The following is a 57,671-nucleotide window of genomic DNA, read 5'->3' on the forward strand; positions in this document are numbered from 1 at the left end:
ATGCTCGTCATCCTCAACGCCCGCAAACGGGACGCCGAAGTGGCCCTGACAGGCATCTGACAAGACAGTTGCTACCGGCGGACATCCACCAGCAGTCGATCGCATCCAGCACGATGTGGATGAGCAAGCCGATGCCGAACAGCCGCGTCTTCTTCGGAACACACAACCCCGCGTACACCGCGATCGCCGGGGCGGTGTGCAGCGGATGGAAGCCGATGCTGCAGCGGTTGGGGGCATAGATCGGGTCGGCCAGCAGGTGGTCCAGATCGATGATCCAGCCCAGCAGCAACAGCGCCCACGCAGACAGGAAACGCTTGCGCCAGAACATCCAGGCCAACAACGCCGGCACGGCCGCATGCAGCAACAGATGAAAGACAGCGCGGGCGCTCATACCGCTTCCAGGTGCGTGGTGTGGACCACCGGGCAGCGCCCGGCGCTAGCGGCGGCCGGGTGAGGCCCGAAGGCCATCACCCGTCGCCACCGGCTCAGGCCAGCGGCTCGTCGGACAGGTAGGTGTAGCCGGTCAGGCCCGCTTCCAGCGCCTCGGACAGTTCCTGCGCACGCGCCGGCGACAGCTTCGCCGCCCCCACCCGTTCGGCGTAGCTCGCGCGCAGGTCGGCCAGGCTGTAGCCCACGTAGTCGAGCATCACATCGGTGGTGTCGCCGCGGCGCTGCTGGGTGATCGCATAGCCATCGGCGTCGGCCAGCACTTCCACCGCGTCGGTATCGCCGAACAGGTTGTGGATGTCGCCGAGGATTTCCTGGTACGCGCCGACCATGAAGAAACCGATCCGGTAGCTCTCGCCGGACTTCAGCGCGTGCAGCGGCAGCGAGCTGTCCAGGCTTTCGTTCTCGACATAGGTCTTGACCATGCCGTCCGAATCGCAGGTCATGTCGGCGATGATGCCGCGGCGCTGCGGCTGCTCGTCCAGGCGCTCGATCGGCACGATCGGGAACACCTGGTCGATCGCCCAGGCATCGGGAATCGATTCGAACACGCTGAAGTTGACGAAATACTTGTCCACCAGGCGTTCGTTCAACTCGTCCAGCGCCGGGCGGTGGCTCTTTTCGTCATAGCTCAGGCGTGCACGCACGGCATGGGCGATGGCATAGAACAGGTCGTCGATACGCGCCCGCTGCGGCAGGTCGATCTGGCCCAGCGCGTAGCTGGACAGGCCTTCGGCATGGAAGTGCTGGGCTTCCTGGAACAGTTCCACCGCCGGGCGCTGGTCCAGTTCGTCATGGATTTCGCGCAGGTGGCGGATCGCCGCCGGCTCGTCGTCGTGCTGGTCCGGCACGCGGCCTTCCTGCGCCTGTTCCACTTCGGACACGTTGGCGATCAGCACCGCATGGTGCGCGGTCATCGCCCGGCCGCACTCGGTGACGATCCGCGGCGGGGTCAGGCCGTGCTCTTCGCAGGCATTGGCCAGCGGTTGCACGATGTTGCTGGCGTAGGAGGCCAGGCCGTAGTTGATCGAGCAGAAACTGCGCGAACGGGTGCCTTCGTAATCCACGCCCAGGCCACCGCCGACGTCGACGTGGGTGATCTTCGCACCCAGCCGCGACAGCTCGACGAAGTAGCGGGTGGCCTCGCGCATGCCGTTGGCGATGTCGCGCACGTTGGAGATCTGCGAGCCCATGTGGAAATGCAGCAGGCTCAGGCAGTCGGCGTACTCGGTGTCGCGCAGCGACTTCCACAGGTCCAGCAGCTGGCGGGGCGAGAGGCCGAACTTGGCCTTGTCGCCGCCGCTGTTCTGCCACTTGCCCGCGCCCAGCGAGGCCAGCCGCATGCGCACGCCCAGGCCCGGCTTCACCTCCAGCGCCTTGGCTTCCTCCAGCACCAGCTTCAGCTCGGAGGGCTTTTCGATCACGATGAAGGTCTGCAGGCCCAGCTTGCGGCCGATCAGGGCCAGGCGGATGTACTCGCGGTCCTTGTAGCCGTTGCAGACGATCAGCCCGCCCGGGCGCGACAGCGCCAGCACCGCCATCAGCTCGGGCTTGCTGCCCGCTTCCAGGCCGAAGCCCTCGCCGTGATGGCTGGCCAGGGTGCCGGCCACGCCACGGTGCTGGTTGACCTTGATCGGGTACACGGCGGTATAGCCGCCCGGGTACTCCCAATCGGCCTGGGCCTGGGCGAAGGCGGCCTGCAGCTTGCCCAGGCGCTGGCCCAGGATGTCCGGGAAGCGCACCAGCAGCGGCAGCTTGGCGCCGGCGGCGCGCGCGGCATCGACGATCTTCGGCAGGGACACCACCGGGCCGTCCTGGCCTGTCGGTCTCACCACCATGTGCCCCGCCTGATCCACGTCGAAGTAACCATCCGCCCAATGCGGAATCGAGTAGGTCTTGCGGGCTTGGTCGAGGGACCAATCGGTCATTTCAGTGGGCCTGGTTGGTAAAAAAGGGGGTGCATGATAACGCCTATACGGCGACAGCTCCGTTATCATGCGCGCCCGCGCCCGTGCTCAGGCCCCAAACCTGAACGGGCCAACCCGTCCGGACGTGGCCAGCGCCACGCGGCACCGTCGCCAGCCCGGCCCCTACCCTTCCGAACAGGACAGCTTTCCCCATGACTGACAACAACAACTGGTACATCGAGCACTTCGAGCGCACCGGCTCGGCCATCGGCTACCGCCTGAAGGGCAAGCTCGACGAGGTCCAGTCGCCGTTCCAGAAGATCGAGATCTTCGCCACCACCGATTGGGGCAACCTGATGACCATCGATGGCGCCATCATGCTGACCAGCAAGGACAACTTCTTCTACCACGAGATGATCAGCCACCCGGTGCTGTTCACCCATGCCGCGCCCAAGCGCGTGGTGATCATCGGTGGCGGCGACTGCGGCACCCTGCGCGAGGTGCTCAAGCACCAGGGCGTGGAAAGCGTGACCCAGTGCGACATCGACGAGCAGGTCACCCGCATGGCCGAGAAGCACTTCCCGGAACTGTGCGACTCCAACCACGATCCGCGCGCCGAACTGATGTTCGACGACGGCGTGGCCTACATGGCCAGCTGCCCCGAGGGCAGCGTCGACGTGGTGATCGTCGATTCCACCGACCCGGTCGGCCCGGGCGAAGGCCTGTTCAACAAGGCCTTCTACGCCAGCTGCTTCAAGGCGCTCAAGGCCGACGGCATCCTGGTCCAGCAGTCCGAATCGCCGCTGATGCAGCTGGACCTGATCAACGAAATGCGCACCGAGATGGGCAAGGCCGGCTTCGGTTCGTTCAAGACCCTGCCGTTCCCGCAGCCGTGCTACCCGACCGGCTGGTGGAGCGTGACCCTGGCGCGCAAGGGCGAGAGCAGCTTCGACTTCCGCCAGACCGACGCGGCCGCCAAGACCTTCGACACCCTGTACTACACCGCCGCGCTGCATACCGGCGTGCTGGTCACCCCGCCGTTCATCCAGGCGGCGTTGAAGGCCTGATCGGGAAGCGTGCCGACCAACGGTCGGCACCTACCGGTGGTCTTCGCGGTGATGGTCGGCATCAACCGGCTGTCGCCGCGCGCGATGGCGGTCGGCGCCTACCGGCCGCCGCACGATGGCGGTAGGCGCCGACCGTTGGTCGGTGCGGGCCAGGCAACCGCGATCAGATAAAAAAAACCCGCGCTGGCAACAGCGCGGGTTTTTTGTTGTTCCGGGGTAGTGCCGGCCGCTGGCCGGCAGCCGCATCCATCCCGGCTCAGATCGCCCAGATCCCGGCGATCACCGCCAGCACCAGGCCCCACTTGATCACCTGGTAGGCCACCACGCTGCGCTCGCGCAGGGCCTTGGCCTTCAGGCGCACCTTGTAGACCCCGCCAAAAGCCTTGTTGACCCCGCCAGTGGGGTCGCCGGGCAGGTTCGGCGAGGCGCCGCCGGCCAGCAGAGTGGCGGCCACCGCGCGGTTGAACAGCCCCGGCAGGCCGAAGCGCAGCGGACGGGCGATATCGCAGAACAGGATCACCCGGTCGTGCCCGGTCTCGTTGTGCGCGTGGTGGATGAAGGTCTCATCGAACATCATCCACTGCCCGTCGCGCCAGCTCTTCCTGATGCCGTCCACCACGATGTAGCAGTCGTCGTCGTTGGGCGTGGCCAGGCCCAGGTGCAGGCGCAGCGAACCGGCGAACGGATCGCGGTGCGGGCGCAGTTCGCTGCCCGAGGGCAGCTGGGCGAACATCGCCGCGCGCACGTCCGGCAGCGACTCCAGCAACGCGGTGGTCTGCGGGCACAGCGCCTTGGCCGACGGGTGCGAGGGGCCGTACCACTTCAGGTAGAACCGCTTCCAACCGCGCCGGAAGAACGAATTGAAGCCGGCATCGTTGTAGGTGCTGGACGCGGCGATCTTGTCCGCATCGCGCAGCGCCAGCGCCTCGTCGCGGATCATCTGCCAGTTCTGGCGCAGCGGTTCCAGCTGCGGGAACTCCTTGGCCGGGTCCAGGAACGGGGTGGTGGGTACCTTGGAGAACAGGTACATGATCACGTTGATCGGGGCCATGAAGCTGGAATGGTCCAGCAACTGGCGCGACCAGCGCGCGCGCACCTTGCCGCGGTAATGGATGTACAGCACGCAGGCCACGAACAGCACTGCCAGCACGATCTTGGTCATCGGTATTCCTGGACCCTAAGCGGTGGGGTCGGTGCCTGCGGGGCCGGCACCGGTAGGGGACAAGGGACGGGGACGTGCCAGGAGGGGGGCGGCCGCCGTTGTCGCAATCAACAGCGTATGGTCGGCAGCGCCCGGCCTGCGGTCAAGGGTGGCCGCTTGCCCGTTCAGCCCGGCGGTGGCGGTACCGATTGGCCCGGGGCCCGCGGCCGGTTGGTGCGGTGGCGGCCATGCCATTGAATTCCGGGCCAATTGCCAATGATTGAGACGTCATTGTCCGAACCGGTGCGACGGATTGTTCCACCGCCGCCTACGACATTTCTCCGACAAACGCTGGATTGGTGTACCGGCGAGTACTAAAATTAACGAAATCTTAGTACTTTCCCAGACAAGCAGCACCGGTACGCCTGACGCTACGCGCCGACCGCCGGGTCGCACAGACCCTTATGAACACAACGATTGCCCCGTGTGTCGATGACACCGCCCCCGCCGAGCTGCTCAAGCGCGGTGAACGCCTGCTCGAACCCGATGTCTACCGCACCTGCCTGAACGGGCAGCCGGCGGTGATCAAGGACTACACCCGTTACCGCGGCACCCCGCTGTCGCCACTGGCCCGCCTGCTGGTGCGCCGCGAGGCGCGCATCCTGCAGCTGCTCAGCGGCTGGAAGCACGCCCCGGCCCTGCTCGGCACCCTTGGCGGGCTGGCCCTGGGCATGGAGTTCATTCCCGGCCAGACCCTGAGCAGCGCCACCTCGGTGGGCGTGGAGGTGTTCGAACAGCTGCAGTACGCCCTGGGCCGCCTGCATGCGGCCGGCATCACCCACAACGACCTGCACGGCACCAATGTGATGGTCAGCGGCGGCGTGCCGGTGCTGGTGGATTTCACCTCGGCCTGGCGCAGCCCGCGCTGGCTGCCGCTGCACCCGGTATCGCGCCAGCTGCGCCGCAGCGACATGAAGAACCTGCTGAAGATGCGCCAGCGCAAGACCGGCCTGGAACCCACCCCCGCGCAGGCCGCGCTGGTGGCCGACCCGCGCTGGGTGGCCGGCCTGCGGGTGGGCTGGAAACGCTTCTACCGCTGGTTCAAGGGCCACGCCTGAGCATGGCCGTCCGGCCCGCTCAGAGCGCGTCGGCGTCCAGTTCGCCGGTGCGGATGCGCACCACGCTGCCCAGGTCGTAGACGAATACCTTGCCGTCGCCGATCTTGCCGGTGCCGGCCGATTTAACGATCGCCTCCACCACTTCCTCGACCTGGCCGTCGGTGACGGCCACCTCGATCTTCACCTTGGGCAGGAAATCGACCACGTACTCCGCGCCGCGATACAACTCGGTATGCCCCTTCTGGCGCCCGAAACCCTTGACCTCGGTCACCGTGATCCCGGTAACACCGCGTTCGGCCAGCGCTTCGCGCACGTCGTCGAGCTTGAACGGCTTGAGCACCGCCATGACCATCTTCATCTGTTTGGTTCCTTGTTGCCGGCAAGCGAGGATAACGCCTGTCCGCCGATGAACGCGATGCACCCGGCCGGTGCCGGCCGCCACCCCGCGGATTATCCTTACCGTATACACCCCTTCAGCCCGGTCATGGCGCCCCGCCGCCGACCACCCAGCGGAGCACCGCATGATCGACCTCAACCACCTCGACGACCTGGCCCGCCGCCTCAGCGACATGGTTCCGCCGGGCCTGCGCCAATCGCGCGAAGAACTGCAGGCCACCTTCAAGAGCGCCCTGCAGGCCGGCCTGGGCAAGCTGGACCTGGTCACCCGCGAAGAGTTCGACGTGCAGCGTGCGGTGCTGCTCAAGACCCGCCAGAAGCTGGAGGCGCTGGAGCAGGCCGTGGCCGCGCTGGAAGCAGGCCGCCGCGATACGCCCGACGCCTGAGCCGGCGCGCTTACGGCGCCTGCAGCACGAACCGCTCGATCGCCAGCGCCACCCCGTCCTCGGCATTGGACGCGGTCTCGAAGCGCGCGGCCTGCTTGACCGCCGCGATCGCGTTGCCCATCGCCACGCTGGTGCCGGCGAACTGCAGCATGGTCAGATCGTTTTCCTGGTCGCCCAGTGCCATCACCTCGGCCCGGTCGACCCCCAGGTGCTCGGCCAGCCGCTGCAGGCCGGGGCCCTTGCCGGCGCGGTGGTCGAACACTTCCAGGAAGAACGGCGCGCTCTTGAGCACCGCAAAACGGTCGGTGAGCACGGCCGGCAGGCGTGCGATGGCCGCATCCAGCACCTCCGGTGCGTCGACCATCATCAGCTTGATGAACTGCATCGAACGGTCCATGTCCTCCACCCGTCGGTAGGACAACGGCACCTGGGACAGATGCGAATCGGCCACCGTATAGATGCTGATGTCCTGGTTGGGCGTATACATGCGCCGGCCGTCCAGCGCCTGGAAATGGATGCCCAGCTCGCGCGCGACCCGCTCGCAGAACAGGAAGTCATCGAAGCTCAGCGGAAACTCCACCACCCGCTGGCCGGTGCCGATGTTCTGCACCAGCGCGCCATTGCAGGCAATGCAGTAATCCTGTTCGCCCTCCAGGCCCAGCTCGGCCAGGAACGGCGCCAACCCCGAGACCGGCCGGCCGCTGGCCAGCACGATCCGCACGCCCTGCGCGCGGGCGGCGGCGATGGCCTGTTTCACCCGCGGCGTGAGTTGATGGGCCGGGTTGAGCAGGGTGCCGTCCATGTCGATGGCAACAAGGCGGACCGGGCCGTGGCGGCGCTGCATATCCATGTCGTTCAAAATCGTACTGGCAGGGCCGCCCAGTCTAGCGGCCCGCGCCCTGCCCGGCAGAACACCGACCCCAGGCAAGGGCTTGGGCCTACATACCCACGCACGCCACGCGGCCATCATCGGCCTACCCTCGGTCTTCTGGAAACCGCATGAGCCTGGCACTGGTGCACAGCCGCGCCCGCGCCGGCGTCAACGCGCCGCCGGTGCGGATCGAAGTGATGCTGACCGGCGGCCTGCCGCATACCCAGATCGTCGGCCTGCCCGCAGCGGCCGTGCGCGAATCGCGCGACCGCGTGCGCGCCGCGCTGATCTGCTCGCAGTTCGAGTTCCCGCAACGGCGCATCACCATCAACCTGGCCCCGGCCGACCTGCCCAAGGAAGGCGGCCGCTTCGACCTGGCCATCGCGCTGGGCATCCTGGCGGCCAGCGACCAGATCGACCGCCAGCTGCTGGCCCAGCATGAATTCCTCGGCGAGCTGGCACTGACCGGCGAACTGCGCGGCGTCGACGGCGTACTGCCGGCGGCGATCGCCGCGGCCGAACAGGGCCGCAGCCTGGTCATCGCCACCGCCAACGGCAGCGAGGCGGCGCTGGCAAGGCACGCAGACGTACGCGTGGCGCGCACCCTGCTGGAGGTCTGCGCCGGCCTGGCCGGCGGCAACCTGCCGCCGGCGGTGCCCACCGAGGTTGCGGCCGCCACCATCGCCGACCTGCGCGATGTGCGCGGCCAGCAGCACGCCCGGCGCGCACTGGAAGTTGCCGCTGCCGGCAGCCACCATCTGCTGCTGCTCGGCAGCCCCGGTTGCGGCAAAACCCTGCTGGCCTCGCGGCTGCCCGGCATCCTGCCCGAGGCCACCGAACACGAAGCCCTGCAGACCGCCACCATCGCCTCGTGCAGCGGCAGCGGCATCGACACCGCGCGCTGGCGCCAGCGCCCCTACCGCGCACCGCACCACACCGCCAGCGCGGTCGCCCTGGTCGGCGGCGGCTCGTCGCCGCGCCCGGGCGAAATCTCGCTGGCGCACAACGGCGTGCTGTTCCTGGACGAACTGCCCGAGTGGAGCCGCCACGCCCTGGAAGTACTGCGCGAGCCGCTGGAATTGGGCCACGTCATCGTCGCCCGCGCCGCGCGCAGCGAAGCCTTCCCGGCCCGCTTCCAGCTGGTGGCGGCGATGAACCCCTGCCCCTGCGGTTGGGCCGGCGACCGCAGCGGCCGCTGCCGTTGCAGCCAGGACAGCATCCAACGCTACCGCGGCCGCATCTCCGGCCCGCTGCTGGACCGCATCGACCTGCACGTGGACGTACCGCGGCTGGAACCGCGCGCGTTGCGCGACGACGCCCCACCCGGCGAAGACAGTGCCACCGTCCGCGCCCGCGTGATCGCCGCACGCCAACGGCAACTGGACCGCAGCGGCAAACCCAACGCGCAGCTGCTGCCCGGCGAACTGAGCGAACACTGCCGGCTCACCAGCCAGGACCAGCAACTGCTGGAAGATGCGGTGGAGCGGCTGCAGCTATCGGCCCGCTCGATGCACCGCATCCTGCGCGTGGCGCGCACCATTGCCGATCTGGACGGGAGTGGCGCTATCGCCACCGCGCATGTGGCCGAGGCGATCGGGTATCGGCAGTTGGATCGGGGTGGGAGCTAGGGGTGAGCCGGCAGGCGAATCGCAACCTGCTAGAGACCAAGATGGGCGCTGATGTCGGTGAGGGCGACCGGTTTGATCGTGCGCCGCGGGCTGATTTCACCGGGGTTGAGCAGTTCCGGGGCCGCTGGCCGTTTGAGCAGATCAAGGTCCAGTTTCGGCACCTTGACCGGGGCTGTCGTGGCACGCACAGCGGTTGACCGCTTCGCACCGAACAGCTCCAGCTGGTCCTTCATGTACTCCCGGATACGGGCCTGCACCTCTTTTTCAGCGGCGGTGACGGAGGCATCGGTTGTTACATTGGACGCGGTGGCGGGCATGGTGAAACGCCCGAGCGTGAATGTGCCTCCTGTCACGACCATGGTGTTCACGACGTCCTGCAGGCTCACCCCCGGCTTGAGGGAGTAGGCCTTGGTCTTGACATCCTGGTTGAAATGCGCCATGACCCGGTCCTGTATCTCGGTGATGCGGGCCGCATCCAGATGGTTGTGCGCAGAACCGTGCCCGGTGGTGGACTTCAGCCACATGCCGGTTCCGGGCGAGGTGGGATGCTGCATGGTGGAATACCCGCCAATCCGGGTGCCGTCATTGAAGTTGAAACCCGACATCTTGGTGGGCATCCTGAACGCGCTCAATGTGCGAACGACGTCCTCGAATATCTTCGCCTGCGGTTTTGCCAGGTCGCCGGGCGCGATGCCGATGATCAGGTTGCGGACGAACGAGGTGCGAACGAATTCGTCCATTGCGTCCCAGGTAACGCGGTAGATGCGATCAACGGTCTCGGCGGACTTCTTTCCGGTCAATGCTGTCGACTTCATCGCGATCAGGCGCGGAATCCGCGTACCGGTGTCGTGCAGCTTGATCAGGCGCACGCGCGTCAGGTCGATACTGGTCCCTTTGGCGGCAAGGGCGGCCTTGAGCACGTCGGCCACCACCTTGGTGCGTGCATCAAGGTCCTTCAGTCCGCGCGTGGGCAAACGCAGGTGCTTCAGTGCCGCAGACAACGAGCTCTTTGGCTTCGGCGCCTTCTTCATGCCTTTTTTTGCCGGCGTCGATGTGGTCGGGGTCGCCATGGCGACCTTGGTCGCCTTTGCCTTTCCCTTGCCTTTGGATGGCACGGTGCTTCCCTCCCTTCGACTACGCGCGAATGACGGTCACCCAACCAGGGCTGCTGCCAGGCAATAGCCCGCCTTCCGCCCGGCAGCAGGCGGTGAAAGGGCCTTGACCGTGACGGTGACGGTGTTCATGCCCACCTGGACGTACTCACAGAAATTCTCATCCATGTAATCACTGGTCCGCAGGATGATGTCACTGCGGTTGGCCGTTGCGCCGTTGCCTTGCCGGGCATCGATGATTTCCTGGGGAAGTTCGATGCCATTGACGTTCACCGCCAACGCCAGGGGCGCGTCATCCAGCTTCCAGTGCCTCAGCAGAAGGCTCAGATCGCCGACCGTATCGGTGACCTTGAACGCGAGCGTATAGCTGGCCGGTCCCGAGGTCACATCTGCAAGCATCCCTGGCGAAAAGCCCTTTCCTTTGCAGATCAGCGTATTGGTGGGCGATGCTACCAACACCGAACCGTCGCTCCCGCCGAAACAGCCGTCTGCCAGCTTGGTGAAGTTGATGGCGGCATCGTTGCGCGAGGCCACCAGTGGGTTCAACGCCAGGCACTCCATCTGCCACCAGCTCAGGGGCAGCGTCAGCTGATCCGCCACCGCACTGCCCAGGGTGGCCGAGATCGTGTACGCCCCGGCCTGCCCCAGCCGCTGGTGGGAGGCAAGGGCATATTTGGTGTCTACAGTGAGCGTGAAGATGGTGGCGTCCACGTCCGGGAACGCCCCGCTGGGCTTGAAACTCCACTCGGCAGTGAAGGTGAAGTCCGTACCGAACTGAGACAGCTGGGAGGGCGGCAGCACACAGTCGTCCATCAGCATGCGATCGACGATGGCCTGCGGCAGGTCGATGCTGCCGGCCGCATTCAAACTACGAAACTGCATGATATCCCACGGGTATTCCTGCCCGCATACCCAGCCGGCCTTCAGGTTCTCGCGGTCGACCTTCGCGTAGATGCCCCAGTCCTTGATCGAGAATCCATCCTGCAGACCCTGCCCATGCGTTGAGGCCGAGCCGGTTGAGCTGGAGCTGTCTTGTGAATGCTGCCGGGCAAACGCATGGTCGTAGCTCAAGCCCACCGAAAACATGGGCAGGTCCATCATGATGCCGCCCTGCACGTTCACGCCGAACGAGTTGGTCTGCGACGTTGATGAACCCACCGACTGGCCGATGGAGCTGGTCAGTTGCTTGTCGGTCGAATCGCTTCGCGAAGTGGTGATGCTGGAATTGACCGTGATCGGGGAGTAGCCGTGAAGCCGGAACCCCTGGGTCTCGCTCTGGATGCTGGTTGCCAGCGATTTCTGGAAGTTGAAGATGGCCGGGTAGTTCATGTACTGGGTAATCGACCCGGAGCCGATGTCAACATCGTCGCGGTTGTAGATCGAGGCCTTGAGCGCCGATTGGATATGGAACACCGGTACCGAGCGCAGATCGACGGTGGATATCTTCTTGGTTACGAACAGCTTCAGCGCGATGCTGCCGTTTCCGTCCAGCATCTGGCGCTGCTCGATTGCATGCAGATCGGGGATGATCATCGTGGCGTTCTCCTTGCGCGTGTCAGGCAGAGGGCGGCGTGTAGTTGCCGGGGATCAACTGCGGGGGCGCGCCGAACTGCGTGCCATCATTGCCCTTTGTGCCAGGCGTGCCCGGGGTTCCAAGTGCGCCGTCGGTGCCATTGCGGCTATGGTGGCCACCTGAGCCACCCGTCCCCCGTGCCCCGCGCTCTCCCGCTGCGCCAAGCGCGCCGCCACGGCCCGGCTTGGCCATCGCGGTTTGATAGACGAAGAAGTTCGCTCCCTGCTGCGCGGGGGCCAGGTTCACGTGAAGCTGTCCGCCATTGGGGGAGTTGCCGCCCGGCCCGCCCACTCCACCGGTTCCGCCCTGGCCTCCGTCGCCGCCATTGCCCCCATCGGTGCCTTCGCAGCCGGAGTTGCACCCGTTGCCTCCCCTGCCGCCCTGTTGGCCCGGGCCACCGTTCCCCGCAGGGCCGCCATTGCCTCCTTGGCCGGACTGGCCAAATACCACCAGCGGCGCTTGTGGCGACGCGAACGAGGCGATGTTGAGGGACGACAGCACGCTGGGAAGCCCGTCCACCGCGGGGCCGCCATTGTGGCCGTCGTTGCCCTTCAGGCCATTTGGGCCGTGACCACCACTGCCGGCGCCCGTGCAGATGCCGGGGGATGGCGTGCCGGCATTGGAGCCGTGCGAGGCCGGCGGCATCGGTGGGCCGTCATGGCCCGGACTGCCATCGGCGCCCGGCGCGCCAAGAATGCCAATGTGATACGGCAGGGTTCCAGCGCTGACGATGCTGAGCTGGTGGGTCACCCATAGGGTGAACGCGGTATTCCGCAGCACGTAGGAACCGCCATTGAACACCAGGTTTTCGCAGGCGATGAACACCGGCGCGGTACCTGCGGGAAATTCCTTGTTCTCGGTGACGGTGATCTGCTTTGCAATGGTCAGCTTTATCGTCATCGGGAAGCGGCGCTTGAAGAACTCCGATCCGATCTCCGGATCGATCGAGCTCACCGCACCGGTGAGGAAGTCGCTGAAGTGCAGCAGTCCGGCGCCGTAGCAATCCCTGCAGCAGCTTTCGGCCAGGTGGTGCCGCGCGTACGGCCGATGCGCGGGCGTGATGCCAGTCAGTGGGCCCAGCAGTTCCCGGTAGTGCTCAGGGGTTTGCGCTGTCACGGAGGCGTCAAGGGTTTCGCCCCGCTCGATTCTTTCCACGTCGAGATTCAGGCGCTTGGCGAGCTGCAGGATCGACATAGCCACTCCTTCAAGGATGGAATTGGTGCGTGTGAGAGAATTACGCCGATGCGCCGCAGGCTTCGTCCGACCGCAGAGACCTGCGCCCGTTCCAGCTCCGCGCCCGCAGCTCGGGCGCGTGGATCTGCCATACAATTCTTGGAACGGTTTGGAGCAGGCCCCTTGGCCAGGGAACACGCCAGCAGGTGCGCGGAATGAAGCTACTGGACTCCCGCGGCGAGCCTCCGCCCCCATGCGGATGGCGCGCTGCGTTCCGGCGGACCGGCGGAGCGACGGAGCGACGGAGCGACGGAGCGACGCCAAGGCTGCTGTTGCGAACAGTGCGCTTGCTGTAGCGAAAAATTCAATCAGGAATTGCCGCGTTTTTTCGTAGGTTTACTCCTACTCAATGTCGACTCCATCACATCAAAAGTGTGATTTCCATTGTGATCGGGGACGATGAAACGGCGATCCGCTGGAGCAGCTGGTGGTCATCACCATCGCCGGGTGCCGCGCTAACGCGCTGCACCCGAAGCCGAAGCACGCCGCGGCTTCCCCCGCAACATCATGCTGCCGGCCGCGCAGGCCAGCATGGCGATGCCGGCCACCAGGAAGGCATCGCTGTAGGCCAGCAGCAGCGCCTCGCGATGCACGACCTTGTCCAGCAACGCGAACGCCTGCTGCCGCTCCAGTGCATGGCCGCTGCCGTACAGGGCCGAGGCGGCGTCGACAGGTGCCCTGGACAGCATGCGCACCAGTTCGATCACCCGCGCCTGGGTGGCCGCCGAGAACGGCGTCACCGCCTCGCCGATGTGGAAGGCGTGCAGCCGTTCGCGGGTGACGATGAACTGGCTGGCCACTGCGATGCCGATGGCGCCGCCAACGTTGCGCACCATCGAGAACACCCCGGCCGCCGACCCCAGCTCGGACCGCTCCAGGCCTTCCACCGCCATCACGCTCAGCGCCACCACGATCAGCGATTGGCCGATGCCGCGCACGATCAGCGACGGCACGATCACGTTGCTGGCCGCGTTGGCATCCAGGTGGATGTTCATCAGGCAGCCCACCGCCATGATGATGAAGCCCAGCACGATGGCGGTCCTGACACTGGTGCGCTTCATCAGCGGCGGGGTGGCGAAGGACATGATGAACTGCACGATGCCGTAGGGAATCATGGTCTGGCCGATCTGGCGGGCGTTGTAACCGTGCACGTCGGCAAAGTAGTTGGGGATCAGGAACACCACCCCGAACACCACCGCACCGAAGGTGAACTGCATCAGGCTGGCCAGGCCGAAGTTGTAGCTGGACAGCAGCCGCAGGTTGAGGAAAGGTTCCCTGCGTCGAAGTTCGATGGCGACAAAGGCCACCAGGCCCACCGCGGCAACCAGCGCCGCCTCGAGGATGAAGGCCGATGAGAACCAGTCCTTGCGCCCGCCCTCCTCCAGCATGATCTGCAACGCCGACAAGCCCAGCGCCATGGCGATGATGCCGCCCCAGTCGCCGGTCCGCAGCTTCTCCAGGGCCATGGGCTGGGGCCGGATCGACCAGCCGATCGCCGCCAGCAGCAGCAGGCCTGGCGGCACCTGCAGGTAGAAGATCGCCCGCCAGGAATACACATCGGTCAACCAGCCGCCCAGCGACGGCCCCGCCGCCTGGGCAACGTTGTTGGCGATGGCGAACAGGGCCATGCCGAACGGATGCTTCGATGACGGCAGCTCGGTGACGATGAGCTGGAACGACAGCGGAATGAGCACGCCGCCAAAGGCGCCTTGCAGCGTACGCGCCAGGATCATGGCCTGGATGTTGGGCGCGACCGAACAGGCCAGCGAGAACAGCACGAAGCCGGCCGCGCCCACCATCAGCACGCGGCGGATGGTGAACACCGAGGCCAACCACGCGGCCAATGGAATGACGATGATCTCCGCAACCAGGTAGGCGGTGGTGATCCACGAGCCCTCCTCGAAGGTGGCGCCCAGCGAGCCGCGCACATCGGGCAGCGAGGCATTGGTGACGTGCACGTTCATGCCGGCCATGAAGCAACCGACCACGCCCCCGATCACCGCCACCCAGGCGCGCAGCGAAACCCTCTCTTCGGACTGAACGGCTGCGGCGGCGCTCATCGAGCGGGCGCCGGACGCGTATCGATCTCGGCCACCACCGACATCCCCGGCCGCAGCGAGGCAAGCCTGGGTTGCCCGGCATCCACCGCGATGCGTACCGGGATGCGCTGGACGATCTTGGTGAAGTTGCCGGTGGCGTTGTCCGGCGGCAACAGCGCGAACTGGGCGCCGGAAGCGGGCGCGAAACTGTCCACGTGCCCGGCCAGCGCCTGCCCGCCCAAGGCGTCGACCTCGATCTGCACGCGCTGGCCCGGCGCAACGCCTTCCAGCTGTACTTCCTTGTAGTTGGCGACGATGTAGACCTGGTGCGGCACCACGGCCATCAAGGGCGCACCGGCCCCGACATAGTCGCCCATCCGTACGCTGCGCTGGCCGACGGTGCCGGCGATCGGCGCGCGGACCACGGTGTGTTCCAGTTCCAGGTTGGCCAGCGCAAGGCTGGCCTGGGCCTGCAGCAATGCGCCCTGGGCTTCCTCCAGCGCGGCGGTGGCGCGCTGGCGTTCGGTGGCCAGCACGGCAGCGTAGTCAACGCTTGCCGCCGCCGTGGCGCGCGTGGCCTCCACCGCCGCCGCGTTGCGCGTGGCACTGGCCTCGGCCGCTTCCAGGTGCCTGGCATCGGACGCCTGCTGGCGGGCCAGCGTCTGCTCGCGCCGGTACTCCAGCGTGGCCTGGCGCAGGTCGGCCTGGCGCGCACGCACGTCGGCGCTGGCAGCGGCAATCACGTTGCGTTGCCGCTGGCGCTGCGCATCCAGGTTGGCAATGGCCGCCTGCTGCGCCATCACCTTGGCGCGGGCCACTGCGACGGCACCTTCGGCCTGGGCCACGCGGTTGCGATAGTGGCGGTCATCCAGCCTGGCCAGGATGTCGCCGCGGGCGACACGCTGGTTGTCGCCCACCTGCACGCTGGCGATATAGCCGGCAACGCGCGGGCTGATGGTGGCGATGTCGGCGCGGACATAGGCGTTGTCGGTGCCGACCATGAAGCGGCCCGCGGTCCACCAGTGGATGCCGGCGGCAAGCGCGGCCAGGGCAAGCAACAGCAGGGCGGCCAGCACCAGCGGCCTGCGCATCATCGGCGGACGGCGGCCGGCCATATCGACAGGTGCACCGTGTGGGGGAGTGGTATCGGTCATGGTCATGTTCAGAGGGTGGGGGAAGGGGACCGACGCGCGGGGTCGGCGCGGCGGGTGATCACCGGGGTGTGCACGGCGGGCGCCTGCTCCCAGCCGCCACCGAGCGACTTGAACAGCGCGACCTGTCCCAGCGCCAGGTCGGTCTCGGCCGCGGCCAGCGCCGCATGCATCTGCGCGTCGCTGCATTCGGCATCCAGCGCATCCAGTTCGCTGGCCGCGCCGGCGCGCTGGTCCAACCGGGCCAGTCGCATCGCCGCGCCGCTCTGTTCGGCGGCGGCGGTCAACGCATCGCGCTGGCGCCGTGCCGCCTCATGGGTGGCCAGTGCCTGTTTGACGTCTTTCAGCGTGACCAGGATCACCGCGTCGAAACGCGCGAGCGCGGCCGCTTCCTGCGCCTGGGCCTGCGCTATCTGCGCGCGCGCCGCGCTGACGTTGGGAAAGTGCCAGGAAAGTACCGGCCCCACGTTCCATGCGATGGCACTGTGGTGGCCCAGGTCGCCCACCTCCGGCGCCGAACCGGCCACCGTGCCGAGGATGGACACGCTGGGATAGAGGCTTGCGGTGGCCACGCCAATGCGCGCGGTGCTCGCTTCCAGCCGACGCTGCGCCTGGCGGACATCGGGCCGGCGCTGGAGCAGTGCGGTAACGTCCCCGATCGGGATGGGCGCCTTCAGCTGCGGCACGCTGGCGCAGCTGCCCGCCGCGGCGGCCAGGTCGTCGGGCGGCCGCCCGGCCAGCACGGCCAGTTCGTACAGGGCGTTGCGCCGCCCGGCCTGCAGCGCCGGCAGCGCCGCCTGGGCCTGCCCGGCCAGTGCGGATGCACGCGCCACCTCCAGTGCCGTGGTACCGCCGGCAGCACGCAGCGCGGTCTTCAGCGCCAGGCGCCGCGTTGCCAGTGCCAGCGAGCGTTGCGCCACACCTGCCGCGCTGGCGTAGCCGCAACTGTCCACGTAGGCGCGCGTGGTTTCGGCGGCCACCACCACCCGCATGTTGTCCTGCGCGGCTTCGGTCGCCTCGGCGTCGGCCCGCGCGGCCTGCACGGCGCGCGCGATCCGGCCGAAGAAATCCAGGCTCCAGCCGGCCGACACCCCCGCGCCATAACGCTGCCCGGTGCGCACCTCGGTCTGGTCCAACGCAGCGGCGATCTGGTCGCTGACCGTGCTGCCATACCCGATGTCGCTGGACACCGTGGTGAGCGGAAGCCGCGCTCCCTGGCGTTCGCGCAGCACCGCGCGCGCTTGGCGCAGGTTGGCTGAGGCCACCTGCAGATCGCGGTTGTTTTCCAGCGCCTCGGTCACCAACGCGTCCAGCGCCGGGTCGTCATACAGGCGCCACCATTGCGTGGCCGCAGGGGCCGCCACCACCGCACTGCCCACCTGGCCGAGCGAGGGCGGCGCGCCGATGGTCGAACGGGGCGATCCCGCGGGGCCAACGGCACATCCGCTGGCGGTGGCGAGCAACAGACACAACAGGGGGGCGCGCAAAGCAGTCATGGGCGGGGCATGTGGAGGGCTGTGGCCGGGGGTCCACATGACACCACCATCGCCGCTGTCCTTCTCCCGGCTGGCGGACTACCATCGTCTAGATATGGACACCCCGCGCACAGTAAGCGATTGCCACGCCACCGACCGCCCGGTGGCGGCCCTGGCCACCTGGCACCCCCATGGCGAACACATTGCCCCGCACCGGCATTCCCGGGCGCAGCTGGTGCACGCCCTGAGCGGGGTGATGACGGTGCAGAGCGCCACGGGCAGCTGGGTGGTGCCGGCGGGACGGGCGGTGTGGATGCCCGAAGACATCGAACACCGCATCCATATCGCCGGCGACATCGCCATGCGTACCCTCTACGTCGCGCCGCAGGCCCGGCCGAACCTGCCTGCCCGTTGTGAGGTGATCGAGGTGTCCCCACTGCTGCGCGAGGCCATCATCGCCGCCACCGGGATCGGCCTGCACTACCCTACTGCAGGCCGCGACCACCGGGTGATGGAACTGATCCTGGACGAGATCGAAAGGGCGCCCCGGTTGGGGCTACACGTGCCGTTGCCGCGCAATGCCCAGCTGTTGCGCCTGTGCCAGCGGATGATCGCCGAACCGGCCGAGCCGGTGACGCTGGAAAGCCTGGCCGCCCAGATGCATGTCAGCGGGCGCACGGTGGCACGGCTGTTCCACCGCGAAGTGGGGATGAGCTTCGGGGACTGGCGGCGGCGGATGTGCCTGCTGCTCAGTCTGCCGCGCCTTGCGGCCGGGGCATCCATCCTGGAGGTGGCGCTGGAGCACGGCTACCTCAGCCCCAGCGCGTTCTCGGCGATGTTCCGTAGAGCGCTGGGCGTATCGCCCACCGACTATCTGGTCTCCAGGGAGTAACCGGCAAGGGCCTCCATTCAAGCCTTGTGTACGGCGTTGCGCCCATCGAGACGCAGCAAGACGGCGCCCCCAACAGACAGACTATTCCTGGACGTGAAAAGGCCGGGAAAAGCTGGGCCCCCCGCCTTGTGACGCCCCATCAGAACCCTGCTGCCCTGCCACTGCGGGAATGGAAGAACGGGCAGTCCCTGCTCAGACCGCCTCATCCACCACGCGTACCAGCTGCCAGCATGGGCGCCGGGCGAAGTGGTAGCGCTGCTGGTTGCTGGTGTTGGGCGTACTGATGAGCACCGTCATGCCGCCATCGGGCTGACCGCTGACCGAAATCTCCCTGCCCGCCTCGGGCAGTGTCGCCGGATCGGGCATCACCGGCCAGGTAACCTCGCGCAGGGCGATGTTCTCGCTGACCATGCGCGGCTCCGGCTCGGCGTTCACGTCCACCCGCTCGCTGGGCAGCGGATCGGCCACCGCCGTTTCCTGCAACGCGATCTCGCTGCCGAAGTGGCGCAGGAAGGTATCGAACCGGGGGTATGCGCATGCCGCGGCAGGCGCGGCGGCCGCCGGTGCGTGGATGGCCGTCGGCGGTGCGGTGGGCGCTGGCGCAGCGGCGGTGGAAGGTTCGGATTGGCAGGCGCTCAATGCCAAGCCGAAGATGACCGCCAGCAGCGGCAGGCAATGATGGAACAAGGGATCCTCCTGATCGTGTCGCAGCGGTGCCAAAGGGCAGCCATGCGCAAAGCATAGCCAACCTGGCGCGCCGCGGTTGGCCGAATGCGCGCCTCCAACCGGCTGGACGTCCACGCCACACCGCTGCACCATGGCCGCATGCGCATCGAACATCTGACCCTGCCAGTGTCCGACCCGACCGCCATGGCCGGTTACTTCCAGCACACGCTGGAGTTGCCGGTCGAGCATGACCGGGTACAGCTGGGCTGGACCACGCTGCAGCTGCTGCCGGCCGGCGGATTGCCGGTAGGTGGCGTGCACCTGGCTTTCAACGTGCCGCACAACCGTTTCGCCCAGGCCACCGCCTGGCTGGATGCGCGCGCGCAGCGGCAGCGCAATGCCGAAGGGCAGCAGCACTTCACCTTCGGCGGGCGCTGGGATTCCGAATCGATCTACTTCACCGGCCCCGACGGGCTGATCCTGGAGCTGATCGGCCGGCGTCGCCTGCCCGGCTCGGAGCGGCGCGGCGCCTTCCACGGCAGCGAGATCACCTGCATCAGCGAAGTGGGATTGCCGGCGGCCAGCGTGGCCGACGTGCAGGCGCGTGCCGATGCGGTATTCGGCTTGCAGCCGCTGTCGCCGCCCACGCCGCGGTTTGCCGCGCTGGGCGACGACGAAGGGCTGTTGATCGTGACCGATGCCACCCGCCGCTGGTTCCCCGAGCAGCGGGTGTTGCCCAATGCGCAGGGCCTGCACGTACGGGTGAGCGGGGTCACCGCGGCGGCGGCGGTGCTGGACGATGCGGCACTGGGCTGGTGCGTGCAGTCGGAGTGAAACGATGGCGTGCGGTCGCGACTGCACTGCCTGTTCCCGACCCAACATCGCGGTAGGTCCGGCCCATGGCCGGACGCACCGGGTTCGGGCATCACCCTTCCCGGGTAGACCGGGCGTACCTTTGGGTTGTTCGCCGATTTACGGAGAGTCAGCTGCGAACTAAGCCCTTGGATCAAAAGCAGTGCCCGACGCAGGCTCGACCTTTTGTCTGGCTTGGAGTGCCTGGAGCTGTTCTGGCCAAGTCACCAAGCCAGTGAAGACGACCGGCGGCGGGTCGCGTAAGACAATGTGGTTGAGGCTTGGGGTACATCGATACTCCATGCCGTTAGGAGCCAACGTCTGATGCCTGATTGGGCTGCAGAACGCTGTGATTTGAGCCAAGGCCGGAACCTGTACGCCCGCACCCGGATCTCAGCCCATGCTCATGCCACGTGCCTGGCTCGCCTGCTGCTCGCGTGCATCCTGAAGCTGCTGCGCCTGCTGGCGCTGCTGCTGTTCCTGGCTGACCACCCCGAACCGCTGCAGCGACGCTTCCACCGGCGTCTGTGCGGCCTGCTCGGTGGGCATATGCGCACGCTGGTGCGCGGGGTTGTTCAGTTCACCCTGGACAACGAACACGTTATGTCCCGCAGGCTTGTCGGCAGTGGCATTGCTCAGCACCACATGGTCCACTCGATCCAATCCATTGCCCTTGGCCAGGACCAGCAGGCTGGCCGTCATCCGCTCACTGGTCGCATCGAAGCTGCGCCCGTGCCTGGCATCCAGCGCCGTCACCTGTTCGCGTATCTGCTGGTAAAGCGCGTGGTCGGGATGACCGCCCTGCATCGGCGTCATCGCCACCGGCGGCACCGGTGCGTGGAGTACTGGTGCGGCCGGCGCGTTCTCCTGCGACTGAGCAGGCAGCGCCTGACTGCGCTGCGGGTGATCATCGATGGATTGGCGCTGCGTGGTACCGGGCGCGGCAGGCTGCTGTGAGGTGTCCTGGGTCCGGGCGCCCGTCAGTGGAACCTGGTGTTCTTGCTGCGCCGATGGCACGGGCTGCATGGGAGCCGGTTGACCAACATGCATGTCCTGTCGGGTCGAATCATCCACCGCCGCCGGTGCCGGCTGCACCTCCGGTTCTGGCCGTGGCGCGTCGCGCTGGGTGAACGGCTGAATTTGTTCAGGGCGTTCCGGGGCGATCGGCGGCGAAGCAGCAATGGGCGCGGAAGCGGCTGCCATCGTCACTGCATCAGGTGCAGGGTTTGCATCACGTTGCCGCTGTGCATCGACTGCTGCTTGCGGCGCTCGGGTTTCTTCCATCTGCGGAGCGTGCACGTTGACTGCCGCCAAGGCCGCCACCCGCGACGCCTCCTGGGCGGATATGCCGTGCCGGTTGGCGTAGCGCAACGTCTGCTCATATGCGTCACGCTCGTCCGGCGACAACGCTGCGATGCGCAACTCGGGGGTATCGGGAATGGGGGCCTGCTCACGGCGGTGGGCTCGCACATCATTCAATGCCTGCCGCAGTGCTTCGCTGCTGGTGATGGCGACCTGGTGAGCTGCTCCATCCGGCCCGGTCTGAAAGTGGATGATCGGGCTATCAAAGCCACGCTTGTCCACCCCATCCGGCCGCAACTGCTGCATCGTCGGGCCGGTAACGCCGTTGACCTCCAGCGTCCGCTGCACCGCCAGCCCGATGGCTTGCTGGGTATCCGGGTTCACATTCAGATCGATGCTCGCACTCCGATAACGGTGCAGCAGCTCGTTCTTCTCGGCTTGGGCTGCCGTCGGTGCCGGTAATGCCTGGATGTCCGCCAACTCCTGCTGCGAACGCTCCAGCGAAGGCTGGCGTATCAGGTTGGTCAGCTCCAACTCCATGGCCAGATTGCCATGGGCCAACCCATCCCGGCTGGCCCATTCTCCTGCGTCATTGCGCTGGTAGACCTGGCCGTCCGAGCCCAGCACCACATCGGGCTTGGCGCGCGCCGTCTCCACCGCTGCCGGCACGTCCACCCGGTAGTCCTGCGCCCGCTGGGCAGCGTGGCTCTCCAGGTAAGCGGCGGCAATGGCTTCGCGACCGTTGCTGATATTGCCCTCGATGCGGACCAGTGCTTCCTGGTTGAGCTGCCGGGCCCGCTCGGGCGTTGCGGTCTGGTTTTCGTAGCTGCCCCGGTCGTTCGCACCGGACACGCTGGTTTTGATCTGGCGTTCCCACGCCAAGGTATCGGCTTTGCGGTGCCAGTCCTGGTTGTCCAGCCCGCGCCGATCGCTGGGTTGGGCGGGGATCTTGAACGGATCCTGCGGTGGCGGCACCTTGCCCAACGCCAGCTCCACTGCTTTTGCGCTGGCCATGGCGCCCAGTTCCTGGGACTTCTGATAACTGGCCACCACATCGCGTTCGACGGGGCTGCTGCGCCCATCGGACGTGCTATCGAAGGCGGTTTGGCGCTCCCAATTTCGGCCGTCGAACTTCCAGTCGACATCCGCCTTGTCGGTCTGGTGGTAGATGGCCCAGTTGTCGCGCAGGTCCGCGCCTTTTTCAAACGCCTTGCTCAGCAGCAGGGCATCGGCCGCCACCACGGCGGCAGGCAGGAACCCACTACCGCCCAGCGCCAGGGCGGTGGAGCCACCCCCGATCCATCCGCCCGCGTTGCGGGCCAGCGCGTGGTTGACCTCCGACTGTGCGGCGGTGGTGTTGCCCTGCTCGATCAGTTCGGCAGCGCGGCGTGCGGTCATGATGGCATCGGCGCCGGTAGCCAGCAGGCCGCCTGTGCGGACCAGATTGCGGGCGGAGGCCTCGCCCAGCAGCAGGTCCATCGAGACAAATCCCTGCTGTCCGCGCGGCAAGCGCAATGGAGATGCGGCTTCTGCGCCCAACATTTGCTCGACCGTGCGGATGCCCTGCTCGGACATGACAACGCGGCCATCGTGGTGGGCGTTGCTGATGGCCTGGGCCAGGCCGTAGCGTTGCAGCTCCACGTCCTTGCCCGCTGTCAGCTTGCTGTCCGACTGCTGAGCAAATTGGAGCAGCGTGATGATCCGGCTCTCAGACTGGGCAATCGCCAGATACCCGCGATCAACAGGAGAGAGGCTATTGAGCGTGCCTATTTGCTGAGCATTGATCTGGCTGTAGCTGCCGCTACTGTGGAAGAAGGCCTGCGTCCGTGGCCGGATGTCATCCGCGCTCAATCCAAGCGGTGCATTGGTGTACAGGTCGCCGTTGACCAGACCAACCGTCATCGTGTCGCGGAGATGGTTGACACGCGTTGCGACTCGCTCTTGTGCGCTCCTGTCACCTGCCAGGGCAGCTATTCCATCCTCCGATTCCTCTAGACGCAGCAAGCGATTATCAAGGCCTGCACGGTAGTCACTGATTGGTCCGCCACTATGAGGAGACACCCCTAACGCGTGGGCCAACTGAGGATCGCTCGGCATGAAAATCCGGTTCTCAGCAGCGTCCTTGCCAACCAGTTCACCCCTCACAAGAATCTTCAGCAGTTCGCTATTCGCGAACGTCTGCTGCTCTAAGACGTGGTGGTCCTGAAGAATGGGTCCTTTACGCGGCATACGGTCACCTCTTCCTTGGAGCTACGTTGCCACTTCCTCAGCAGTCAGCGGCGTCTTCAAACCATAGGCCGCGCGATTGCGCTGGCCCGCCGATACCTGCATCCCATATGGCATCACGCATAAGGCGGTCGCAGAAAACAAGGCGGCCTGAATATGGCGTTTTGAATGCATGGGCTTGGCCTACTACATCCTTGCGGAATGCCAAGCTGCCTCCACCAGTCAGATCGTAGAATTTGCCTGCCGGGAACTCATCGCTCAAGTCAATGAACAGCTTGGAAGCGTGCTCATCCAGTGCGTCCAGTACGCGCACCACATCGCACAAGTAGTAGAGCGAGCCTGCTGATCCATCGGCAAGGCGGTAGTCGCATTCCCTGAACGCGAAGCCGTCCGGGTCAACTGCAGCGAGCACCCTTTGGAGGCGCTCGGAAACCAGCCAGTACCCGCTCATTCCGCCTTCCAGGTCTTCGGGGGGATCACCCTCCTTAGGGTTGTGAATCAGGAGAGGCTTCTCCATGAGCGGTGGGAAGCCGCCTTCACGCGGTCGAATGATCATTCTTGGAGGGGTTAGCAACGCATCTTCATTTGCAAACACAACACCATGCCCCCGACCGCCACGGGTTGCATCGGGCCGCAGAAGAAAGAACTCGCCGCGCTTTGGACTGTTTTGCGTCATGGGGACATTTCTCGCTTTCCGTCCTGGAGTGTTCGCGTAGGGAATGAGCTTACAGCCGGCGTGGGAGGGAGTGCACGCGCTTTTCACTGGGAGATGCGCAGGTGGCAGCGGGTCTCGCCCGGAGCAAGCGCATGGTTCTGGACGAAGCGAGTGGATCGACCGGGCAGGCCCTTGCAGCATGGCGACGCGAAAGCGTGGCAATTGCGACTTCCGGTGGACCGGGGACTTGACCAAGGCCGTCCGGAGACTGCCGTCAAAGCGGCGGTGGCCTTCCGCTGACGATGTTACCAATGTTGCCACCTGTTACCAGTCGACTGGGGTGCGGGGATGCCCGCGCTCCGGTAGTGGCGCAGCAGCATGATGGTCTTGAAGAATAGATCTTTTACACGACATATCGTTACCTCTTCCCTGAAATCACGCGCCCGCCTCAGATATCGGCTGCGTCTGTAAACCGCAGGCCGCGCGTGTGCTCTAGCCCTCCAATGCCGGCGACCCAACCCACCCGCGCCCACCCTCCACACATGGCTGGCACGCATGGGAAAGCGTAGGTCCCGAGTCGCGATCGGACAACGTGGTTCTGCAATGAAAAGCCCCGCGATATGCGGGGCTCTTCATTGCGCATGGCCGGCAGGCCTCACTCTTCTTCGTCCTGCCATCCCTGCTGCTGGTTCTGGTTGCGCTGCTGTTGTTCCTGCTGCTGTTCCTGCTGCTGGTCGCGACCGCGGCCCTCCTGCTGGCCGCGTTGATCCTGGGAATCCTGCTTGCGCTGCTGAGTCATGGTAGGTCTCCGGGTGGCCACCGGCGGGGATGCCGGGGTTGGGGACATCCTGTGCAGCGGCAGGTTAACGAGGCGTGGCGTTTTGCGCAGGAAATCGTCAAGACAACGCAACCAATGGCGTTGGCCCTTGCCGTATCGACATCGGCGGGAGGCGCAGCGCTTGAGAGCGGATGGGAATGAGCAAATGCCCTATCCCGCGCTATGCCTGGTCAGGTGAATGAACACGCTGCCATTGATGCGCACCCGATTATCTGGATTTTAGATATCCGGAATCGGGCTGTATCGTTCCGGCGTCCTGATCCGGAACGTTCCCATGATTTCCACGCCATCAACGCTGTGGCACCGAGTCGTACGGACTGCATCGGGCAGCGTACCGGGGACGGTCCAGCAGCTTCCCGACACGTTCGCCGCTGCCAGATCGCACGTGCGCGATGTGTTCCCTGCAGCAATCGAAGTGCCATGCGACTCGCCCTGCGCATCACCGGTTTGCGCAACCTGCTCAACTCGATTGACCACATCTTTGCGAACACACAAATGCGGTTGATGTCATCGCTGGAATCAACCGCCGCAAAGTGCGCGCCAGCAAGGTTTCGTTGCGTGCTGCATCCCAGTTCCGCAGATGCGGCCCAACCTGATCTGCATCACTGCGAATGCTGCGGTTGTACGCGGTTGACCCTCTCCACCCTGCCACGCATGGTGGCGCCATGAACGCACTCACGCGCATCATCGCCCTTGGCGATCTCGCCAGCATCCGCCAGGGCCATCCGTTTCGCGGCGCCATCGCAGCCGTTGCCGACGGGCCGGTGCAGGTCATCCAGTTGAAGAACCTGGCCGTGGCCGGATTGCAGGAGCGCGAGGCGCTGCTGCGCACCGCATTGCGGCCACGCAAGGCACCGCACTGGGTACAGGATCAGGATGTTCTGATGGCCGCACGCGGCAATCACCCGATGGCGATGCTGTTGCGCGACCCACCACAATTCACCGTATGCAGCCCCCACCTGTACGTGCTGCGCGTGGGCAACCCGGAGCTGCTGCTGCCGGCATTCCTGGCCTGGCAGCTGAACCAGCGCCCGGCGCAGGCCTACCTGCGCCAGCAGGCCGCCGGGTCGCGCCAGCAGAGCCTGCGCAAGGTGGTGGTGGCGCAGTTGCCGCTGCAGGTACCGCCGCTGGCCCAGCAGCAGCGGGTGATTGCCATCGCACGCGCCGCACAGGCCGAACGGCAATGCCTGGAAGCCTTGATCCACAACCGACAACAGGAGATTGCCGCCGTGGCAGAACGGGTGCTTGAGGGGTGTGGGGCATGAACCCGGCCAGCCTGCCCGGTGCGCACGCCACCCAGGCCGCGCTGACCGCCGCGCGTGAAACCCTGGAGGGGGTCGAGGACGGCCAGGTGGCCACCTACCTGGTGCTGGCGCTGCTGATGCTGAAGATCGCCAGCGATACCGAGGCCGCCGCCACCGACCCGGACACCGCCGGGCCCGATCCCGGGGCGCCGATCTCGCCCGGTGCGCAGCTGCTGGTGGTGCCGCCCGAGGCGCGGTTCGAGCCACTGCACCAGCAGCGCTTCCTGCCCGGCAACGACCAGCGAATCATGGCCGCCCTGCAACAGCTGGCGCGCGCCAACCCGGAAACGCTGGGCGAAGTATTCGACGTGCTGCGCCTGCACGATGGCTGGCCACGCGATCCGGACCGGCGCGAGCTGGCGCTGTCGCGGCTGCTGGCCCGGCTGGCCATCCCCGCGCTGGATTTCCGCAGCCTGCGCGGAGTGTACCGGGCCGACATCGGCGAAGCGGTGGACCGGCTGCTCGAGCGCAGCCAGCCGCAGCCGCGCAGCGCACCGCTGGCGCACGTGCCCGACGCGCTGGCCTGGCTGATGGCCGCACTGATGGACCCCGGCGAGGATGACACTATCTGCGACCTGGCCTGCCACAACGGCAGCCTGCTGCTGGCCGCCGGCCAATGGGCGCGCAGCCGGCATGGCGCGCGCCGGCACCTGCTGTACGGGCAGGAACAGGACGACCCCTGCTGGGCACGCACGCGCCTGCGCCTGCTGCTGCACGGTGAAGACAACCATGGCGTGCGGGCCGGCAACCCCCTGCTGCATGACGCCCTGCTCACCGCCGATGGCGGCCTGCGGCGGTTCCACGTGCACCTGTGCCGCCCGCCGTTCGCATTGCGCTGGGCGCCGGAACGGGTAGCGCACGATCCCTTCCACCGCTACGTCCACGGCGTGCCGCCGCGCCAGTGGGGCCACCTGGCGCTGCTGCAGCACATGCTGCGGGCGCTGGACCGGCAGCACGGCCGCATTGCCATGGTGGTACCGCACGGGGTGCTGTTCCGTGCCGGGGAGGAGGCGCGGATCCGCCAACGGCTGCTGGAGGCCAACCTGGTGGAGAGCGTGATCGGCCTGCCGGACCGGTTGTTTGCCGGTGTGCCGGTAGCCACCGCGCTGCTGGTGCTGCGCAGCGTGCGCAACGACGAGGCGGTGCTGTTCGTGGATGCGCGGCGGCTGGCGCCGGCGCACCGGCGCGGGCCGAAACTGGACCTGGCCGCCGCCGAACGCCTGCTGGCGGTATGCCGGCAACGCACCGATGTCCCCGGGCTGGCCAGCCGCGTCGGCCCCGAAGCGCTGGCCCGCGAAGACGGCAACCTCAGCGTGGCCCGTTATGTCAGCGCCGAGAAAGATCCGGCGCAGCGCCCGGCCGTGACCACACTGCGCGGGGAACGCAGCGCATTGAAGGCGCGCCTGGGCAGGCTGGAGCAGGGCCTGGATGCCGAACTGCGCGCCCTGGAGCGGCAGGTGGCCGCGCCGAACTGAGCACGGCGCGTAGTGCGGCAGCGCAGAGCAATCGACACTCCCTATCCAGAACGCAACTGCGATCCAAAAGTTCTCGGCTCTGCGGCCAGCCGATGACATGAACCGGAATGGTGCACACGGCGAGCGCGGTTGCAGTACGCGCAGACTGCGGGCATGCGCGCCCGTTTCATTTCCGTTTGCGATGCCGATGCTGCCTGCCACAGGCCGGTCGCACGCGTGCACCTTGCCATGCTGGTCAGCGCTGGGATGCCGCGATGACGGCCGCGCGCGACAACCACAACGTGCGGCGCTCGGCACTGGGCTGGCTGCGCCGGCTGGGCTGGGAATACGTGGCTCCCGGTCACGGCGGCCCCGTCGGCGCTGACGGCCTCGCCGCCATCCGGCAGCAACGCCTGCTGCAGCGGTTGCAGGCGATACGCTTTGCGGCGCAGGGCCAGGACTGGCCGTTGAGTGCGGACAGCATCGCGCGGATCGTCGCCGACCTGACCCCGGCGCCGCTGCGCCAGGGGTTGCTGGCCGGCAATCATGCCTGGCAGCGGCAACTGGTGGACGGCATCGATACCCTGCAGACCCTGCCCGATGGGCAGGTGGTGCCGGTCACGGTGGCGCTGATCGACTGGGCGCAGGTGCAGGCCAATTGCTGGGAAATCGCCGAGGCCAACGCGTTCGACACCGGCACCGGGACACAACCTACGGCGAGCGGACTGGTCGGCTACGTCAACGGCCTGCCGCTGGTGCGGGTCAGCTGCGCCGAACGCGACCGGCACCGGCGCTGGGCCGATCTGGCCAGCGCGGTCGAACAACACCTGCACAGCCAGCAGTCGGCCACGCTGGCGCCGCTGTATGCGCGGGCACAGCTGCTGCTGGCGTTGGACCGCCGTGGTGGCTGCTATGGCCTGCCCGGCACGCCGGCCGAAGACTGGCTGCGCTGGCACGAGCCGGATTGCGCGGGCGCGGCGTTGCAACGTTTGCGCCAGGCCCCGTGCGGCGGCGACCCGGCCGACCTGCGCGGCGTGCATGCCCCGCTGTTGGCCGGCGTGCTCGCGCCGGCGCGGGCGTTGCAGCTGCTGCGCGGCTTTGTGCACTGCGGTGGCGATGGCCAGCGGCGCATCGCCAGTGCCGCGCAGTTCCTGGCGGTGCAGGCCGGGCTGGCGCAACTGCGCCGGGTGGACGCCAACGGCCGCCGCCAGGGCGGGCAACTGTGCCTGGCCGCAGGCAGTGGCGCCGGCCAGGTGCGTGGCTGGCTGTTGCAGGCGCTGCGCCGCGAACCGGCCCTGCGCCACTGCCGTGTGCTGGTGGTGGGAGCGCCTTTGGCCGGCGCGGCACCGGCCAAAGGCAACCGCGCACGCGCGCCTGCGCAGCAGCTGGCCACGTTCATGGGCGCCGGCCAGGAACGCGAACTGACGGTCAGTGCCGCCACCCTGCATGGCTGGCTGCGCCGCCGCGAAGGCGGCCATGCCGGCGATGACCTGATCGTGCTGCTCGATGCAACGTTCTGGTCCGGTGATGCGGCCCGCCTGCGCCGGGCGCGGCGGCAGTTGCCGCGCGCCGGATGGCTGACCATCGACGAGGCCCCGGTGGCCTGCGCGCACGACGGCGACGACCGCGTGCTGTTCGCCAGCCCCGTCGCCGCGGCGGTGGCCGAAGGCAGCATCGTCCCGGTGCTGTATGCAGCGCGACGCGAGCCGGCAACCACCGTCACGCACAGCGGCGCCGGTGATGTGGCCGATGCCGCAGCCACCACTGCGCGCTGCCTGCGTGTGGCCGAGACCATCGGCCTGCACTTCGGCGACAGCATCGCGCAGGCCGAACGCGACCTGGGCGCGCTGCTGCTGGTGGACGGCATGGCCCAGGCGCGCCACTACCTGCGCGTGTTCGAGCAGGCCGGCCTGCTGCACTGCGCGCTGGCGGCAGATTTACCTGCAGAGGCGTCGCGGCAGGAAGCCGAATTGCTGATCGTGCCCGGCCCGGAGCACCGGCTGCCACGCGACCGGCGCCGTGCCGTGCTGTATATCGACTGCGCCCTGCCACGCGCGGCGCTGCTGCGCTGGATGGCAGCGATCAACCTGCCGCATCCGGACAAACACTGCGCGCTGATGGTGGACCTGTACACACCACCGGCCTTGGCCGACGCCTCCGCTTTCGATGGCTGGGGCCCGCAACCGCTGCAGCACGGCCACGCACAGCTGCCGCGGCAGCACCGCCGGCTGCGTGCGCTGCTGCCGCATGCGGCCAGCGATGATTTCCATGCCTGCCGCGACCACCTGGGCCCACGCTGGGTGCTGGATCCGCAGGGTCGGGACAGCGATGCGCACCGGCGACGGCGGAGACTGCTGCACGCGCGCGTCACCGGGTTTGGCCAGCAGCTTGAAACCGCGCTGTGCGCCGCGCACACCGAGGCGGCCCACTACCTGCCGGCCGAACGCGGCCTGCGCTACCGCCACGACCTGCATTTCTGTTCGCTGCTGCGCGATGCGGTCAACGCCGATGCGCAGGATGCCGATGGCTACCGGGCCGAGGACGTGCGGATCCGGCACTGGGCGCGTGCGCAGGCGCCGGAACTGCACGAACCGCTGCTGGAGGACTACCAGGTGCTGCGCACGCTGGACGCGCCCAGCCCACGCCGCGACGCCGATGCGCTGCACAGCCGGCTGCGGCGCCGGCTGGAGCGGGCGTTCGGCGCGGACCGCGCCGCCTGGCAGCGCTGGGACCAGCAACTGCGCGCGCTGCTGGCCGGCCCGCTGGCGGCGGCCGAACGGCTGGCCGGGTTGTGTGCGCTGCAGGACCGGATCGAGGCCGATGCCGCAGCGGACCTGCCGCCGGCGCTGCCGCCGCGGCCGCTGGTGCAGGCCTGCTACGGCGTGCTGTGCCGGCAGCTGGGCGAACCGGCGCCGGCGCAGCAGGATGGCCGGATCGCCCTGGCGGTGCAGTTGGAGGCGGCCGTGGCCGCCACCCATGCCAGCCTGCCGGCCGCGCCGCATCTGTTCACCGTCGGCCTGCGCCGACGGCTGGCGGCGGTGCTGGCCGCCGAGCTGGACCCGACCATGGCAGGCACGGTGCTGGAGGCGCTGCTCGAACTGGCCCCCCGCGGCTGGCAGGTGGCGTGAGCCCCCCAGTTAATGCCTACGGCATCACCGGCGGCACATAGGTCAGGGTCATGCCGAGCAGCCATAGCAGGCCCAGCACCAGCGGGATATGCACAAGCAACTGGATGAAGGTGAAGCCGACGATGTCGCGCGCCTTGAGCCCAAGCACCCCCAGCAGCGGCAGCATCCAGAACGGGTTGATCAGGTTGGGCAGCGCCTCGGCGGCGTTGTAGACCTGCACCGCCCAGCCCAGGTGGGCCTTCAGTTCGTTGGCGGCCTGCATCACATACGGCGCTTCGATGATCCACTTGCCGCCGCCGGAGGGCACGAAGAAGCCCAGCACCGCCGAGTACACGCCCATCACCAGGGCGAAGGTGTCGGTGGTGGCCACCTGCACGAACAGGCTGGACAACCGGTGTGCCAGGGTTTGATCGCCGCTGCCGGTGGCGTGGGTGAGGATCATCGCGATGCCGCCGTACAGCGGGAACTGGATCAGCACGCCGGTGGTGCTGGGTACCGCCTTGGCCACGGCATTGAGGAAGCTGCGCGGCCGCCAGTGCAGCAGCAGGCCCAGCGAAATGAACAGGAAGTTGTAGGTGTTGAGGTTGGCGATCGCACTGACCAGCGGCTTGCTGGCGAACTCGCCGAACAGCCAGCCGAAGGCCAGCAGCGACAGCAGCACGGTCAGCAGCGGGCTGTATTCCAGCCATTCGCCGGGCCGGGTGCGTGGTTGCAGCGGTGGCGGCTCGGCCTGGGCGGCGCCGTCGAACGCGCTGGCAGTGCGCGCGGTGGCCGGGCCGGGGGCGGTCAGCCAGGCGATCAGCAGCGAGACCAGGATCAGCGCGGCGGTGAGCACCACCGACTGCCACAGGAAGATGGTTTCGGTGAAGGGCAGCACGCCGGTGATTTCCACCAGCCCCGGCGGCATGCTGGCCGGGTTGGCCTGCAGCTGCGCGGCCGAGGAACTCAAGCCCATCGCCCATACCGCGCCCAGGCCCAGGTAGGCCGAGGCGCCGGCGGCGCGGTAATCCATCTTCAGGTCTTCGCGGCGGGCCAGCGCGCGCACCAGCAGGCCGCCGAACACCAGCGAGAAGCCCCAGCTGAGCAGCGAGGCCAGCATGCTGACCAGGCCCACATACACCACCGCGCCACGGCCGCTGCGCGGCACGCGGGCCAGCTGGTCGATCAGGCGCGCCACGATCGGCGCGGTGGCCAGCGCATAGCCGCCGATCACCACGAAGGCCATCTGCATGGTGAACGGGATCAGGCTCCAGAAGCCCTCGCCGAAGGCGCTGGCGGTGGCCCGTGGCGAGGCGCCGAAGCCGATTGCCGCGCCGGCCACGATGACCACGCCGAGCACGGCGAACACATAGGCGTCGGGAAACCATTTTTCCGCCCAGGCCGCCGAGCGCAGTGCTGCCCGCGCCATCCAACCATCGTGCACCGCCGTCGCTGTGGCCATCGCCCCCTCCCAGGTCATTCAATGGGTTGGATTCTGTCGCCTGGCGGGCGCGGTGTCAGTCGCCCAATGGTCGTAGTGCCGGCCGGCTCCCCGGGAATGATCGCCAAGCCGGCCAGCGGCCGGCACTACCGATGCCGGACCGTGCCCGGCACCGGCCTCAATGGAACGCCAGCGCCGCGGCGATACCGGCAAACAGGGTCGCGCCGACCCAGTTGTTGTGCAGGAAGGCCTTGAAGCACGGGTCGCGCTCGCGTTTGCGGCACAGCAGGAACTGGTAGGCGATCAGCACCGCGGCCACGCCCAGCGACAGCCAGTACGCCGTGCCCAGGCCGGCACGCAGGCCCACCAGGCCCATCGCGCCGAGGAACAGGGCGAACAGGATGCCCTGGATGACCAGGTCCAGCTCGCCGAACAGGATGGCGGTGGAATGGGAGCCCATCTTCAGGTCGTCGTCGCGGTCGACCATGGCATACCAGGTGTCGTAGGCGGTGGACCACAGGATGTTGGCGGCATACAGCAGCCAGCCGATCAGCGGCACTTCGCCCTGCACCGCCGCGAACGCCATCGGGATGCCCCAGCCGAAGGCCATGCCCAGGTAGACCTGCGGCAGGTGCGTGTAGCGTTTCAGGTAGGGGTAGCTGGCGGCCAGGAAGATGCCGACGAAACTCAGCCCGATGGTCAGCGCGTTCAGGGTCAGCACCAGCGCGAAGGCCACCAGCATCAGCACCGCGAACAACACCAGCGCCTCGCGCCCGCTCACCCGCCCGCTGGCCAGCGGGCGGTCCTTGGTGCGTTTGACGTGCGGGTCCAGCCAGCGGTCGGCGTAGTCGTTGATCACGCAGCCGGCCGAACGCGTCAGCCACACCCCGGCGCTGAACACCAGCAGGGTCCACAGCGGCGGCTGGCCACCGGCGGCCAGCCACAACGCCCACCAGGTGGGCCACAGCAGCAGCAGGGTGCCGATCGGGCGATCGGCGCGCATCAGTTTCCAGTACTGGCCCCAGCGCGACGGCGCGGCGGCGGGGGTGTCAAAACGTTCGTAAGCCATGCGCCAAGGATACCGCCACGGCCGGCAACCGGCGTTGCCGTGCAGGGCAATTCAGCGGGGGGCAGACCTGCGCGGCGTTTCCCGCTAGAATGCTCGTCCCCGCGCCGCCAAGGCGACTGGCGGCCGGTACCGGCGCCCGGGAAATGCAGGACAACGCGCTCGTAGCTCAGCCGGATAGAGTAGTGGCTTCCGAAGCCATTGGTCGGGGGTTCGAATCCCTCCGGGCGCACCATCCCCCCTTGTGTTGAACCGCTGCTGCGCCGCCATGCCGGTGTCGCGGTGCGCTGGCGTTTGCATTCGGCCCACTGCCCGGCCGCTGGACGCCCCTGCCGGCATCATCAACACTGCGCCCATGACGCCACCGGATCTGCTGAACCTGGCCGCGGGGGCCGCCGTGCTGGGGCTGGCCTCGCTGACCGCCGCGATGGGATATGGATTGCGCACGCGCGCGGCCGGTTTGCTCACGGCCTTCTTCGCGTGCTTCGCGCTGGCCCATCTGTTCGGCACGTTCCTGCTCGGTGGCGGGGCCTGGCTGTCGGCCGATGCGGTGCGTTGGCTGCGCGTGGTCGAGGTGCCGCTGGTCTACCTGCTTGGCCCGCTGTTGTATGGCTACGCGGTGGCGTTGACCACGCCGGGGCGTTGGCCCGGCTACCGCGCGCTGCGCTGGCACCTGCTGCCGGCCGCGGCGGCCTTCGGCATTTCACTGCTGAACGCGATCGCGCCGTTCGACGCCACGCCCACCGGCGCAGCCGTGTTCCTGCTCAGCTTCCACGCGTGGCTGCTGCAGGGGGCGCCGTACCTGCTGGCGGCGGTGTGGCACGCGTGGCGGGCACAGCCCTGGCCTGAAGCGCCGGCGGCCGGCCAGCCCGCGCCCCACCGGACATGGCTGCGCGGGTTGGTGCTGGTGATCATGGTGTGCTGGATCTCCAGCGCGATGGGCCGCTGGCCGCTGGCCCCGGATGCATCGGCCCGGCCCTGGTTCGGGGTTGCATTGAACGGGGTGACCACGGCGGGCCTGTACCTGCTGGCCTGGTTCGGCCTGCGCCAGCACATCCTGCTGCCGGCCCAGGGCGGCCGATACGCGCATGCCGCGCCGGCGGGGGATGCGGTGGGCCCGCGCTATGAGCGCTCCGGGATCGACCCGGCGCAGTGCGGGGACATCGCCGCCGAACTGAGCCGGCTGGTCCAGGTGGAACGCCTGTATGCCGACCCGGGCTTCGACCTTGCCTACCTCAGCCAGCGCAGTGGCTGGCCCCCCAACCATGTGTCGCAGGCGCTGAACCAAGGCCTGGGGCAGAACTTCGCCGAGTTCGTGAACGGCTTCCGCATCGCCGCGGCCACCGCCAGCCTGGCCGACGCCGACGATCCGCGCAGCGTGCTGGAGATCGCGCTGGCGTCCGGCTTCGGCAGCAAGTCCACGTTCAATACCGTGTTCAAGCGCATGACCGGGCGCACCCCGCGCGAGTACCGCCGCGCACCGGCCGACGGCGCGACCCACGCCCACTGAAGGTCCAATCCTGCACGTCCGGACGATCGTCGACCCGATTGCTGCTGCCATCACCGCTGGTTCTGGCGAAGGAGCGGTGCGATGGGATACCGATGGACGCTGCTGGCGCTGCTGCTGGCGATGACGGCCGGCGCGGTGCAGGCGCAGGACACGGCAACGGTGCTGGCCCGGGCCAAGGCCGGCAGCGGCGACAGCCGCTGGGATGCGGTGCGCACCCTGCGGGCCGAGGGCGAGGCCTCCGCCGGCGGCCTGCGCGGTGCATGGCGGCTGGAGCAGGAGCTGGGCCGTGGCCGCTACGTGGAAACCACCCGGCAAGGTCCGTTCACCCTCACCCATGGCTACGACGGGCAACAGCCCTGGCGCCGCGAACGCAGCGGTGAGGTGGGCCTGCTCGATGGCCAGGTGCCGCGCCGCCGCGCGCGCAGCCAGGCCTGGCTGGCGGCGCGCGCCTACTGGTACCCGGCGCGCAGTGCCGGCCGGCAGGACGCGGCGCAGCGGCAGATCCTGGCCGGCCGCCGCTACGACGTGGTGGCTGCCACCCCGGACGGGGGCGAGCGGCTGGAGTTGTGGTTCGACGCCGACTCGGGGCTGTTGCACCGCCTGGTGCAGCCGCTGCCGCCGGGGTCGCTGGTGACCGTGCTGGACGACTACCGCGCGGTGGCCGGGCTGCGCCTGCCGCACCGGATCACCGTCGATACCCTCGATGGCGCCGGCCACGACGACCCGCGCCTGCGCCGGGAACTGCAGGTGCGGCGCTATACCGTCAACGCGGCGATGGCCGACAGCGCCTTCAGCGCGCCGCCGATGCCCACCGATGCCTACGTGGACACCGCCTCGGGGCAGACCCGGATTCCCTTCGACCTGGTCAACAACCATATCTACGTCGATGCCGAGGTGAACGGCCGGCCGGCACGTTTCCTGGTGGATACCGGCGCGATCAACCTGCTCACCCCGGCTGCGGCCAGGCGACTGGGCCTTGCCAGCGTCGGCAGGTCGGCCATCCACGGTGCCGGCGACAACCCGGTCGAACTGGGCATGGCGCAGGGGCGGCAACTGCGTATCGGGCAGGCGCACCTGCCACACCCGGTGTTCCATGTGATCGACCTGGGCGAGCAGGTGCAGTCGATGGGCGTGCACTACGACGGCTTCATCGGCTATGAAACCTTCCGCCGCTTCGCCACCACCTTCGACTATGCCGCGCGCGTGCTCACCTTCACCGACCCGGCCCGCTACCAGCCGCCGGCCGGGGCAGTGGCGCTGGTGTTCGAGCAGGACGACCGCGCGCCGGTGCTGGCCGGCACGCTCGATGGCATCGCGTTGCGGCTGTGGGTCGACTCGGGCTCGCGCAATTCACTGAGCCTGCTCGGCCCGTTCGTGCGCACCCATGGCCTGCTGGACAAGTACCAGGCCGGCGCGGAAACGGTGCTGGGCTGGGGCATCGGCGGCCCCAGCCGCGCGCATCCGGCACGGCTGGGCCGGCTTCAACTGGGCAGCCTGGAGGTGGCCGGCCTGGCCGGCGACCTGATGACCGGCGACAAGGGCGCGCTGGCCACGCCCCACTACGGCGCGCTGGTCGGCGGTGGCCTGCTGCGCCGCTTCACGGTGGGGCTGGATTACCAGGCCAAGCGCATGTACTTCACCCCGAACGCAGACAATGCCGCGCCCGAACCGTTCGACCGCAGCGGCCTGTGGCTGCAGGCCGAGGGCGATGTGCTGCGGATTGCCGACGTGGCCGCCGACAGTGCCGCCGCACAGGCGCAGCTGCGCGTGGACGACCGGGTGTTGTCGATCCAGGGTGAACCGGTCGGCGCGCGCGGCCTGGGCCAGTGGCGCGAGCTGCTGCGCAGCTTGCCGGTGGGCACGCCGGTGGCGATCGGCTATGCGCGCGATGGCCGGCCGGCGCAGGCCGAGCTGGTGCTGGCCGAGCGCATCGCGCCGCACTGGCCGCGCTGATCCCCCGCGCCGGCGTGCGGCGCGGGGACAGGAAGGGTCGGGTTGCCGGACAAGGGCTGCGGCATGCGGGCTGGTCTTCCCACCTGCCTGGTGCCGCGTGCGGGGCCGGCGTGATGCCTGCCCCCCGACCTCCTGTCGGTGTCCTGTCCGGCGTCCCGGTAGAGGGGGTCAGGGCTTGAGCAGGTCCGGGAAACGCGCCAGCGAGGCCAGGTGGAAATGCACCAGCGCCAGCCAGCCTTGGCGGTGCCAGGCCAGCACGGTGGCGTCGGGCAGCGCGGTGAAACGTTCGGCATCGACCACCTGGAAACCGAGCAGGCTGGTGTGGTGGCCGTCGGGATGGACGATATCGGCCTGGCGTTCGACCAGCACACCGGCGGCGACCAGCGCGGCGCTGAAGGCCCGGCTGGCGTTGGCATCGCCGGTGAACGCCTCGCAGAACTGCAGCGCCTGGCGGGTCAGCGCGCTCGGCTGGCCATCGGGGTCGAACAACGGCAGGCCGTCCTCGCCGTCGGTGCGCAGCATCGGCGCGTCGGCATCGATGGCCAGGGCATAGCCGTCCGGGTCGGCGATGCGGGCGAATACGAACGGGTAGCGGCGCACATAGGCCGGCACGTATGCGCCCTGCTGCCACTGGTCGGCCACCACGAAGCGGTTGTGCTCGGCCTGCAGGCCAAGCACCGCCACCGGCGCGGCCTCGGCACCGACGAAGACCAGCGGGTAGTCGCGGGCGGCAGCGGCGAACTCGCCCACCACCAGCGGCACCGCATGGCTGGCCGCGGCAAAGCCGGCATCGCCGGGCAGCAGGCGCCAGTGCGCATGCTCGCGCGGCGACAGCAGCACCGGCGTGCGGTATAGCGGCGGCGTGCCCGCTGCCGGGCCGCCGGCATCGGTGGTGGTGTCGGCCAGCACGTTTTCATCGGCGGCAGGCGCCGTGTGCAAGGTGTCTTCAGTGTTCATCGCAATACCATCGCGCAAGGGAAAGGCCGGCGCCGCGGCGCCGGCCACAGGGTCAGAAGCCGGCGTTGACTTCAAGCTGGAACACATCAATCGACTGCGGCGCGCCGCTGACCTGCTTGGCCGCCATCCAGCGCCCGGTCAGCCATACGTTCTTGTCGAACATGTACGAACTACCCAGGTAGTAGCCCTTGGCATTGGTGCCGCCGAGGTGGAAGTTGGAATCGTTGTAGGCATCGGGCAGCGCATCGGCCTCCAGGCGCTTGTAGCCCAGCCACAGGTTCCAGTCGCCGGCCTGCTTGAGCGCCAGCTGGCCGAAGGTGGCCTGGACCATGTAGGCCATGTCGCCGCTGTCGATGTCCTGCGCACTGGCCACGCCGTTGGCGGCCGCGCCCAGGTTGGTGACGATGCCGCCCTGCGCACGTTCCCACATCGCGTTGCGGTCGTAGGCCAGGTTCTTGATGCCATGGCCTTCCACGCGCAGTGCATGGCCGTCGAACAACGGGGTTTCCCAGGACAGGTTGAGGTCGAGCAGTTCGAACTCCGAGGCCAGCCCGACGTACTGCGGCATCGGCGTGTTGGCCGGGTCGAGCGGATTGAGCGCGATGTTGCGCAGGAGCATCAAGGTGTTGCCCTTCTGCATGAACGCCGGGCGCGACCAGTCGCTGCTGCAGAAATCGGCGCCGGCATACAACGCGCAGGGCTGGGAGTATTCGCCGGCGATGTTGCGGAAGTCGTAGTAGCCCAGCGCCGCGCGCAGCTGCTGCTGGTCGCCGAAGCTCCAGTTCGCCCCCACCTGCAGGCCGTTGAGCCACTTGTTCTCGCTGCCCATCTTGTTCTGGCTGGTGTTGGGGAAGCTGTCGGCGGAATACTCCAGCGGGGTCAGGCCGAGCGTGGCGAACAGCGACAGGCCGTCATCGCCGAGCGGACGGGTGTACTTGATCGCCAGCCCGTCGAAGTTGAGGTCGTTGGAGAACAGCGTGTCGCTGGACCAGTACGGGTTGCCGAAGCGGCCGCCGATGATGTCCAGGCCCTGCAGCGGTGCCCACGACAGCCAGGCCTGGTCCAGCCAGGCGTCCTTCTTGGCCAGCCCGCCGCCCAGGGTCTGGGTGGAGGAGACCGGGCCGTTGTCGTTGCCGGTGGCCAGGCGGACGCCGGCGCGGGTGTGCTCGCCCAGTTCGGCAACCACGCCCAGCCGCGCGCGGATGCGCCAGGAGTTGTTGCGGTCCTGGCGGGTGTTGCGCAGCGGCGGCAGGTCCAGGTTGGTGTTGCCGTTGACGTCGTAGCCGTTGCCGGCGTTGATCCGCGCCCAGTCCACTTCGATGTCGCTGTTGCGCTCGGAGTACAGCCGGCTTTCGTTGCGTACGCGCACATCGCCCTGCACGCGCAGGCGCTGGGTCCAGTCCGGCACCTGGTCCGGGGCGGCCCAGCCTTCGGCCTTGGCCTGGGCCATCATGCCGGCCTTGACCTCATCGCGGATTTCATCGCGCACGCTCTGCGGGATGTAGGGCACGCGCACATCGCCGGGCTGGGCGACGATCGCGCCGGCCGCAGGTGCGGCGGTGGGCGTGCGCGCCGCTTCGCGCTGGGCTTCCAGCAGCAGCGCCTGGCCGGCCTCGGGCTTGAGCGCGCCGCTGTCGATCAGGCCGCGGATCAGCTTGATCATGGTGCTTTCGCCGGCCGCGTCCTGGGCCTGCGCGCCAGCGGCGAACAGCGACAGCGCCACACCGGTGGCCAGGGCGGTGCTGCGCAATCCCAGCAGCGTGGAACGAAGGGTTGAACGGGTCATCGGCTTGCTCGCAGAAAAGGAAGATTCAAGGGAAAACGTCATCGTGGCCGCTGCCTCATGCGCCGGGACGGCGGCCCTGCACCAGCACGCGTGCGGGGAAGTCCAGCGCGGCCGGCGGGCGTTCGTCGATGCGGCCGACCGCGCGGATGGCCTGCAGCACGCGTTCGTCGGCCTCGGCGTTGCCGCTGCCACGCAGCAGCTCCACCCGGGTCAGTTGGCCGGAGGCGTCCAGCCACACGTTCACGGTCAGCTGGAAGGCCAGGCGCCGCACCTTGTCGTCGCGGGCCACCGCCTGCTGCAGCACATAGCCCAGGTAACGGCCGTAGCTGGCATTGCCGGCACCGCCGGCACCGGTGCCGCTACGGCCACCGCCGCTGCCGGACTGGATGCCGAAGCTGTCGCCGCCGGCCTGTGCGTCGGCGTCCATGGTCACCGGGTCGGCGGTTTCCGGCGTCGGCGCTTCCTCGGTGGGCTTGGGCACCTCGTCCAGCGGCTCCGGCTCGGGCATCACCTGCTCCTCCGGCTTGACCTCCGGTTCGGGTTCGGGCTCCGGCGGTGGCGGCGGCGGGGGTGGCGGCAGCATCACCATCGGCACCTCGGCCACCGGGCGGCGGGTGCTGGCCGGGTCCTTGAACAGCAGGTACCACAGCGCCAGCACCAGCAGCGCCAGGCCGGCGACCACGGCCACCAGCGGCCACCAGCGTCGCCACGCCGGTACGCGCCCGGCGGCGGGGGAAGGGAGTGGACTCACGCCATCACCCCTGCACTTTGCCGGTGACCAGGCCGACCTGGTTGAGCTCGATCCGGCGCAGCAGGTCGAGCACTTCGACCACGCGGGCGTACTGCACCTGCGCATCGCCACGCACGATCACCGGGAAATCCGGATTGAGCGCCTTCTCGGTGCGCAGGCGGTCTTCCAGTTCGGCCAGGCTGACCGGAAACGCATCCAGGAAGATCTGCCCGGCGTTGTCCACCGTGATCGCCTTGGTCTTGGGCTTTTCCAGCGCCATGCTGGAACTGGCCTTGGGCAGGTTGACCTCGATCCCGGGGATGGTGGCGTTGCTGGTCAGGATGAAGATCACCAGCACCACCAGCAGCACGTCGACGAACGGGGTGACGTTGATGCCCTTCTCGCGCTTCTTGATGCCGAACCGCTTTGCCCTTGCCATGGTGGTCTCCTCAGGCCTGGACCGGACGCGCGTCGGCGGCCGGTGCGCTGCGGTCGAACTCTTCGGCCAGGCGCGCGGTGAACTCATCGACGAACACCGACATGTCCGCGGCGATCGCCTCGGCGCGCGAGGCCAGCCAGTTGTAGCCAAACAGCGCCGGGATCGCCACGCCCAGGCCGGCGGCGGTGCACAGCAGTGCCGCGGCCATGCCCGGGGCGACCGAGTTGATGTCCACCGCACCGGCCATGGCGGCCACCGCGAACACCAGCATGATGCCGATCACGGTGCCGAACAGGCCGATGTAGGGCGCGCCTTCGATGGTGGTGGACAACCAGTTCATGCGCTTGGACATGCGTTCGGTTTCGCGGGTGACTTCGGCGTCCATCGAGGCGCGGATCGAGGTGATCGCCGCGGCGGTCAGGCCGTGGTGGTGCGAACCGCGGCCGTCCATTTCGTCCATGGCGATGCGGTACAGCCGCCACAGCGTGGCGTTGTCGCGGATCTGCGCGCTGATCACGCCGCTGCGGTCGCGTTCCTGCAGGGTGGCCACCGGCGCGCCGACCACCTGCTTGTACTGCGCGGTGAAGGCCTCGTTGGCCTTGGCCACGGTGCCGAAATAGCGGCTCTTGGCGATCATGATCGCCCACGACAGCAGCAGCATCAGGCCCAGCACGATCACCACCACCCAGGCATCGACCGGCATCGCCTTGAGGATGAAACCGAAGTGGCTGACGCCGGCCGACTGTTCGTCCTCGCCGAAGGCGACCAGGCGCGACTCGGCGCCCTGCGCGCTGGCATCGGCCAGCAGCAGCGTGGCCGGACGGGCCACCTTGGACACGCGCACTTCGTCGATATCGCCCAGGAACGGCTGGGCCACCGGCACCGCCGGCGCGATGGCGACGGCACCGGCCGCGGCGGCCGGCGCCGCGTCGCCGCCGAGCAGGGCTTCACCGGCGAACGCCGGCAGGCGCGCTTCGATACGTACCGCTTCACGGCCACCGACATGCAGCACCACCGCGCCATCGGCGGCGGTCACCGCCAGGTGCGCCCACTGCCCGGCCTTCAGGGCCGGCACCGGCTGGCTGCGCTGCTGGTTGACGCGCACGTAGGGCACGCCGTTGTCCAGCCCGACGATGAACACATCCTCGCCTTCGCGGCGGGTGTAGATGGCCTGGTCCGGGCCAAGCTGGCCGGGCTTGATCCAGGCCGAGAAGGTCATCGGGGCGCCGGCGGCGATCGCCAGCGACGGCGAACCGGGCAGGTGCAAGGGGGTGCCAGACAACTGCGCGCCGCGGCCGATGATGGCGCCGTCGGCCGACTTGAATTCGCCGCCGAGCGGGTTGACGTAGGCGGTGGTATCGCGCGCTTCGGTGCCGCTGTCGGCGAAATGGTAGACCGCGCTGTAGTCCGGGTCGAACACCCGCTGGCCATTGCCGGCCGCCGGCGCGCCGGGGTTGCCGTAGTACATCCAGACCGTCTGCGGCGCGGTGCCGCTGAGCGCCGGCAGGTCGACCCAGATCAGCGCCATGCCCAGCGCCGCGTCGTACTGCTCGACCTGGTGGTTGAGCACGGTATGTCCGTCGGCGCCGATGAAGCGCAGGTCGTTGCCGCCCTCGGCCACGCCGTCGAAGGCGAAGTTGCCGGTGTGCAGGCGGATCAGCACGGGGGTGCGGCCCAGGTTGCCGCCCAGGGCCGCACCGTTGGGGCCGGCGTCCAGGGTGATCGGCTTGCGGTACTTCCAGTCGGCCTGCCACCACGCCGTTTCGGCGTGGGCGACACCGAGCGTGGACATGCTCAGGCAGAACAACAACAGGGCAAGAAAGCGTTGCATTGACGGTATCTCCGGGGAAGGCGTGGAAGCTCGGGCTCAGTAGCTGGCGCCGACGCTCAGGTGCAGGCGGTTGGCGCCCTTGGTGGTGGTCGGGCCGTCGCTGAGCGAGTGGCCGTAGTCCAGGCGCAGGTTGTAGTGCTCGCCGATGCGCAGGCTGCTGCCCAGGCCGATGGCGCTCATCCGCGCGCTGTCGGCCTGTTCGGGCAGGGGCCGGCGCAGGCCCAGCCAGGCGCCGTCGATGAAGCCGTACAGGCGCCAGTCCTGCAGGCCCCACCAGCCCAGCGGGCGGGTGCGCCATTCCAGCGTGGCCAACGCGCCGTAGTCGCCGATGCCTTCGGCCGAGCGGTAGCCGCGGGTGGTGTACATGCCACCGGCGGCGAACTGTTCGCCCGATACCAGCGGCTGGTCGGTGATCTGCGCCGACAGCCGCGCGAACCACTGCGCGCCGCTGGACAGCGTGTAGGTGTCGCTGAGGTCGACCTTGACGGTGAAGAAACTGGGATCGGCATAGGCGCGCTTCCAGTCGAACTCATCGTCGCTGCTGCCATAGCCGAACAGGCTGCGCGCGCCGAACACGGCCTGCAGCGCCACGCTCAACTGGTGCTGTTCACCCTGGCGGAAACCGCTGTAGGCCAGGGTCAACGGGGCGTACTTGAGCGGGGCGAAATCCGAGGCCTGGCCGACCATCGCCACCGACTCGTCCAGGTCCTTGAAATCCACCCCGATCGACAGCTGGTGCCACCAGGCGCCGGTCATCGGCAGGCTGTGGGTGAGCTTGACGCCCAGCGCATGGCCCTTGCCGGTGACGTTGGTCTGCCCGCTGGAGACCACGTTGCTGTCGGAACGGTAGCCGGAGAAGTCCAGCATCCAGTCCGGGCCGGCCAGCGGCAGGCCGTAGGCGGCCGACCAGACATTGGCCTGGTCCAGGTCCTGCGGCGCGGCGAAGAAGGTCAGCGAGGCGGTGTGCTCCTTCTGCCAGAGGTTGTCGTGGCCGATGGTGGCGATGCTGCGCAGCGGCTCGGTGTCGGCGCTGTGGTCGTTGTTGAGCGAAGCGCTGTAGCGCCACGGCGATTTGTCCTCGACCTTGAGTTCCACGTCCATGGTGCCTTCGGCGGTGCCCTGCTTGACCAGCGGCACCACCTGGCGCTTGCCGCCGCGGTTGAGCGCGGTCAGCTGCTGTTGGGCGCGCTCGAAATCGGGCACCACCCCGGCCTGCAGCGCCGGCACGCGCGCGCCCAGCCGGGCCGGGTCGTTGTGCTGCGCACCGACCACCCTGACCTGGCCGATGCGGGTTTCGGTGACCTGCAGGATCACCACTCCGCCGCTGACCTGCTGTTCGGGCAGGTCGACGTAGACCGACTGATAGCCCTTGCCCTGGTAGGCGGCCTGCAGCGCCGCGCGCGCGGCCTCCACGTCCTGCAGGGTACGGTCCGGGCCCAGGTGGTCGGACACCGCCCGTTCGATCTCGCGTGCATCCAGCACAGTGTTGCCGCGCACCAGGTACTCGTTGATGTTGACGCGTGCGGCGCTGGCCGCCGGCGACGCGGCTTGCGCAGGGGCGTCCTGCGCGGCCGCCGTGGCGATCGCGCACGACAGGCACAGCGGCAGGCAGGCCCAGGCCAGCGCCGGGAAAAGTGGGGACATCAGTGGCTTCTCGATGCGGAAAGTGGAAGGAACCGGTTCACCGCGGCACCTGCGCGATCACCGCGATGGTGCGCAACGGGGATAACAGCGGCGTTGCACGCACGCGGCAACTGCACGGCAGGCGCGGCGGCGCGAGCGGCGCCGCACTCATTGCCGTGCCGCCGCGGCGCTGGACAGGCGGGCGCGCTGCTCGGCATTCAACTCGCCCATGCCCACCACCTGCACCACGCTGTCGGGGTCGTAGCGGTCATCGGCCTTGCTTGGCGCGACGCTGCTGGTCTGTTCGCCGAAGCCAAGCACCTGCACGCTGATGGTGGACGGCTGGGCCTGCTGGGTCTGCCGTTTGACCATGTCCTGGGCGGCCTGCACGGCGCTGTTGGCCGCCGCGCTGGCCGAGGTCAAGGCGCTGACGTTGACCGCGGCGATCAGCGGGATGCCGGTGGCCTTGCCCTGCACCTGGATGTTGTCGGCGTTGAGCACCTGCAGCGCGGCCAGGTTGACGTTGCCCGACACGCGGATACCGGCTTCGCCCGCATCGATGGTGCCCAGCGGCGCGATCAGGTCGATATCGCCCGGCGGTACTTCGGCGATCGGATTGAGGGTGGCGATGCCGGCACCGGTGTTGGGCGTGTTCGGCGACAGCGCGACGTTGCCGACGCTGTCGTAGACGCGACGCTGCGGGGTGTAGACCACCGTGGTCTTGCTGCCGCGGCCGGCGTTGATGTCGCCCTCGGCCGACCAGGCCAGGATGTCGCCGCCGAAGGTGGTGAAGACGCGGCTCTGGCCGAGCAGCAGGCTGCCGCGCGAGTAGATGTTGATGTCGCCCTCGCCCTGGGTCAGCACGCCGGAGCCGGCGCCGGGCAGGAAGCCGCCATCCACGCCCACCAGCGCGCGGCCGCCGGGTACCAGCAGGTGGATGTCGCCACCGAAATCGGTGTGGATGCCGGCGTCGTTGACGAGGTAGTAGCGCACCCCGGTGCTGGGACGCCCGGCGGCGATCCACTCCGCTTCGGACAGGTAGGTCTGGCCCGGTTTCGGGCGGCGGGTGGCGGCCGTCTCGCTGACGCCTTCGTAGTACAGCGCACTGCTGAACATCGTCAGGTCGCCCTGGTAGGCGATCTCGCCGCCCTTGGCATCCTTGGCCGGCAGCAGCGTGGCGATCGCCTCGCGGCCGCGCAGGTAGCTGCCTTCGCGCGGCCCGTCGACCGCGGTGTACTCACGCCCGGCGGCCTTGAGTTCGGCGTAGTACACATTGCGCAGGAACGCGCTCTGCTGTTCGGTCGGCAACGCGGCGAAGAAGGCCTGTGCGTCCATGCTGGCGGCATCGAAGTGCAGGCCGCGGCCGTTGGCTCCGCCAAAACGGCCGGTCAGCCAGTTGACCAGGTGCAGCTGGCTTTCCTGCTTGAACTCACCGGCCAGGTCACGGCTGACAGCCGCGCCGCCGCTGGCCACCGCAGCCGCATGGGCCTGGTCCAGCGCCTGCTGCTGTTGCGCCAGGAACGCAGCAGCACCGGCCTCATCGCCGCCATAACCGAACTGCGCCTGCAGCCATTGCGCCAGTGACGTCGCGCCGCCATAGACACGCACGACCTTGCCGTCCTGCTCGCCCAGCGCGCGGTTGGGATCGGCCAGGTTGGCCGCATCCAGGTAGCGCGCGGCGAAGGCGTTCCAATCCGCGCCGTGACGGCCCAGGCCGGCCGCCACCGCGATGCTGGCACCGCTGCCGCGATCGCCGGGCGTGATGCCGGCGACGGGCCCCAGGCTGCGCAGCTCACCCTTGTCGGCCATGTACATGTCGCGGCCGGCGCTGATGTCGAGCAGGCCGGGACCGGCGACGTAGAACGTGCTGAAACGGATATCCCGCCCGGCCTGCACCACCGACACATCGTCGGCACTGGTGTGCACGACCAGGTTGCCGCGCGCGGTACCGATTTGAATCGCCGTGGGCTTGGGCTCGGCGGCAGGGTCGCCGCGATTGATGGTACCCATCCAACCCAGCGCCCCATCGGCGTTGCCATAGATGACGCCCACGTTGTCCAACGCCCCCAGCGGCGTGCCCGAGTTGACGATATCGCGGCCGGCGCGGATGGCGACCGCGCCACCGCCGTCATACCAGGTGCTGTCGGTAGTGATCACGATGCCGTTGGTGAGTTCGTCGTAGCGGGTGTCGACCACGCTGCCGGTGCGCAGCCCGACCAGATCCCCGTGGACGGCGTAGTAGCGCGACGGTGACTGGCCGACATGCACGTACCCCGACGCGGTGGGCGCGGTGAAGGCGAACAGCGGGTAGCGCTGCGCTGACCCGCTGGCGAAGACGCCGCTCAGCAGGACGCTCGGCGCCAATGCATCGGGGCTTACGTTGTGCAGGAACTGGCGGCCATACCAATTGGTGCCGGCCAGGCCGACGAAGCCGGGATTCCACGGATTGGGCAAGGCGGTCGGGTCGGCGCCGGAGGTGCCAAAGCCGGTGCCGTTGGCGTAGATCGAACCGGCGGCCAGCAGTTCCAGCTGGCCGGTGCCGACGGCCGCGAACCGCTCGTTCACCGGCGAAGGCGCCAGCACCACGCCAGCGACGAAGTCCTCGTTGTTGGTGCCGGCCGTTGTCGCGGTGCGCGCCTTGCCATAGTAGATGCTGCCACTGGTGGCCACCGCGCGCAGGATCGAGGGATACACATGGTTACCGTCGGTGGCCTGGCCATCGGTACGGATGCCACCGTCGAGCATGGCCATGGTCGGGGTCAGGTTGCCACCGGCGGCGAACAGGTCCACGCCGGTGGACGGTGTCCACAGCGAGAACCAGCTCCAGCCACCATCGGCGTAGTGCACGCCATTGGCAGTGAACGGCGTACCGCCGTTGTACTGGCCGACCCGCCCCGGATCGGTGACGGTACCCAGCACCAGATCGCCGCGCGCGTCCAGGCGTGCGCCGGCATCGCCGAGCACCAGCACCGGGCCACCGGCCGAGGTGGCCGCAGTGGCGGTGTACATGTCGTAGGGGCGCGATTCCTTGGCATCCTGGCGTGCGCCGTAACGCAGCTCGACGCCACCCACATTGCCCGCCTGCAGGCGGAGCGCACCGCGCAGGTTGGTGAAGCTGCCGTTGAGTTCCAGCCGGTGTGCGTCGTTGGCGGTAATCACATTGGCCTCCGGCGCGGCGTTGCTGCCGGTGAACGAGCGCAACGCCGGGTCGGCGTTGAGGCCACCGCCGATGCGGATGTCCAGGTCGCCGCCGCCGGTCTGGACCAGCTCGCCACTGGCGGTCATCCGCCCGGTGCTGGCCACGGCCAGATTCAGGCCGGCGCTGCGCGCCAGGTAGTGGCTGCCGTGGTCGCCACGGCCCTGCAGCATGCCGGCGTCGCCACCGCTTTCCAGCACCAGGTTGCCGCCGCCGAGCGTGCCGAAGCCGGTGAAGCCCACCAGCCGCGGCATGTTGACGAAGTTGTTGTAGTCGTTGGACCCGCCCGGCGCTGCCACATAGGTGCCGAAGTTGATCCACCAGGCCGTCGGGACGGCATCGGTGCCGGTTTCGACGCTGCCGCTGCCCTGGCGCCACAGCCAGTTGCCGACCGAGCCGGTCGGGGTCAGGCGCGCGGTCGCCAGGCCCAGCGTTTCGGTACGGATGCTGTTGGGCTTACGGCCCAGGCTGTCGCCGAGGATGTCGCCGCCGGCGCGCAGCAGCAGGTTGCCGCCCGCGTCGGGATACCACGCCTGGTACAGGCTCTGACTGCCGCCGTCGACAAGATGCTCGAACGCGGCACCCTCATCACCGAGCACACTGTTGCCGATCGGGTTGAAAACATCGGGAACCATGACCGCACGCGGTTGGTTGTAGGCATCGCTGCCGCCCACAGCCAGGCTGGCCGACGGCGTGCCGGCGGTGTACACGCCGTACAGCGAGGTGGTGGCGATGTCGGCGCCGGCCACCAGGCGCAGGTCGCCGGTACCGGTACGCACCACGCTGGGCAGCTGTTCCCGGCCCGGCAGTTTCCTGAACTCGGTGTCCGGCGGAACGGCCGGCGCGTCGAGGGCGGCCAAGTCTCCATAACCATGATCGTTGAGGTTTGCCGGACCATCCCAGACCAGACCCCACAGCATCATCTCGGCGATCTGATCGTCGTTGAACGCGGCACCCGCAGTCGGCACAAAGCTCAGGAGGTAATCGCCGAAGAAGTCCCGCACCAACTGTTCGAACGCGGCGACGTCCCCCCACAGGTACGTCGCCGGCGAGCCGGAGCCGGGGATCTCGACCACCGCACCGCCCTGGCCATAATGCGGATCGGACAGGCGCAGGCTGCCGGTACCGGCCCGGTCCACGGTCAGGCGATCGGCAGCGGCCACGTCGGCGCCGGCCACCAGGCTGATGTCCCACGACTGCGAACCGGCGGCCAGCATCGGCGCCAGCGCCCAGACGCGGCCCTGGTTGCCATCGGCATCGGTGGGCCGCAGGTTCACCGTGGTGGCGTCGCCCGGCAGCTTGACCTCGGTGTCGCTGGGAATGAAGGCGCCCTTGGCCAGGCCCAGATCCGCGGCCAGGGTGACCAGATTGTTGAGCGGCGATGCCGGCAAGGCCACGCCGGCCGGCCAGGTCATCGCCGCGATGCGGGCGGCCAGCGGCAGGCGCAGGCCAGCCGACAGGCGCGCGCCCTGCGGCAGGGTCACCGCATCGGCCAGCACGGTGCCGGCCGCATACAGCAGCGCACCGTCGGCGTCATGGACCGCCGCGCCCAGCACGGTGCCCTTGGCCAGCGCCAATGGCAGCGCCAGGCTGGCCTCGGCCGGCAACAGGGTACCGGCGGCCATCTGCATGTCACCGATGGGCAGGGCGTAGTTGAGCACCTTGCCCGAGTTGAACACGGTGCCGGCGGCCAGCGTGACCAGGCCGCCATGCGGCACCACCACGTCGCTGCCGAACAGCTGCCGGCCGGCGGTGAGGTACCAGCCATTGTCATCGAAGGTGGTGCCCAGGCGGCTGCCGTCGAAGCCATCGCTGATGCTGCCGAACACGTCCAGGTCGCCCTGCGCGCGCAGCACCAGCGCACCGGCCTCACCGGAGCCGCGCGCGCTGCTGCGCTGGCTGCCGGGGTTGAGGCTGGCGTAACGGTGCGCGGACAGGTCCAGGTCGCCATCCACGTGCAGGTTGCCGTCCGCATTCAGCGCCAGGTCGGCCACCACTTCCACCCCCGGGCGCAGGTGGAACGCATCGCCGTAGCGGCGCAGGCCAGCCAGGCGGTTGTCGACCAGCGCGCTGTTGGCCAGTGCGGCATCGATGAAGGTGATGCTCCGCGTGTGCAGGCGGTCCAGGTATGCCTGGTCGATGACCTGGTAGCTTTCACCGTCCGTACTGGCCTCGGTACCTGGCGCGGCGGTGTTGTCGGTGATGAAGGCATTGAGCTGGATCGTCCTGGCGCCGTCGATGGTGATTGGGCCACCGGCCTGGATCGCCACGTCATCGCCACCCACGCGCGGCGCGTTCAGTGCCACCGTGCCGACGTTCCTGCTGCTGCCGGCCACGCGCAGGTCCATGCGTGCGCCGCTGGCGATGGACAAGGTGCCGCTGCCCGAATCGATCTCGATGCTGGCGCGGTTGGGTGCATCGATCGCCACACCGTAGCTGTCGCGGCGCAGCACGCTCGCGCTGGCATCCAGCACGGCCGCGCTGCCCAAGGCGACCCCGTTGCGCGCGGCCAGACGGATGCTGCCGGCCTGTTCGCCACTGGCGTCGATGGTGCCGTTGACCATGAGCTGGCCGTTGTCCAGCGCGATGTTCACCTCACGCGCCACCACTTCGTCGCCCAGCGCCAGGTCGCCCTGGCCGATGCGGAAGCTGCGCCCGCCGGTGACGCCGTCACGGGTCAGGCGCGTGTTGAGCGCACTGAAGTCGTTGATGGCCTGGCCGTGCAGGTCGATGCGGCCTGCGGCGTAGGGCACCTCGGTGCCGCCGGCGTCGTAGTGCCCGCTGCTGCTGCCCAGCAGCTGGCCGGCCAGGTCGATGCTGCCTGCCGCGGCGTGCGCGGTGAAGGTGCCGGCACGGTTGTTCTGCGCGGCCAGGTTGATCTTCGCGCCGCTGTCCTGGCGCACGTCGCCCTGCCGGCTGTCGATCAGCACGTCGCCGCCCCAGCTGTACTTGGCGGTGTCGAAGAAGTCGATGCGGCGGCCGCCCAGGTCCAGCTGCGCGCCATCGGCCAGGCGTACCTCGCCCTGCGCAGCCAGACCGAGCTTGCCGCTGGGCAGCAATACGGTGGTATCCAGCAGCAGGTTGCCGCTACGGCTGTCCAGCGCGATTTCAGCGCCGAGCGCGGCGGCCAGGGTGGCGTTGTCGGGCGTGGCGGCGGCGCTATTGCCGGTCACATGCAGGTTGCCGCCCGCAGTGATGGTGTTGACCGACCCGGCGGCGCCGGTCAGCAGCGGGGTGCTGATGAACAGTTCGCCGCCGCTACGGGCGTAGGTCTTGGTATCTGCGTTCCAGGCACCCTGGGTCTCGAAGACGCTCAGGCTGCCCTTCTGGTTGGCGGTTACCCGGCCGCTGGCATTGAGGTGCACGCCGGCAAAGCCCAGCGCCAGGCGATCCTGCGCGCGCACGGTATCGGGCTGGGTGCGCGGGCCATAGCCGAACACGATATCGCGGGCATCCACCACCAGCTGGCCGTGACCGGTGCCGGGGCCATCGGCGACGATGCTGCCGGCCGGTGCAAGCGCGCCGCTCCAGATCAGGGTGTCGGTATGGATGCGGGCCACGGCATCGGCGTCGCCATGCCCGTAGATCGCCGGCGTGCCCAGTACCAGCTGCTGCAACGCCGACTTGCCGGTGACCGCATCATAGGTGGACAGCGATACATCGCCATAGAAGTTGACCGATTCGCGGGCGGTCAACGACAGCGCTTCCAGCGCCGGCGCACCGACGCTGGTGTCGCCCAGCAACAGTCGGCCGAGCACGTCCTGGTTGAGCGTCATGCCGGCCGGCAACGTGCCGCGCGCGGTGGCCTCTGCGATCGACGCCGCACTGCCGACGTTGATGCCGCCCACGGCCAGGGACAGGTTGCGGGTGCCGTAGCGCACCGCATCGCCGAGCACGAAGCGGTTGTCGGTGGCGGTGGCGATGGTGCCTTCGGAGTACAGGCGGGTGGTGCCCGCGCAGCCGGTGGTGATCGCGCACGCGCCGATCTCGATCGTGCCGGCGCCGTTGCCCTGGCTGTCGGGCGCTTCCGGCGCCAGCAGGTTGATCTGGCCGTTGGACACCGCCAGCAGGGCGTTGCGGCCCGGCGCATAGATGTAGCCCTGGGTGGCGTCGTATGCAGCGGCGCCCTGGCCCAGGGTGTTGATGCCCGCGCCCTGCTCCAGGGTGATGCCGCCGGCCTGGCGGCCGGTCATCAGGAACACGTCGGCGGCCTGCAACTGCGCCCCGGCACGCAACACGATGCTGTTGCTGCCCGCGCTGCCGTCGATGGTGATCACGTTGGCCGACTGCAGCGAGCCGGTGGTGGGGTTGCTGTAGGTGCTGCGCAGGCGCCCACCGATTTCCAGGCGCGCCGCGCCGATGCGGTTCAGCTCGCTGGCATGCACGGAGATACCGGCGAAGTCCTCGGTTGGCTGGCTGCCGTCGGCCAGGATCTCGTAATCGGCGGCGTTGAGCAGGCGCGCCACCGAACCGGTACCGGCCGCGCCGGGTGCATCCAGCACCGAGGCGTTGAACTGCAGCGACGGCAACTCCAGCGAACCGGCCAGGCTGGGGTTGGTCACCATGAAGTTGACCGCCTTGGCGTCACGCTCCAGCAGCGGGCGTGGTGCACCTTCGCGCGCGGCCTGCTGCAGCGCGAAGTTGGCGTAGCTGGTTTCGTTGTACTGCGAGTACGTACGCAGGGTGTCGGCGGCCGTCACCAGCCACTGCGTAGGCAGCACATCGCTGCTGCCGGTGTTGGCAACGCCCTGGCGCGCCGAGGTGCTCCACGAACCGTTGCGCATCGCCTGGGTGGTGCCGAACGAGGCCGCGCTGCCGGCAAGGCCGTTGCGTTCCACCCGGAACGCGCCCGGCAGCAGCGCATAGTTGGAGGGCAGCAGCGTATAGGTGCCGGCCGGCAGCCCGGGAATGCCGGCGCCGATAGTGATCTGCTGGCCGATGGCCGGATCGCCGGCGCCGTGTTCGGCGCCGATCGGCGCCTGCCCGGCCTGCACGCCCGGCACGATGGCATACACCGGGTTGGTGGACAGGCCCGGCAGGGTGAAGCCGTCGCGGCCCATCTGCACCAGCGGGTTCAGGCGGGCATCGGTGGACCCGCCGCGGCCGGACAGGAAGGCCGCACCGGTCAGCTCGCCGCCACCGGACAGGTCCAGCACCGCACCGGGCTGGGCGTTCACCGCATGCGAGCGGAACTCCACCTTCGGTTCGCCGCCGACGCCCTGGTAGTCCACGTCCACGCCATCGTAGTTGTAGACCAGGCCATCCACGGTGCCGCCGTAGGGCATGACCAGACCATTGGCGCTGACCGAGGTGACACTGCCGGGCAGCAGGTTGACCACGCCGGTGTAACCGCTGCCGTCGGCGCGGCCCAGGGTGATGCTGCCCAGCGGCGCGCGCAGCACGCCGCCCTGGTTGATGGTGGCCGCAGCGAAGCTCATGGCGCCGAATACGCTGTACGGCTGCGCAGGCAGCGCGCTGCCGATGCGCTGGATATCCAGCACGCGGTCCGGGTCCAGCCCGATGCTCGGTGCGCCCCACTCGTTCAGCGTGTTGCGCAGGCCTACCGTGACGTTGCCGCTGCCGTAGATCTGCGCGGCCGCCAGGGTGGTGTCGCCGGGGGAGTACAGATCGGCCGCGCGCAGGCGCAGGTCGCCCTGGCTTTCGATGCGCACCGTGCCGAACGCATCGCGTTCGACCAGCAGCGGGTTGTCCGCGTTCTGCACGATCTCGCCGCGTGCACCGAAGCCGACCGCACCAACCAGGTCGACCAGGCTGCCGGCAAGGGTGATCGACGCATCGTCGGCGAGCGCCGCCACGCCTTTGGATCCCGCCGCCGGGCCGGTGTTGCTCGAGCCGGTGATCGGGTTGGGCATGATGGTGTTATCAGGCTGGCGGCGGGCCGTGCCGGCCAGGCGCAGGTATGGCGCGGCCAGCTGCACCTGGCTGTCGCGCGCGGCGTCGGTTGCCAGGCCCAGCGAACTGGCGGTCAGGTACAGCGCCTGGCCCATGCGCAGGTCCACGCTGCCATCGAAATCGAGCAGGCCATTGACGTACAACGAGGCGGTATCGAAACCACCGGCGGTGATGGCATCCACGCCGTAGCGGGCCTTGCCGTAGGCCAGGGTCGGGTCCAACTCACCGGCGACCACGTCCGCGCCCAGGCCGCTGCCACTGTAGTGCTGTTCAATCACCAGCTCGCGCGGGACGCGCACGCCATCGTCCACCTCGGCGCCCTTGCCGCTCCAGCGGTCGACCTGGCCATAGATCGGCGTTTCCAGGTTCAGCGCCAGCGTGCCACCGCGCGCGCCGCTGCCGCCGGCGACGGCACGCAGGCTGCCGTCGACGAACAGGCCATTGCTGGCGCTCAACGCGATCACGCCGCCATGGCTGGCCACGTTGGTCTGCCCGAGACCGGGCAGGTCGAGCGTGGCCTGCGCGCCGGAGGCATCCAGGCGCGCGCCCTCGCGCACCACCACGAACGCATCGATGGCATTGATGTCGCGCGATGCCAGATCGTGTCGCGCGCCGATTTCAATCGTGCCGCCATCCAGCACCTGGCCATGCCGGCCGCCCTTTTCATCCAGCGCGGTATGGGCCGTGCCGGACACATCCAGCACGGCCTGCTCACCGATCCAGATCGAGCGCGCGTTCGGCAGGCCGTTGGGGCGGTTGAGCAGGTTGCCTTCGCCGAGGTCGCCGCCGAGTACCGTGATGCGTCCGCCGCGTGCCTGCAGGGCACCGTCGAGGGTGATCTGGGCGTTGCCGGTCAGGCTGATGGCCTGGCCGGGATCGACGTTGATCCGGCTGTTCGCGCCGATCTCCAGATCGGCCGCGTTCTGCGCCGTTCCGGCGGTCAATGACAGTCCGGCGCCCTTGCGCAGGGTGACGTCGCCGCTTTTCTGATCGTCCTGTTGCAGCGCCGGCAGCCACGCCGACAGCGCACCGTCGGGATCGGCACCGGTCGCCAGCGCGCGCGCGGCAGCGAGGTCGACCTGCAGCAGCGGCATCGCCACATCCAGGTGCGTGCCTTCCACTACCGTTACGCCATCGCGGCCGACCACGTTGTACTGCTTGAAGCCGCTCTGGAACAGGCCGGTATCCAGCGCCAGGAACGACTGTACGGGGACCTCGCGCTGCCACACCGTGCCGACCGGCAGGCGGGTGCCGGCCGGCACGGTGACTGCGGCGCTGGCCACGGTGCCTGCGACGTAACGGGACGTCTGCGGGGGGATCGGCAGCCCCGACGGGAACACCGCGGCTGGCAGCACATAGCCGGCCGGAAGGTCGGAGATGGTCCACAGGGTGGTGCCGGCCGGCAGGATCTCGCCGGGGCCCTTGGACGGCCCGTTGTCGGCCAGCTGCACGGCGACCGGCAACACCCACGGTGCCCGGGTGGTGACCGGCTTGGTGCTGCTGACGTCGGGGCGGACCGTGGCCGGCATCGGTTTGCCGCCGGCCACGTGAGTGACGGTGATGGAGAAGCTCAGCGGAATCACGTCGCCGGGCTGGATGGTGACGTCGGCTGCCAGACGTACCGGCAGCGTGTTGGCCTGGCCGGCGGCCAGGTGCTCGATCGCATCGGGCACGTCGCCGCCGATGCTGACCAGTGTGCCGTTCTCGATGTTGAGGGTGCCGCCGCCCTTGACGCCGTAGGCGCGTACGCTGCCATCCAGCGACAGCACGCCGCTGCCCATGTTCTGCCCGGCGGCCAGGGTGACGCTGCCGCCCTCGCCGCCGGCCACGTCGCCATCGGCGCCCATCGCCGCGCCCGAGGAAACGTCGATCACGCTGCCTTTGCCCAGGGTCACGTTGCCGGTGCTGCGCAGTGCAACGCTGCCACCGTCGACGAACGGCAACCCGGCGATGAGCGCCGGATCCTGCCATTGGTTGGTCCACAGGCCGCGCGTATCGAGGGTGACGTCATCGCCGACCAGCACCTGGTGCAGCAAGGTGTCGCCGGGGCGCGCACTGATCGGCAGGTCCTGCCACTGGACGCCACCGGTGGTGTGCTGCACGACCATGTCGCCCAGTGCGATGCTGCCGCCACGTGCGCGCAGATCGGCGTCGATGCGCACGTCGCTGGCATGCAGGGCGATCGTGCCGCCCGGCGCAACTTCCAGCGCCTGGTTCACATCGATGCCGGCGTGCGCGTATACCTCCACGCCACCGAAGCGCTGCGCGTTGAGCCAGGCCGCGTCCAGGCCGATCCCGCCGCTACCGGAGGCGCTGGCGGGATCGCCTCCGATGGAGACACGCTCGGCCAGGGCGCCGGGGCTGAAGCGCTGCTGGCCGCTGTCCTTGTCGTAGAACGGCTGGTAGCTGCCGACCACCAGCTGGCCCTGGCGGGCGACGCTGGTCTGCCCCTGCTGGTAGCCATCCAGTGCGGCATCGCGGGCGCGTTGCTGGCGGTCGCCCTGGAAGGTGGTCGTTGCCACTTCGCCCTGCAGCTGCGCCTGTCCGGTGGCGACGATCAGCCGGCCGGCGTCGCGGCCCACGGTGTAGCCGTTCTCCAGCCTGCGCTGCGGGGCGATCAGCGGGTTGTAGTAGAACTCGGTATTGCCCCAGCGCGCGTGGGTATCTTCAAACCCGCGGTACAGGCCGCTGTAGCGCAGATCGCCCGGTGCGGTGGAGGCGTTGTACAGCTTGCCGTCCGCACCTTTGAGATGGGTCAGGTTGACGTAGCCGGTCTGCACATCCAGTGCGCCGCCGGACAGATTGATGCTGGAGCCGCGCTGGGTGACCAGGTTGCCGCCGCTGAACTGCACCGTGCCGCCCTGCGCCGACCACTCGCCGATGCCATGGCCGGTCACGCCCAGGTAACCACCCACTTCCAGCAGGCCGCCGGCGGTATACCAGCGGTCGGCCTCATAGCCGTTGGTGCCGGCCGGCACCAGCACCAGATCGCGCCGGTCCAGCCAGATGTTCCGGCTGTTGAGCGACTTGTCGTCGCGGTTGAGCGGGGCGTCCCGCTGTTCGTTGCCCTGCACGTTGATCTGGACGTTGTTGGCCTCCATCGCGATCTTGACCCCGACATAGCCGGCCACGTCCAGGCGGGCGCCCTGGCGGACCTCGCTGTCGGCGGCGTCGACGAAGATCTGCCCGCCAGTGGCCAGGGTCAGGCTGCCGTCTTCGAAGGCCACCTTGCCGCCGGTGCCGATCTGCACCAGCGACTGGTCGCGGCGATGGGCGATACCGTCGCCGACCTTGTCCGACTCCTGCACCAGCGTTTCGCGCTGGACATCCAGCGCGGTGGTGGCGCTGGCATCGAGCACGATCGCGGTGGTGCTGTTGCGATCCAGCAGGATGCTGCCGGTGCTATCGGCGCGTTCGTTCTGCAGGTGCACGGTGCCGCGGGTGTGCACCGAGCTGGTCGAGATCAGCGCACCCTGCTGGCGCACGTCATGGCCGGCCAGGGTGATGTCGCCGGTGGCGGCCTGGACCAGGCCGGTATTGTCGACCACGCCGGTGTCGGCGCTGGCCGCCGTGCCGCGCAGCGTGGTGACCACGTTGCCGCGGGTAGTGGAGGTCTGGTTCTGCTCAGTGCCCATGCCCTTGCGGATCACGAACGCATCGCCGGCGGCCAGCAGGGTCTGGCCGTTGGCGGTGGCGATCTGGCCGTGGTTGTGCACCTGGCGGCCGAGCAGCAGCACATAGCCACCGCCTTCGGTGACTGAAGACGGCACGGCAGTGGTGATCTGCGCGCCCCGTTCCACCACCACATCGCCGGTGGCCGCGCCATGGGCGAAGCTGTTGGCGGTGGTGGTCAGTTCATTGCCGAAGGTCGGGATGAACCCCTTGCCCTGCGCATCGCTGTAGATGCCCTTGCGGAACTGCGCATCGCTGATGTTGACCGCGGCGGCGGCCAGGTTCTTGACGTTGACCTGGCTGCTGCCGTCGAACACCACGCCATTGCGGTTGACCAGCATCACCGTGCCCTGGCCCTGGATGCGGCCGAGGATCTGCGAGGGGCGCGCGGACGGATCGTTGACCCGGTTGAGCAGCGACCAGCCGGCCTGCTGGTCGAAATCGACCACGGTGTTGCGGCCGACGTTGAAGGTTTCCCAGTTGAGGATGGCCTTGTCGCCAGTCTGCGCGATGCTGACCGTGGTAGTGCCGTCCTTGCTGCTCTGGGTGGGCGCACTGGCGTTGGACCAGCCCCGGGTCAGCGCGTCGTCGTCGACCTTCAGGCCACCCTGGCCCAGGCCGTCGGGCACCTGGCTGACGCGCAGCCGTGCGGCGTCGCGCGCGGTCTGCTGCAGGCGCTGCTGCATGGCGATGGCCTGCGCGGCGGTGTTGAGG

Annotated in this window: 35 protein-coding genes, 1 tRNA gene and 1 pseudogene (1 of these 37 running past the window's edge); 12 read left to right on the forward strand and 25 right to left on the reverse strand. The window is 68.5% G+C overall.

What is annotated here, in order from left to right; genetic code table 11:
* Window positions 1-13: 13 nt before the first annotated feature.
* Window positions 14-391, reverse strand: coding sequence for a DUF6122 family protein (locus tag IC535_RS09585; protein ID WP_228886024.1), 378 nt, complete (start codon window positions 389-391; stop codon window positions 14-16).
* Window positions 392-485: 94 nt separating this feature from the next.
* Window positions 486-2,375, reverse strand: coding sequence for an arginine decarboxylase (gene speA, locus IC535_RS09590; RefSeq protein ID WP_228886025.1), 1,890 nt, complete (start codon window positions 2,373-2,375; stop codon window positions 486-488).
* A 191-nt stretch (window positions 2,376-2,566) separates the two neighbouring features.
* On the opposite strand from speA, the gene speE reads away from it, so the two are divergent.
* Window positions 2,567-3,421, forward strand: a complete 855-nt coding sequence (gene speE / locus IC535_RS09595) for a polyamine aminopropyltransferase (protein WP_228886026.1) — start codon at window positions 2,567-2,569, stop codon at window positions 3,419-3,421.
* A 256-nt stretch (window positions 3,422-3,677) separates the two neighbouring features.
* Here the strand turns inward: speE and IC535_RS09600 are convergent, their stop codons facing one another.
* Window positions 3,678-4,583: an aspartyl/asparaginyl beta-hydroxylase domain-containing protein gene (locus tag IC535_RS09600; protein WP_228886027.1), complete on the reverse strand. Its 906-nt coding sequence runs from the start codon at window positions 4,581-4,583 to the stop codon at window positions 3,678-3,680.
* Between the two features lie 443 nt (window positions 4,584-5,026).
* Here IC535_RS09600 and IC535_RS09605 point away from each other — a divergent pair, with 443 nt between their 5' ends.
* Complete coding sequence (locus IC535_RS09605; protein WP_228886028.1) at window positions 5,027-5,680, forward strand: RIO1 family regulatory kinase/ATPase; 654 nt, start codon at window positions 5,027-5,029, stop codon at window positions 5,678-5,680.
* A 19-nt stretch (window positions 5,681-5,699) separates the two neighbouring features.
* On the opposite strand, the gene IC535_RS09610 is transcribed toward IC535_RS09605, so the two are convergent.
* The gene (locus IC535_RS09610; protein ID WP_228886029.1) at window positions 5,700-6,038 is read right to left on the reverse strand and encodes a P-II family nitrogen regulator; all 339 of its coding nucleotides are present in this window, start codon (window positions 6,036-6,038) and stop codon (window positions 5,700-5,702) included.
* Window positions 6,039-6,201: 163 nt separating this feature from the next.
* On the opposite strand from IC535_RS09610, the gene ubiK reads away from it, so the two are divergent.
* Window positions 6,202-6,462, forward strand: coding sequence for a ubiquinone biosynthesis accessory factor UbiK (ubiK, locus tag IC535_RS09615; RefSeq protein ID WP_228886030.1), 261 nt, complete (start codon window positions 6,202-6,204; stop codon window positions 6,460-6,462).
* Window positions 6,463-6,472: 10 nt separating this feature from the next.
* Here the strand turns inward: ubiK and yidA are convergent, their stop codons facing one another.
* On the reverse strand, window positions 6,473-7,312 hold the full coding sequence (yidA, locus tag IC535_RS09620) for a sugar-phosphatase (RefSeq protein WP_228886031.1): 840 nt from the start codon (window positions 7,310-7,312) through the stop codon (window positions 6,473-6,475).
* A 149-nt stretch (window positions 7,313-7,461) separates the two neighbouring features.
* On the opposite strand from yidA, the gene IC535_RS09625 reads away from it, so the two are divergent.
* Window positions 7,462-8,961, forward strand: coding sequence for a YifB family Mg chelatase-like AAA ATPase (locus tag IC535_RS09625; RefSeq protein ID WP_228886032.1), 1,500 nt, complete (start codon window positions 7,462-7,464; stop codon window positions 8,959-8,961).
* A gap of 29 nt (window positions 8,962-8,990) precedes the next feature.
* Here the strand turns inward: IC535_RS09625 and IC535_RS09630 are convergent, their stop codons facing one another.
* The 6 genes from IC535_RS09630 to IC535_RS09655 all read right to left on the reverse strand — a co-directional run bounded on the left by IC535_RS09630 (window position 8,991) and on the right by IC535_RS09655 (window position 17,565).
* Window positions 8,991-10,076 (reverse strand): hypothetical protein, encoded by a 1,086-nt coding sequence (locus IC535_RS09630; protein WP_228886033.1) that lies wholly within the window; start codon window positions 10,074-10,076, stop codon window positions 8,991-8,993.
* Between the two features lie 36 nt (window positions 10,077-10,112).
* The gene (locus IC535_RS09635) at window positions 10,113-11,606 is read right to left on the reverse strand and encodes a hypothetical protein (protein WP_228886034.1); all 1,494 of its coding nucleotides are present in this window, start codon (window positions 11,604-11,606) and stop codon (window positions 10,113-10,115) included.
* 22 nt (window positions 11,607-11,628) lie between these two features.
* Window positions 11,629-12,840, reverse strand: a complete 1,212-nt coding sequence (locus IC535_RS09640; RefSeq protein ID WP_228886035.1) for a hypothetical protein — start codon at window positions 12,838-12,840, stop codon at window positions 11,629-11,631.
* Between the two features lie 494 nt (window positions 12,841-13,334).
* Window positions 13,335-14,939 (reverse strand): DHA2 family efflux MFS transporter permease subunit, encoded by a 1,605-nt coding sequence (locus IC535_RS09645; RefSeq protein ID WP_228886036.1) that lies wholly within the window; start codon window positions 14,937-14,939, stop codon window positions 13,335-13,337.
* Window positions 14,936-16,072: an HlyD family secretion protein gene (locus IC535_RS09650; RefSeq protein WP_228886037.1), complete on the reverse strand. Its 1,137-nt coding sequence runs from the start codon at window positions 16,070-16,072 to the stop codon at window positions 14,936-14,938. Before IC535_RS09650 ends, IC535_RS09645 begins: the two co-directional genes overlap by 4 nt.
* 8 nt (window positions 16,073-16,080) lie before the next feature.
* On the reverse strand, window positions 16,081-17,565 hold the full coding sequence (locus IC535_RS09655; RefSeq protein ID WP_228886038.1) for an efflux transporter outer membrane subunit: 1,485 nt from the start codon (window positions 17,563-17,565) through the stop codon (window positions 16,081-16,083).
* A gap of 37 nt (window positions 17,566-17,602) precedes the next feature.
* On the opposite strand from IC535_RS09655, the gene IC535_RS09660 reads away from it, so the two are divergent.
* Window positions 17,603-18,436: an AraC family transcriptional regulator gene (locus IC535_RS09660; protein WP_228886039.1), complete on the forward strand. Its 834-nt coding sequence runs from the start codon at window positions 17,603-17,605 to the stop codon at window positions 18,434-18,436.
* Window positions 18,437-18,628: 192 nt separating this feature from the next.
* On the opposite strand, the gene IC535_RS09665 is transcribed toward IC535_RS09660, so the two are convergent.
* Window positions 18,629-19,123 carry a hypothetical protein gene (locus tag IC535_RS09665; protein WP_228886040.1) on the reverse strand — a complete coding sequence of 165 codons (495 nt, stop codon included), beginning with the start codon at window positions 19,121-19,123 and terminating at the stop codon, window positions 18,629-18,631.
* 138 nt (window positions 19,124-19,261) lie between these two features.
* On the opposite strand from IC535_RS09665, the gene IC535_RS09670 reads away from it, so the two are divergent.
* Complete coding sequence (locus IC535_RS09670; protein WP_228886173.1) at window positions 19,262-19,936, forward strand: VOC family protein; 675 nt, start codon at window positions 19,262-19,264, stop codon at window positions 19,934-19,936.
* 411 nt (window positions 19,937-20,347) lie between these two features.
* On the opposite strand, the gene IC535_RS18850 is transcribed toward IC535_RS09670, so the two are convergent.
* The 4 genes and pseudogenes from IC535_RS18850 to IC535_RS09685 all read right to left on the reverse strand — a co-directional run bounded on the left by IC535_RS18850 (window position 20,348) and on the right by IC535_RS09685 (window position 24,936).
* On the reverse strand, window positions 20,348-21,238 hold the full coding sequence (locus tag IC535_RS18850; protein WP_429000380.1) for an XVIPCD domain-containing protein: 891 nt from the start codon (window positions 21,236-21,238) through the stop codon (window positions 20,348-20,350).
* A gap of 138 nt (window positions 21,239-21,376) precedes the next feature.
* Window positions 21,377-23,485: pseudogene (locus IC535_RS09675) on the reverse strand (hypothetical protein); the annotation flags it as partial.
* Between the two features lie 37 nt (window positions 23,486-23,522).
* Window positions 23,523-24,158 (reverse strand): DUF1629 domain-containing protein, encoded by a 636-nt coding sequence (locus IC535_RS09680; RefSeq protein ID WP_228886042.1) that lies wholly within the window; start codon window positions 24,156-24,158, stop codon window positions 23,523-23,525.
* 634 nt (window positions 24,159-24,792) lie between these two features.
* Window positions 24,793-24,936: a hypothetical protein gene (locus IC535_RS09685; protein ID WP_228886043.1), complete on the reverse strand. Its 144-nt coding sequence runs from the start codon at window positions 24,934-24,936 to the stop codon at window positions 24,793-24,795.
* Between the two features lie 704 nt (window positions 24,937-25,640).
* Between IC535_RS09685 and IC535_RS09690 the strand changes: the two genes are divergently transcribed.
* The 3 genes from IC535_RS09690 to IC535_RS09700 all read left to right on the forward strand — a co-directional run bounded on the left by IC535_RS09690 (window position 25,641) and on the right by IC535_RS09700 (window position 30,861).
* The gene (locus tag IC535_RS09690; protein ID WP_228886044.1) at window positions 25,641-26,240 is read left to right on the forward strand and encodes a restriction endonuclease subunit S; all 600 of its coding nucleotides are present in this window, start codon (window positions 25,641-25,643) and stop codon (window positions 26,238-26,240) included.
* Window positions 26,237-27,754 carry an HsdM family class I SAM-dependent methyltransferase gene (locus tag IC535_RS09695; protein ID WP_228886045.1) on the forward strand — a complete coding sequence of 506 codons (1,518 nt, stop codon included), beginning with the start codon at window positions 26,237-26,239 and terminating at the stop codon, window positions 27,752-27,754. Before IC535_RS09690 ends, IC535_RS09695 begins: the two co-directional genes overlap by 4 nt.
* A gap of 254 nt (window positions 27,755-28,008) precedes the next feature.
* Window positions 28,009-30,861 (forward strand): type I restriction endonuclease, encoded by a 2,853-nt coding sequence (locus IC535_RS09700; protein ID WP_228886046.1) that lies wholly within the window; start codon window positions 28,009-28,011, stop codon window positions 30,859-30,861.
* Window positions 30,862-30,877: 16 nt separating this feature from the next.
* Here the strand turns inward: IC535_RS09700 and IC535_RS09705 are convergent, their stop codons facing one another.
* Together IC535_RS09705 and ubiA are read right to left on the reverse strand one after the other, a co-directional pair.
* Window positions 30,878-32,302 (reverse strand): short-chain fatty acid transporter, encoded by a 1,425-nt coding sequence (locus IC535_RS09705; RefSeq protein WP_228886047.1) that lies wholly within the window; start codon window positions 32,300-32,302, stop codon window positions 30,878-30,880.
* 157 nt (window positions 32,303-32,459) lie between these two features.
* Window positions 32,460-33,350, reverse strand: a complete 891-nt coding sequence (gene ubiA / locus IC535_RS09710; protein WP_228886048.1) for a 4-hydroxybenzoate octaprenyltransferase — start codon at window positions 33,348-33,350, stop codon at window positions 32,460-32,462.
* A 155-nt stretch (window positions 33,351-33,505) separates the two neighbouring features.
* Between ubiA and IC535_RS09715 the strand changes: the two genes are divergently transcribed.
* From IC535_RS09715 to IC535_RS09725, 3 genes are all read left to right on the forward strand, one after another.
* Window positions 33,506-33,582 (forward strand) — tRNA-Arg (locus IC535_RS09715).
* 120 nt (window positions 33,583-33,702) lie between these two features.
* Window positions 33,703-34,857, forward strand: a complete 1,155-nt coding sequence (locus tag IC535_RS09720) for an AraC family transcriptional regulator (protein ID WP_228886049.1) — start codon at window positions 33,703-33,705, stop codon at window positions 34,855-34,857.
* Window positions 34,858-34,938: 81 nt separating this feature from the next.
* On the forward strand, window positions 34,939-36,810 hold the full coding sequence (locus IC535_RS09725; protein ID WP_228886050.1) for an aspartyl protease family protein: 1,872 nt from the start codon (window positions 34,939-34,941) through the stop codon (window positions 36,808-36,810).
* 168 nt (window positions 36,811-36,978) lie between these two features.
* Here the strand turns inward: IC535_RS09725 and IC535_RS09730 are convergent, their stop codons facing one another.
* The 7 genes from IC535_RS09730 to IC535_RS09760 form a co-directional block, all read right to left on the reverse strand.
* A complete protein-coding gene (locus tag IC535_RS09730) occupies window positions 36,979-37,767 on the reverse strand; it encodes a SapC family protein (RefSeq protein ID WP_228886051.1) in 789 nt (262 codons plus the stop codon).
* A gap of 52 nt (window positions 37,768-37,819) precedes the next feature.
* Entirely contained in the window at window positions 37,820-39,553 is a 1,734-nt protein-coding gene (locus IC535_RS09735; RefSeq protein WP_228886052.1) for a putative porin, read from the reverse strand.
* Window positions 39,554-39,608: 55 nt separating this feature from the next.
* The gene (locus tag IC535_RS09740) at window positions 39,609-40,304 is read right to left on the reverse strand and encodes an energy transducer TonB family protein (RefSeq protein WP_228886053.1); all 696 of its coding nucleotides are present in this window, start codon (window positions 40,302-40,304) and stop codon (window positions 39,609-39,611) included.
* A 4-nt stretch (window positions 40,305-40,308) separates the two neighbouring features.
* Window positions 40,309-40,722 carry an ExbD/TolR family protein gene (locus tag IC535_RS09745; protein WP_228886054.1) on the reverse strand — a complete coding sequence of 138 codons (414 nt, stop codon included), beginning with the start codon at window positions 40,720-40,722 and terminating at the stop codon, window positions 40,309-40,311.
* A gap of 10 nt (window positions 40,723-40,732) precedes the next feature.
* Window positions 40,733-42,553: a DUF2341 domain-containing protein gene (locus tag IC535_RS09750; protein ID WP_228886055.1), complete on the reverse strand. Its 1,821-nt coding sequence runs from the start codon at window positions 42,551-42,553 to the stop codon at window positions 40,733-40,735.
* A 36-nt stretch (window positions 42,554-42,589) separates the two neighbouring features.
* Window positions 42,590-44,197 carry a ShlB/FhaC/HecB family hemolysin secretion/activation protein gene (locus IC535_RS09755; RefSeq protein ID WP_228886056.1) on the reverse strand — a complete coding sequence of 536 codons (1,608 nt, stop codon included), beginning with the start codon at window positions 44,195-44,197 and terminating at the stop codon, window positions 42,590-42,592.
* Window positions 44,198-44,344: 147 nt separating this feature from the next.
* Window positions 44,345-57,671: the 3' portion of a filamentous haemagglutinin family protein gene (locus tag IC535_RS09760; protein WP_228886057.1), read on the reverse strand. Its footprint extends 278 nt past the window's final position; 13,327 of the gene's 13,605 nt are visible here — the last part of the coding sequence; the start codon falls outside the window, past its right edge; it ends in the stop codon at window positions 44,345-44,347.

The organism is Stenotrophomonas rhizophila, assembly GCF_020857975.1.
In the GTDB taxonomy this organism is placed as follows: domain Bacteria; phylum Pseudomonadota; class Gammaproteobacteria; order Xanthomonadales; family Xanthomonadaceae; genus Stenotrophomonas; species Stenotrophomonas rhizophila_C.

What these genes read in the sequence shown, in the direction of transcription:
- IC535_RS09585 (WP_228886024.1), bottom strand. Translation starts at nt 391, where the DNA reads ATGAGCGCCCGCGCTGTCTTTCATCTGTTGCTGCATGCGGCCGTGCCG.
- speA (WP_228886025.1), bottom strand. Translation starts at nt 2,375, where the DNA reads ATGACCGATTGGTCCCTCGACCAAGCCCGCAAGACCTACTCGATTCCG.
- speE (WP_228886026.1), top strand. Translation starts at nt 2,567, where the DNA reads ATGACTGACAACAACAACTGGTACATCGAGCACTTCGAGCGCACCGGC.
- IC535_RS09600 (WP_228886027.1), bottom strand. Translation starts at nt 4,583, where the DNA reads ATGACCAAGATCGTGCTGGCAGTGCTGTTCGTGGCCTGCGTGCTGTAC.
- IC535_RS09605 (WP_228886028.1), top strand. Translation starts at nt 5,027, where the DNA reads ATGAACACAACGATTGCCCCGTGTGTCGATGACACCGCCCCCGCCGAG.
- IC535_RS09610 (WP_228886029.1), bottom strand. Translation starts at nt 6,038, where the DNA reads ATGAAGATGGTCATGGCGGTGCTCAAGCCGTTCAAGCTCGACGACGTG.
- ubiK (WP_228886030.1), top strand. Translation starts at nt 6,202, where the DNA reads ATGATCGACCTCAACCACCTCGACGACCTGGCCCGCCGCCTCAGCGAC.
- yidA (WP_228886031.1), bottom strand. Translation starts at nt 7,312, where the DNA reads ATGGATATGCAGCGCCGCCACGGCCCGGTCCGCCTTGTTGCCATCGAC.
- IC535_RS09625 (WP_228886032.1), top strand. Translation starts at nt 7,462, where the DNA reads ATGAGCCTGGCACTGGTGCACAGCCGCGCCCGCGCCGGCGTCAACGCG.
- IC535_RS09635 (WP_228886034.1), bottom strand. Translation starts at nt 11,606, where the DNA reads ATGATCATCCCCGATCTGCATGCAATCGAGCAGCGCCAGATGCTGGAC.
- IC535_RS09640 (WP_228886035.1), bottom strand. Translation starts at nt 12,840, where the DNA reads ATGTCGATCCTGCAGCTCGCCAAGCGCCTGAATCTCGACGTGGAAAGA.
- IC535_RS09645 (WP_228886036.1), bottom strand. Translation starts at nt 14,939, where the DNA reads ATGAGCGCCGCCGCAGCCGTTCAGTCCGAAGAGAGGGTTTCGCTGCGC.
- IC535_RS09650 (WP_228886037.1), bottom strand. Translation starts at nt 16,072, where the DNA reads ATGACCGATACCACTCCCCCACACGGTGCACCTGTCGATATGGCCGGC.
- IC535_RS09655 (WP_228886038.1), bottom strand. Translation starts at nt 17,565, where the DNA reads ATGACTGCTTTGCGCGCCCCCCTGTTGTGTCTGTTGCTCGCCACCGCC.
- IC535_RS09660 (WP_228886039.1), top strand. Translation starts at nt 17,603, where the DNA reads ATGACACCACCATCGCCGCTGTCCTTCTCCCGGCTGGCGGACTACCAT.
- IC535_RS09670 (WP_228886173.1), top strand. Translation starts at nt 19,262, where the DNA reads ATGCGCATCGAACATCTGACCCTGCCAGTGTCCGACCCGACCGCCATG.
- IC535_RS18850 (WP_429000380.1), bottom strand. Translation starts at nt 21,238, where the DNA reads ATGGAAGAAACCCGAGCGCCGCAAGCAGCAGTCGATGCACAGCGGCAA.
- IC535_RS09680 (WP_228886042.1), bottom strand. Translation starts at nt 24,158, where the DNA reads ATGACGCAAAACAGTCCAAAGCGCGGCGAGTTCTTTCTTCTGCGGCCC.
- IC535_RS09685 (WP_228886043.1), bottom strand. Translation starts at nt 24,936, where the DNA reads ATGACTCAGCAGCGCAAGCAGGATTCCCAGGATCAACGCGGCCAGCAG.
- IC535_RS09690 (WP_228886044.1), top strand. Translation starts at nt 25,641, where the DNA reads ATGAACGCACTCACGCGCATCATCGCCCTTGGCGATCTCGCCAGCATC.
- IC535_RS09695 (WP_228886045.1), top strand. Translation starts at nt 26,237, where the DNA reads ATGAACCCGGCCAGCCTGCCCGGTGCGCACGCCACCCAGGCCGCGCTG.
- IC535_RS09700 (WP_228886046.1), top strand. Translation starts at nt 28,009, where the DNA reads ATGACGGCCGCGCGCGACAACCACAACGTGCGGCGCTCGGCACTGGGC.
- IC535_RS09705 (WP_228886047.1), bottom strand. Translation starts at nt 32,302, where the DNA reads ATGGCCACAGCGACGGCGGTGCACGATGGTTGGATGGCGCGGGCAGCA.
- ubiA (WP_228886048.1), bottom strand. Translation starts at nt 33,350, where the DNA reads ATGGCTTACGAACGTTTTGACACCCCCGCCGCCGCGCCGTCGCGCTGG.
- IC535_RS09720 (WP_228886049.1), top strand. Translation starts at nt 33,703, where the DNA reads ATGACGCCACCGGATCTGCTGAACCTGGCCGCGGGGGCCGCCGTGCTG.
- IC535_RS09725 (WP_228886050.1), top strand. Translation starts at nt 34,939, where the DNA reads ATGGGATACCGATGGACGCTGCTGGCGCTGCTGCTGGCGATGACGGCC.
- IC535_RS09730 (WP_228886051.1), bottom strand. Translation starts at nt 37,767, where the DNA reads ATGAACACTGAAGACACCTTGCACACGGCGCCTGCCGCCGATGAAAAC.
- IC535_RS09735 (WP_228886052.1), bottom strand. Translation starts at nt 39,553, where the DNA reads ATGACCCGTTCAACCCTTCGTTCCACGCTGCTGGGATTGCGCAGCACC.
- IC535_RS09745 (WP_228886054.1), bottom strand. Translation starts at nt 40,722, where the DNA reads ATGGCAAGGGCAAAGCGGTTCGGCATCAAGAAGCGCGAGAAGGGCATC.
- IC535_RS09750 (WP_228886055.1), bottom strand. Translation starts at nt 42,553, where the DNA reads ATGCAACGCTTTCTTGCCCTGTTGTTGTTCTGCCTGAGCATGTCCACG.
- IC535_RS09755 (WP_228886056.1), bottom strand. Translation starts at nt 44,197, where the DNA reads ATGTCCCCACTTTTCCCGGCGCTGGCCTGGGCCTGCCTGCCGCTGTGC.